Below are 56578 nucleotides of genomic sequence, written 5' to 3' on the forward strand. Positions count from 1 at the left end.
CGCGTCGGCGAGAAAGCAGGCGACCGGGGCGCGGCCCGTAAAGCCATCGGTGCCGAGGTCGCGGACGGGGAAGCTGCCCTGATAAAAATTGGCGCGCGGTTTGCCGTCCTTGCCGACGGGGACGTTGCGGTCGGCGCCGCCGCTCGCCGCGGCGAGTTCCCATTGTTCCTCGCTCGGCAACGCCTTGCCCTTCCATCTGGCGAAGGCGAGCGCATCTTCATACCCTATCTGCACGACCGGATCGCGGTCGCGGCCGTCGATAGTCGTCGCGGGCCCTGCGGGATGGCGCCACTCGGCGCCGACGACCCAGCGCCACCAGTTCGGGTTGCCATCGGTCGGCGCGGTGAACACCGCCGATCCGGGGACGAGCATGTCGGGCGGCGCGCCGGGGAGCGGCGGCGGGTCTTGCTCGGCGAGCGTTTTATAGCCGGTTGCGCGGACGAATTCGGCGAACTCGGCATTTGTGACCTCGTGCGTCGCGATCCAGAAGCCCGCGACGGTGACCTCGCGCGGCGGGCCTTCTTCGGGCAGATGCGCGTCGGCGCCGATCGTGAACGTCGCGCCGGGGATCCAGGCATAATCCTGTGCGGGCATCGCGGGACATTCGGGGGGCTTGGCCTCGGCAAGCGGGGCGTCGGCATCGTTGCTGCACGCGGCGAGCATGGCCAGCAGGAGCAGCGCGGCGGCGCGGATCATGCCCGGGTGGTCGCGACCAGCGCTTCGATCATATGCGCAACGACGCCGCTCGCATCCTCGACCGACAGCCCCTGATCCTGCCGGATCGCGCGCCAGTTCTGGAACGACAGCGCCGCGCACAGCGCTTCGGTCAAATATCGGTTGCTCGCGACGTCCGGCGGCAGGAGGCGCAGCACCAGTTCGCGCTCCATCGTTACCACCTGCGCATATTGGCCGAGCAGATAGGGCGACTGATAGCGTTTGATGTTCGCGGCGAGACGAAAGGGCAGCATCGTTTCAAACACGCGCACCCGCCGCCGCGTCAGTTCGCGCAGATTGGCGCGCCAGTCGCCATCCGGATAGGGGGCGGTGACAATCGGCCAGATGCGTTCGCCGATGATCCGCGAGATTTCGCGGTACAGGGCGTCCATGTCGTCGAAATGGCGGAACACGGTGCGCAGGCCGACGCCCGCTTCGTCGGCGACGCGCGCCGCGCTGGGCATCAGGTCGCCCGCCTCGATCAGCGCCATCATCGCCGCGACGATGCGTTTGTAACTCGACCGGCTGCGCTCGCGTCGCCCGTCGGGACGCGCGTCGGGGCCGCCGTCGGCCACGTCCGCTTGTACTTTCCCCGCCATGCTCTCTCCGCTGGCCCAGCTCGGCGCCCAGGTCAATGCCTCGCACGAAGCCGCTTGCACGCCTTCCAATATAATGACACATATAGTGCCATTATATTGGAAGGCAACGACCAAGGCGGGCGGGGATGGGCGATCAGGCGATTTTGCTGACGGCGATATGGGCGGGCGCGTTGCTGCTCTGGTCCGCATTTCTGCTGTTTTACGATGGCTGGCGGCGTCCGCTGACCGTCCGGGAAATCGACGCGTTTCTTGACGGGCTTGGCCCGCGCATGGCGGAAACAGGCAATGACGTGGCGCGGTTGCGCGCGTTTCTGGAGGCCGACGACGGGCGCGAATTCGTGATGGTCAACCTCGTCCGCGCGCGGCCGGGGCCGGTCACCGACCCCGCAAGCGGCGCGACACTCGACGGCAGCGAATGGTTGCGGCGATATTCGGACCCCTTTGTGCGCGGGCTGATGCGGCGCGGCGGGCATCCATTGTTCGTCGGGCGCAAGGTCGGCGGCTATATCGATGCGTGGAATACGCCCGCCGATCCCGGCTGGACGCTGCTCGGCACGATGCGATACCGCAGCCGCCGCGACCTGCTCCGCATGGCAGGCGACCCGGCGTTCCGCGCGGTGCATCCGAACAAGCTGCTGGGGATCGAGACGACCTTTTCCTTTCCAACGCAGCGCCAGATTGGCTTTTACGCCAGCCCGCGCGCGACCGCCGGACTGGCGCTCGCGCTGCTGGCGGCACTGGCGCACATCATGGCATTGACCTTTGGGTGGGGAGCGACGGGGTGAAGAAACGGTGGATCGCGCTTTGCGTCCTGACGCTGGCCGCAGCGGGCGGTTATTGGGCCTTCCAGGCGAATAAATACCGGCTTCCGGGGATTTTGCAGGACTGGCGCGACCCGGTGCAGCCGAACCGGGCGATCGCGTGGCAACAAGGGCCGGCGGCCGCGCCGGAGGGCGAGCGGCCGCCGAACGTCATCCTGATCGTCGCCGACGACCTGGGGTATAACGACATCAGCCTGAACGGCGGCGGCGTCGCGGGGATCGTCAAGACACCGAATATCGACGCGCTGGCGCGCGAAGGGGTGAATTTCACCACCGCCTACGCCGCGAACGCGACCTGCTCGCCGTCGCGCGCGGCGATGATGACGGGGCGTTATCCGACGCGATTTGGCTTTGAATTTACCGCAGTGCCGATCGAGTTCGCCGAGAATCTGGCGCATGGCGACGGCGTCGGGCCGCACCGCGCGATCTTTCACAAGGAGTTGGTGACCCCGGATATTCCGCCCTATCCCCAGATGGGCGTCCCCGCGAGCGAGGTGACGATCGCCGAGGCGGTGAAGGCCGCGGGTTATCACACGGTCCATATCGGCAAATGGCATTTGGGCGAGGCACCCGAATTGCAGCCGCAGGGTCAAGGCTTCGACGAAAGCCTCGCGGTGCTGGCGGGAGCGGGGATGTTCTTGCCCGAGGATGATCCCGATGCGGTCAACGCCAAGCTGCCGTGGGATCCGATCGACCGTTTCATCTGGGCCAATCTGCGCCACGCGGTAACCTTTAACGGCAGCAAACGCTTCGCGGCGAAAGGGCATATGACCGACTATTTCGCCGACGAGGCGATCAAGGCGATCGAGGCGAACCGCAACCGGCCCTTTTTCATGTATCTGGCCTTCACCGCGCCGCACACGCCGCTGCAGGCGACGCGCGCCGATTATGAAAAGCTCGCGGCGATCAAGGATCACAAGACGCGCGTCTATGGCGCGATGATCGCGCAGATGGACCGGCGAATCGGCGATGTGATGGCCAAGCTGAAGGAGGCCGGGATCGACGACAATACGCTGGTGATCTTTACGAGCGACAATGGCGGCGCCTGGTACAACGGGATGCCGGGGCTGAACGCGCCGTTCCGCGGGTGGAAGGCGACCTTTTTCGAGGGCGGCATCCGCGCGCCCTTGTTCATGCGCTGGCCCGCGCGCATCGCGCCGGGGACCGCGCGCGCCGACGTGACCGGGCATCTCGACATTTTTGCGACGATTGCGGCGGCGGCGGGCGCGGCGCTGCCCGAAGGGCGGACGATCGACAGCGAGGATATATTGGCCGGGCCCGCCACGCGGCCGGCGATCTTCTGGCGCTCGGGCGATTATCGCGCGGTGCGTGCGGGCGACTGGAAATTGCAGGTGACGAAGCGGCCCGAAAAGGCGCGCCTCTATAATCTCGCCGTCGATCCGACCGAGCAGACCGACCTGTCGGCGCGCGAGCCCGCCCGCGTCGCCGAGCTTCGCGCGATGATCGCGGCGCAGAACAAGGACATGGCCAGGCCGATCTGGCCGGGGCTGATCGAAGGGCCGGTACGCATCGACGTGCCGCTGAACGCGCCGTGGCAGGGCGGGCAGGATTATATCTATTGGACCAATTGATTGCTGCTAGCCGCCTGGCGTTGCGTCTGTGGCGGTATAGGATCGGAGCAAAAGACACCGCGAGGTAATTGGCGGCGGCGCGTGGTTGTGGCAGGGGTCTGCCGACCTTGCCCACGGAGAGATCATGCGCACCTTGCTCCTTTCGCTCGCCCTGCTTACCCCCTTCGCATCGGCCGCCGCCGAGGAGCGGGTGATCGACACGCATGTCCATCTTTGGAACGGTGCCAAATCGGTTGCCGAATATCGCGCCAAGCTGAAAGCCACGGGGGTGTCGGTCGAGCGGTTCGGTGCGATGTGGTTCGGCGGGCCGAATCAGGCGCGCGCGGGCAATCCCGCCGACATCAGCGCGCGCAACGACGCGCTGATCGCGCTCGCCAAAGACCATCCCGACATGATCCCGATCGCGACGGTCCACCCCTATGATGGCGAGGCCGCACTGGCGGAGGTAACGCGCGTCGCGGCGCGAGGGGTCAAGATACTGAAAATCCATCCGCACACGCAGGGGTTCGACGCCGCCGACCCGCGCGTGTTGACGCTGGTCAAACATGCAGGGGCGGCGGGGATGGTCGTGCTGCTCGACAACGCCGGCATCGTGCCGGCCGACCATGAAAAGCTGTTCAACTTGGCCCTCGCGGCGCCGAAGACGAAGTTCATCTTTGCCCATATGGGCGGGATGGGGTTCCGCTTCTGGAACATATTGGCCCTCGCGCGCACGGCCGAGGGGCTGTTCGCCGAGAATATATTCTTCGACATTTCGGGCGTGACGCTGTTTGCCGATTCGCCGGTCGAGGACGAATATGTCTGGACGATCCGCAACGTCGGGATCGACCAGGTGCTGATCGCATCGGACTATCCGCAGCTTTCGCTCGCGAAAACGCTCGAGGCGCTCGACAAGCTGGACCTCACCGAAGAGGAGCGCGCAAAGATCCGGTCGGGCAATGCGAAGCGGCTGCTGGGGCTCTAACGGATGATGCCCCGCCCCCGACATCGAGACGTGGGAGAGCGGGAGACGGGGCCCGCGCGCTTAAGCAGGGCGCGGATTGCCCGAAGATGAACGAACCGACCTAAGCTTCGAAAATCTTTGTATAAAGCATCGCCATTTCGTCGGCGTCGGGGATGCGCGGATTGTTCGCGGGCGATCCCGAGGCCGCGGCCTGCGCGCACATCGTCGGGATCAGCGCGTCCCAGCGCGCGGCGTCGATGCCCCACGCAGCGGGGCCCGGCACCTCCAGTTCGCGGTTGAGCGCCGCGAGTTCGTCGACGAGCCGCGCCACCGCCGACTGATCGCCTTCGGCATTGTCGGCGATTGCCATGGCGCGGGCGCAGTCGGCGTAGCGGGGAAGCGCGGCGGGGGCCGACCAGGCGGTGACGGCGGGCAGCAGCATCGCGTTCGACAGGCCGTGCGGCACATGGAAATGCGCCCCGATCGGGCGGCTCATCCCGTGGACGAGCGCGACCGAGCTATTCGAAAAGGCAATCCCCGCCTGCGTCGCGCCGAGCATCATCGCCTCACGCGCCGCGGCGTCCATCGGGTCGGCGCACACGCGGCGGAGGTTGGGAGCGATCGCGCGCATCGCGAGCAGCGCCATGCCGTCGCTGAACGGATTGGCGCGGCGCGAGACATAGGCCTCGATCGCGTGCGTCAGCGAATCGATGCCGGTGTCGGCGGTGAGCCGCCTGGGCTTGGTAAAGGTCAGTTCATAATCGACGAGCGCGGCGACGGGCAGATAGGCGAGGCCGGGGCAGAGCATCTTTTCGTCGGTCATCTCGTCAGTGATGATCGTGAAGCGCGTCGCCTCCGACCCCGTGCCCGCGGTCGTCGGGATGGCGATGACGGGCAGGCCGGGCGCATCCTGCACATGCGGCGCCTTGTAATCGGCCATCGCGCCGCCGTGGACGGCGAGCAGGGCGATCGCCTTGGCGCTGTCGAGCGGGCTGCCGCCGCCGAAGCCGACGACGCAGTCGTGATCGCTTTGCTTGAGGAACGCCACGCCCGCGTCGATCGAGGTGACCGTGGGGTCGGGGACGGTATCGGCGAACACCCGTGCGGCGATCCCGGCCGCCGCGAGAAGATCGGTCAGTTCATCGACGCGGCCGCTGTCCCGCAGCCAGGCGTCGGTGACGATCAGCGGGCTCGACAGGCCCAATGTTTCCAACACCTCGGCCAGCTGTTTCGACGCGCCGCCGCCGATGCGGAGGATGCGGGGAAGGGCGATGCTCGCGATGCTCAACGGACGATCTCCTGACGGGAGCGTCTTACGTCGTCGGGCGTCGGGCGGAAATCCTTATTGTTTGCGCAGGTCAGCGCGCCGGTTTGAAGGCGTGCAGTTCGCCCCGGATCGTCGGTACATAGACGGTGCCGTCCTTGTCGAGCGTCGTTCCCACGGTGAAGATCGGTTTGCCGGGGATCGTTTCGCGGTCGAGAACCTTGCCGTTCTGTGTATCGACGACGAGCAAATCGGCGGTCGCCTGACCCGTGGAAATGGTCGGATAGGCGCGCGATCCGGCCGCCTGCGTCGCGATTCCGAAATTGTTGAGGTCGGCATTTTTCCACAGCAGTTCGCCGTGCTTGCCGCGATCGGCGATCGCCAGCAGCGGCGCGGCGCGCCCGCCCGCGGGCATGATAAGGCCCTCGGGCGAAAGCGAAACGCTGCCCCCCGATTCATAGCCGATCGGGAGCGTCCACAGCGAGCGTCCGGTCGCCGCATCAAGCGCGTGAAGCGTGCCGTGATTGTCGGTGAGATAGACGCGCGTGCCGTCCGCCGACAGGTCAGGACTCGCCGCGCTGCCGCCGGGCAGGCTGTCGTTCACCCATTCCTCGACCAGCTGTGGCGCGGGGCCGGGCGTGATCCGCATCGCGCGAATGCCCGCCGCGGGCGCACCTGGCGTCCAGAAGGTGAAATAGAACCGACCGCTTTTCATGTCGATCGCGGGCGTATTGGCGCTGGGGCAGGCGGGAAGGCCGCGCATACAGGCGACTGCCCCCTGCGACGGATCGAACGACGGGTCCGGAACGAGCGGATGGGGCGCAATGCGTTCGGTGCCCTTTTCACGGTCGAGCACATAGATCACCCCGACATGGGTGATGAACAACAGGTCGCCAGCGGGGGTGAATTGCGCCGAAAGCGGCGCGCCAATGATCGGATAAGTCCATAGCAATGTGCCTTTGCGATCGAACGCGCGCATTGCGGTGCCGTCGCCGATGAAGAGGCGCCCTTGCGCATCGAGCAGCGGCGCCGAGGACACTGCGAGGCGGTCGAGAAGGTCGGAGCACCAGATCGTCTCGCCCGTCGCGCGGTCGAGTGCGTGGAGGCGGCATTCCTTGCTGCCCGCGGTACCGCTGGTCGTCACATAGACCTGTCCGGCGCCGTCGCTGGTCGGTCCGAGGTTGATCATGCCGACGAAACGGCGCGACCAGGCAAGCGTCAGGTCGGACGGGCCGGGCTCGTTGTGATAATCGCTGTTCGACGCGTCGGCATGAACCGCGGACCAGCCGGGGCCATAAACGGCATCGCCAGGCGCGGATGCGGCCGGCGCCGATGCAAGGATTGCGGCCGAGGCAGCGAGGAGTGTGGCGGAGCGGCAACGGCCGAAAACATGGGTCATGCGGGTGATCTGGGCGCGCGGTGTCGCGGCCGGATGAATCGGTTGTTTCCGATGGTGACGAAATGTAATCGGGCCGGCCGCCACCGCTACGTGGCGGCGACGGCCAGCCCTGCGCAACCCTTAGAAGCGAAGCGACAGGGACACCGCGCCCGACACGTCGCTGTGTCCGCTCTCCGCCTCGCGTCCGCGGAACGAGAAGCTGGCGGCGACGCGCTCGCCAATCAGCCCCGAGACACCGACGCCATAGGCCAGCGCGCCGTCCCCGCCCGACAGCGGCTCGCTGATATACCAGACGGGCGCCCCGCTCGGCAGGATCGAGATAAGGTGCGACCCGCTGAGCGCATTGGCCGAATAGCCGATCTCCGCCCACGGCATGAAGCCGTCAATCGCCGACGTCGGTGTGACGCGAAGGCCGGCGCCGAGTTCGAGCGTTTCGAGCGTCTGGTCACCAAAGCGGACCTGCGACGAACGGTCGCCTGCTTCGGCATAACCGTCGACGGTAACGCGGTCGTAGCGTGCGGTCGCAAACGGGCTGACCTGAATCCCGCCCGCCGCAATATGATAGGCGGCGCGCGCTTCGATCGATCCGAAATTGCCCTCCGTCTGTCCGCTTTCGTAGCGCACCGCGGGGCCGAGCACGATCCGGCGCGTGACATCGTCGAAATCGCTTTTGCCGATCGAGGCGACGAGCGAAGCGGTGACATGCGGGCTGTCATATCCCGCGAAGGCGGTGGCGGCATAGCTGTCGAAGCGCACCGACCCGCTGTCCTCGGCGAAATCGCCATCGCCGCCGGTCCACGATCCATAGACGCCCGCGCGCAGCCCCGACGGCAGCGCCGTCGCGAACCCCAGCTGGAGCCCGGCGGCGGTCGACCGACCTTCGTCGGCAATGGCGAAGGCGGGCAGGGTCGCCCCGCTCGCCTTGACGCCGCCGATGAGGCGGACGCCGATGCCCGCGTCGCGGTCCATCTCCTGCCGCGCGAGCTCGCCGTCGGCACGGTTCGCCGAACGGACCATATAGGGAAGCTGCGCAATCTGCCCCGGCGCGCGAAGCATGGCGAGCGTCAGGTCGCCCTCGATTTCGTGCACCACGCCGGTGAAATGAATGCCGTCGGCGTAAAGATAGGTGCGGTTCGCATCGGGGGTGACATAGTTTTCGGGCAAGCAGATAAACGATTCGAGCGCCGAGCCGCGGCACGCCCGGCCGGTCGTGTTGATAATGCCGAACTCCGACGGATTGGCTTCGATTTCGCCGATCAACCCGGCGACGTCGACATAAAGGACGTTGAGACCGCGCGATGCGAGTGCGGCGTCATAGCGGTCGTTATAATGATCGAACTTCGGCACGCTCGTGGTCACGACGGTACCCGCGCCTGCATCGATCAAAAGGCCGACCTGATCGGCCAGCCCTTCGGCGGCGACGCGCAACACTTCGAGGTCGGCGGGCGTGTCTGCGGGGCCGTTGAACTTGGTCGAGAACACATCGTTGCCGCCGCCCTGGATGATGACGAGGCTGTCCTTGGAGAGGCTGGCGCCGCTGCCCAGAAAATCCGCCACCTGTTCGGTGATCGGGCGGCGCGACAGGTCGCCCGGCGCGTCGGGGCGCTGGAGCGCGACGCGCGCGCCGCCCTCGGCATAGTTGGTCCCGCCGACGGCCGAGGGCGTCAGGTCGAGACCCAGGCCCTGCGCAACGATTTCGACCCACACGGCATCGGGATTGGTCGTGAAACTGCCCGCGCCTGCAGGCGCCTTGTCGGCATAGTTTCCGCCGTCGGAGATGCTGTCGCCGAAGACGACGATCTGGTCATAACCCTCTTGAGCGTGGGACAATGGCGCCAGCGGGCCGCAAGTGCCCGCGACAAGAAGGGCGGCGCAAGCCACGCGCGAAAGAGCCCGCGCTTTGGCGCGGTGTGGGGGATGGGGGAACACACTAAACTCCTGAAAAAAATCGAATTGCGGCGATGCGCCGCGGGCCGTTGCTGGGCGCAGGCCGTGACGGTCGCGCGAACGGGGCGATACGAATTGTGTCGTTGCGTAACTGCACGCGGGTATCGGCGGCAAAAGCGCCGCGCGGCCCGGCGAACGTTCGTTTGGTGCCGTCAAACGTCCGTGCCTTCGCCCGCGAGGCGCGGTAAGAGGAGGTGTGAACGAGATGCAAACTTCTACCGGCTCTGCCTGGCTTCCCGACGCCGCCGGCCCCGCTGATGCTGACGCTGCCGCGCCGTCGCGGCGCCGCAATGTCACGTCACGGCAGATGCTGGTGACGGCGACCCTGTTTTTGTGGGCGGCCAATTTCTTTATCTTCACGATGATTTCGGTGCTCGACCGGCCCGATCGCTGGATCGCCAGCCTGCTGCCGCGGCTCGTGCTGACGATCATCGGCATCGGCTTTTGCTATGTCTTGCATCTCGTACTGCGCGAGGCGGGCAAAAAGGGTTTTCGCGTACAGATAATCGCCGCGATCGTCGCGACGCCGATCGTCGCCGACCTGTACGGGTGGTGCAATGCACTGGCCGCCGCGATGATCTATGGCCAGATTCCGGAGCTTCCGCTGGGCGAAATGATCTTCCAGCTGTCGCTGCACCTCTGGTTCTTTGCCAGCTGGATCGGCTTTTACCTGGCGATCTCATACAGCATGCGGTTGCGCCGACAGGAAAAGCGCGAAGCGACGACGCGGTTTCTGGCGCAGGCCGCGCAGCTTCAGGCGCTCCACTATCAGATCAATCCGCATTTCCTGTTCAATACGCTCAACGCAATTTCTTCGCTGGTCGTCGATGGACGCAATGCCGAGGCGGAGGCGATGGTGCAGCGATTGTCGGAATTTTTCCGCCTGACGCTGGAACTCGATCCCCGGCAGGATGTCTCGCTCGAACGCGAACTGGCGCTGCAGACGGCGTATCTCGACATCGAGAAGGTCCGGTTTCCCGACATGACGATCTGGATCGATGTTGCCGAAGACGTTCGCGCCGCCGCGGTCCCTGGCCTGATCCTGCAACCACTGGTCGAAAATGCGGTGAAGCATGGGGTGGCGCGGAATCCGGGGCCGTCGCACATCGCAATTTCGGCGCATCGCGCCGATGACCATATCGAAGTCGAAATCGCCAACCGTGCGTCGGCGCAGACGAGCGAGGGTAGTGGCATCGGCCTGCGCAACGTGCGCGAGCGGCTGGTCGCGCGCTTCGGCAACCTGGCGTCGCTGACCGCGGGTTTCACCAGCCCGAAACGCTATAGTGCGCGGCTCGTGATGCCGCTGGTGTCCGCCGCATGAAGACCCTGCGCCTGCTCGTCGTCGACGACGAGCCGCTGGCTTTGCGGCGGCTGGAGCTGCTGGTTGCGCGCATCGATGGAGCCGAATGCTGCGGAACGGCATCGGGATGTCACGAGGCGGCCGCGGCGACCCTGCAGCTGCGGCCCGATGTCGTGCTTCTCGACGTGCGGATGCGCGACGGCACCGGCTTCGACTATCTCGACGCGCTGGGCGGCAAGGATATGCCGCAGATTATCTTTGTGACCGCGTTCGACAGCCACGCGATCGAGGCTTTCGCTCAGCAGGCGCTCGACTATCTGTTGAAGCCGATCGAGCAAGGCCGGCTCGAAGCGGCGCTCGCGCGGGCGCGGCTGGCAATCGAGCAGCGTGAAAAGGCGTCGCGCGCCGAGGAGCTCGAAGAGGTTGTCGGCAACCTGCGCGACAAGATCGCCGGTGATTCGGCGCCGCGCTTCGACACCGAGCTTTGGGTGCGGAAAAATGTGACCGGCTTCGTCCGGATCGAGGTGAACTCGATCGACTGGATGGCGGCCGAGGATGATTATGTGCGGATTAGCCTGCGCGACAAATCCTATCTCCTTCGAAGCACGTTGAGCGACCTCGAACGGCGGCTCGACCCGTCACAATTCCTGCGTATTCACCGATCGACGATCGTGCGGCGCGCCGCGGTCGCCGAGTTTCGAAAGGACGGGCAGGGGTTCGAGGCGTGCCTTTGCTCGGGTGTCCGGCACCGGGTGGGGCGCGTTTACGCCAAGCGGATCCGGCACGAGCTGGCGCGACTGGAACGCTGATCGCGCGGCGGTCACGTCGCGACTTGCTTGCACTGGCAGCTTCAGTGGCGACATTCGGCTGCACCGATCGGCCATTCGCCAGCCAGATGGCGCAATAAGCCACATCGAAAGCCGCTTCGTCGGCAGAGCATCTGTCGCGTCCGCCGCGTCGTTGTCAGACTGCCGGAAAATTACAGGGGTGACCATGATGACCGACGCGATCCATGTTTCGAACCAAATGCAATCGAGCGGCAGCGCCTGGCGGGCGATCGCCGCCGCCGGCCTTTTGACCGGCGCGCTCGACATTCTCTTCGCGACGACGCTGTGGGCATCGCTCGGCGTCCCGCGGGTGGCCGTGCTTCAGGCGATCGCCAGCGGGGTCATGGGTCCGGCCGCTTTTGCGTCGGGGTGGACGACCGCGGCGCTGGGGCTCGCGTTGCACTTCGTCATGACGACGATCATGGCCGCGGCCTATATCCTAGCCGCCCCCGAAGCCGTGCGCGCGAAGCCGTGGCTTGCGGGGCCGCTTTACGGTGCGGCGCTCTGGGCCGTGATGAATCTGATCGTCGTTCCGCTGTCGGCGGCGCCGGTCACCATGTCGCCCCCGCCGGTGATCGCGGCCGAGATCGCCGCGCATATTTTCCTGGTCGGACTGCCCATCGCCTTGATCGCGCGCCGCCGTGACCGCGCGCTCGCTCAAAAATTCGCGGGCTGACCGGCGGGCGCGATCATCCGGCTTCGGGCCGCGCCCATATTTCCAGCGCGTTCAGGATCGGCATCAGCTGCTCGCCGCGGGGCGTCAGCCGATAGTCGGCGTCGCGGCTCGCGTGGTCGCGATCGACCAGCCCGCGCCGCTGTAGCTCCAGCAACCGCTCGGTCATCATCTTCGGCGTGACCGTCGGCAGGCAGTGCGCCAGCTCGCCGAAGCGCTTCGCCCCCAGCGACAGGTGATAGAGGATCAGCGCCGACCAGCGGTGGCCGAGGAAGTTCAGCCAAGCTTCGACGGTGCATTCGCTGGCGAGCCGAAAAAACTCGGCGTCGTACAGGTCGGCGGCTTTGGCCGGTTGCTGCTGCTCGATCATCTGCTTCCCGTTTGGATAGGAATGCGGCGCTGTCCTATCCGGCTTGCGACTCGCATCATGTTGGGGAGCAAGGGATAATGGTTCGACGCGAATTGTTGAAGATGGGTGTCGCGCTGGCCGCGTCGGGCGTCGCCGGGACGCAGCTGCAGCGGCTGGTCAGTCTGTCGCCGGGGGACTACACCGCGGGGCGCCGTCCGGTCGCGCTCCCGCACGGGCAGATTGCGGTGTTCGAGGCGGGGTCGCATCCGCGCGCGGCGATCTTCCTGCACGGCTGGCCGCTGAACGGCTTTCACTGGCGCCAGTCGGTGCCCGCGCTGTCGGCGCTTCGCCGTTGTATCGTCCCCGACCTTATGGGCCTCGGGTACAGCGAGGTGGCGGCCGAACAGGATCTGAGCCCGGCGGCGCAGGCGGACATGATCGTTGCGCTGATGGACCGGCTGGAGATTGCGTCGGCCGATCTGGTCGCCAACGACAGCGGCACGGCGATCGCGCAGTTGCTGGCCGCGCATCATCCGCACCGCGTCGATACGATGCTGCTGACCAATGGCGACACGCACACGAACAGTCCGCCCGAAGCGCTCAAGCCGGCGATCGAGGCGGCGCGCGCCGGGACGCTCGCCGACCTGATCGCGCGGCACCTGGACGAACCGGGATTCTCGGTATCACCGATCGGGCTGGGGCATATCTGTTACACCGATCCCGCCAATCTGACCGAGGAAGCGATGCGGCATTATTTTACCCCGCTGCTGTCGTCGCCGCGCCGGCGCCGGCAGTTTCAGGAATATGGCGTTGCGTTCGAGCCCAACCCCCTGCCGGCGATCGAGAAAAAGTTGCGGGCCTATCAGGGACCGGTGCGGATGATCTGGGGCACGGGCGATGTGCATTTCTCCGTCGCTTGGGCCGAATGGCTGCACCGTACCTTTCCCGCGTCACGCGGAATCCGGCTGGTCGAGGGCGCCAAGCTGTTTTTCACCGAGGAGCGTCCCGACATCGTCGTCGAGGAAGCGATCAGGCTGTGGACCTGACGCCGCGCGGATGATCGGGCAGGGCGTTGGCGCGGAATTATTGCTCGCCCGGCGCCGCGCGCGCGATGCGCACGATGAACGCCAGATATTGCAGGCAGGCGAGCAGCCAAAGCAGCGATGCCGCAGCGATCAGACGCGCCTCTCCCATATTGAGTTCGAGCCACAGACCAATCGGAAACAGGAGCGCCGCCGCCGCCGAAACGAAAAGGTGAAGCGTCGCCGTCGACGGGCGGATGTGGGTGCGATACCCGCGATAGGTCAGGCCGAAGAGGGCAATGCTGACCCAGCCGACCAGGTTGGTGTGGGTATGGACGGGGCGCAGCGCGTAATCATGCGTCGCGCCCATGGAAAGGCCCATCGCGACGCCGGCGAGGAGCGACAAAGCGGCGGTCAGGAGGAAGAGTTCGGGGAGGCGTTTTGCGACCATTGGGGATTCCTTTTATCGACAGCGAGGGGGGGGACGGACGATTCAGCCGGGGTGTCGATTTGGGTTTCGCGCTGCTGTCGCCGGAGCGGCGTGGCGCGTCTCGAGCCATTCGATGCCGAAGGAGACGATGTCGGCCGCGTCGATCAGCCGCGATTGCGCGCCGCCGACCGGGCCTTGCGCAACCTGCGTGCGGGCGAGATAGTCGCGCGCGATCCGTTCGACCGCGTCGGGGCCCTCGGGCGCGGCATATTCGTCGAGGATGCCGTTCGAATCCCAGTCGGACGCGGTGACCCAGACGCGCTTGCCTTCGCGCAGCAACGGCATCGAATAAGTGACGCGGCGCTTGCCCTCGATCCGCGCCACCGCTTCGGCATAGTGGAGCGCGGTGACCGCATCGGGCCCGGCGCCGATCGACAGGATTTTTCCCGCACGCGCTAAGAAACGCGCGATCGGCGATCCAGGGCCATAGGCGGCGCCCATGTCGTGCGGCGCCACCAGCCACGGCGCATCTGGCCCGATCGCCGCCATCGACGCGTCGGGATGCGCGCTGCGCCGGCATCCCGGATAGGTGCGGATAAATTCGTTGATCGCGCCGAAGCCGGGGTAGGCGGGCGCATGATCGGGGTCGAACGCGGGCCAGCTGTCCGCGATGTCTGCGGGCGGCGCATTATGGCCCAGCGTCTGTTCGTAGGGCGAGTCGCACCACGAAACGAAGGCGAGAATATTGCCGGTGGGGCCGACGGCCTCGACCAGCGCGTCGACGAGCGTCTGCGGTCCGTCCGCCAGCGGCCCGACGGCGCGCAGCGACACATGCGGCATCACCGTATCGCCGGGCCGGACGCCGAGGTCGCGCAACTGCCGGACCAGCTCGCTTTTGGACCAAGGCTGCGCGGTCGCGGTCGCGGGTTGGCGCGAATCGCCGTTTTTGCGGGGATCAGTCATGGACAGACGGCGTGGGCTTCATTGGACTTTGGCTGCATTTGCAGTGATGATCGCGCGCTCGGCGAAGCGACCCTCCTTCGCGCCTAGGCGCTGTGATGGCGATGCCGGTGCGGCCAATGGTCGTTTCGGACCGCCCAACGCGCTTGTTACCCGGAGCGATTTGACTCATATACATAGCTAGCTATATAAAAACATATTGATCAAGGAGTTTTCATGTCGGTCCTATCTTTTTTGCTCCTGGCGTCGGCGGTGCCCGACTGCCCGAAACAAGACGAGCTGCTCGCGCGCTTGGCGGCTGCTGTCGATGCACGCTATGTGGTGGAGGAGGATGCGCGCAATATCGGGACTCAGCTCCGTACTTGGCAGAAGGAAGGGCGTTACCGGACAAGTTGCGGCGACGAAGCGGCCTTCCTCGCGCAGCTCAATCGCGACCTCGACCGTTTCGACGGGCATTTCCACGTCGAACGGGCGGGTGCAAGCGACGGTGACGACTGGCTGATGGCCTGGCGCGCGGGCTCGAAGGCGGCAAACGCGGGAATCCGTGAGGTTAGCGTGCTCGAGGGGAATATCGGCTATATTCGCATTGCCAGCTTTTACCCGTGGGACATCGCGCGCGAGAAATATCGTGCGGCATGGGCTCTGCTTGCCGACGCCGACGGGCTGATCATCGACCTGCGTCTGAACGGCGGGGGCGACGATGCGCCGGCGGCGCAGATCGTGCGCTCGGCGCTTGGCCCCGACGTGCGGTCGGTTCAGGCGATCGAGCGGCGCGACGGCACCGCGGCCGAGCCGCTGCCCGACGCCGAGCTGCCGCCGCTGCGCAGCGATATGCCGATCGTCGTGATTGTCGATCGGCGGTCGGCGTCGGCATCCGAATTTGTCGCCTACGCGCTCCAGATGGAGAAACGGGCGCTGGTCGTCGGGGCGCGCAGCGCCGGGGCGGCGAACATGTTCGGCGATCCGGTGCCGCTTGGGCCGGAGTATCAGGCTGTCATCCCCAGCGCGCGGCCCGTCAACCGTATCAGCAAGGATAATTGGGAAGGCAAGGGCGTCCAGCCCGACCGCAGCGGCGGCGACGATCCGCTGTTCGTCTCGCGGATGCTGATCGCCGCGAAGCAATCGCCGCCCGCGAAGTAACGCGAGCGGCCGCGCTTTAGCGAGCGTCCCCAGTTATCACTCGCGCGGCTTTTTGACGCGCGGCCGGTTGGGGGCAAAACCCTTGGCAAGCGCATCGCCTTCATACCATTCGGGCCGCGGCCCATCGGCGATATTAGCCAGCGTGCCTTCGATATAGCGCGCCCAGCGCGCCGCGACGTCCCAGCGGATTGGCAGCGAGGTTTCGTCCGACGGCTTGTGATAGCTGTGCGTTTCATACGCCGTCCACGCGGGGTGCTCGTCGGCGCCCGTCGCGGGATCGCGCGGGCCGGGGTTGGGAAACAGGACGGGGATGCCCGCGCGCAGGAACGGATATTGGTCGCTGAGCGCCAGATTGCCGCGTTCAGGGATCGGGTCGGGCACGTGGCGCGCGCCGATCGACGCTGCCGCCGCCGCCGATGCGGCGCCGAGGTTCGAATGATCGGCCCCGAGCGCGACGATGTCCTCGAAATCATGCCACGCCATCAGTCCGTCGACGCTGATCGCCGCGACGATCTTGTCGAGCGGTACGGTCGGGAAGGCCGAAAAATAGTCGGCGCCGATCAGGCCCTTTTCCTCGCCGGTGGTCGCGACGAAGAGGATCGACCGCTTGACGCCCTTCGCGCGCAGCGTCCGCGCAGCTTCGATCATCACCGCGACGCCGCCGGCATTATCGATCGCGCCATTATAGACGGCATCGCCGTCGACCGGCTTGCCGACGCCGACATGGTCGAGGTGCGCGAGCACAAGGACATATTCGTCTTTCAACGCCGGATCGGTGCCGGCGAGCAGGCCAACAACGTTGGGCGAGCTGATGTCTTCATGCTGCGAATTGCGCTTAACGCGGATCGTCGCATCGAGCGGCCGGCCTTTCGGCGCCTTGGTCTCGGCATCGGCGTAGAGGCGGGCAAGATCGATGCCATTGGCCTTGAACAGGCGGGTCGCCATGACGGGCGAGAGCGAGATCGTGGCCTGCACCGCAGGGGCGTGGCTCGTGTCCGCCGCGCGCCAATGGACTGCGGGAAGCGGGCGGAACTGCCGCGTCATATCCCAAGGTGAAAAGCGTTCGCGCGCAGGGCTTTTAATCGTGACGATCGCCGCGGCACCCGCGGCGGCAGCCATGCGCTCCTTTTGCTGCACCCAGCTGTAATGCGCCCGCAGCGCTCCCGGCAATGAGGGCGGCGCGCCTTCGATCAGGACGACCGCCTTGCCGCGCACGTCGAGACCGCGGTAATCGTCAAGGCCGAGTTCGGGGGCAGTGATCCCCCAGCCGACAAACACGAGCGGCAGGTTGAGGCTTTCCTGCAGCCGGTATGCGCTGGCGTCGATCGCAACCGTGTCGCCATTGGCCAGCGGTACCGTTTCGGATCCCATCGTTAGCGACAGATCGGCCGCCAGCAACGTGCGGCGGCGCAGCGGGACGGGTTGAAAATAACCCTTGGTCCCGCCCGCTTCGATCCCCGTAGCGAGGAACTGCGCCGCGACATATTCAGCGGCGATGTCGAACCCTTTGGACCCCGTATCGCGGCCCTCCAACAGGTCATGCGCCAGAAAGACGGTGTGCGCCTTGACGGCATCGGCCAGCGCGTCGCGCTCGTCGGCGGATGCCGCGAAGGGCAGGAACGCAATGGCGGCTGCGAGGCTCAAGCGGGAGAGGGCAGGCATGGAGGAACCTTTCATCATCAATAAGCAGGGGAGGGGAGAGCGAATTGGGAGCTGCGGCGCGTTCGCGCCGAGGCGTTCAGGTCCTGGGGTCGGCCGGGTCCACTGCTTGTGCGGCGTCGATTCGTTGCCGATAGCCGGCGCGGTCGAGTTGGATCAGCGCGGCGCGCAGCGTGTCGGAAAGCGACGCGCCGATGTCGGCATCGAGCGAGGCCGCTGCCGCCGCCGTTCGCGCCCAATGGCGCGCGAGATCGTCCTGCAGCGCCAATGCCTTCTTGCTCAGCGCGACGAGCCGCTCGCGCCCGTCGGTTCCGCGGCGTACATCGACCAGTCCATCCTTGCGCATCGCCGCGAGCGTGTTGGTGATGCTGGGCTGCGACAATCCCATCGCGCTCACAATTTCGCTTACGCGTGCTTCGCCGCGCGCGGCCAGTAGCCGATAGATCGAGGTATAACGCGGCTTGAACGCAAGCCCGCTGTCGCGATAGGCCGCCTCGACGTCGCGATCGAGCCGCTCGATCAGCAGCCGCAGAAGCGATCCCAGGGTGAGCGCGCGATAGTCCATTTATATAGCCTATTATGTAACTGTCCTTCGAGCAAGCCTCTGCGAACGGCACGATTCGGCGATCAGAACCGTCATCCCGGCGTCCAGAACGCATCCGTAAGCCCGTGCCGGGCGAAAAGCGCCTCGATTTCGGCGGTATCGCGCTTGCGCCACGGCTTTGCGACATAGTCGCCGTACCAATCGGCGGCGAAGGACCAAAGCGCCTCCGAAGTCATCACCGCGCCCCTGGGCAGCGCGTGCCGCCGGCACCAGTCGTCGATGTCGGCTTCGCTGCGAAACGGCTGAAAGGTCGCGCAAGCGTGGATGACATTGTCCCACCACTGGCGGACCGGGGTCGACAGGTGGAAGAGGAACGAAGAATTTTCGACCCGGCCGCCGCGGATGCGGACGACAAGCGGTTCGCTCTCGCCGCCGAGGCGCGTGTGGATGTCGGCGTCGAGGCCCACCGCGGCAACGATTCCCATCGCGCAATAGAGGCAGTTGGCCCACCAGCCGCGTGTCCCCGCCGCGACCCAGCAGGATCCCGGCGAAAGCGCGAAGGGATGGACCGCCCACGGCGTGTGGCTGTGGGGGTGGAGCAACAGCGAGTGCGACGCCTGCAGCCGGTCGAGCGAATGTTCGACTTCTTCAACCGTACAGCCGCAGCGCGCCGCGAGATCGGCATTCGCCGGCGCATGGCCAAGCTCGGCAATCGATTGTGTGAGCGCGCCCCTGACGCGCAAATCCTGTTGCTGCAGCGTGGCTGCCATAGTCGCTCTCCGGTTGAAGATCGCGAGCCGCGCCTCGGCGATCGCGTTGGGATGCGCACGCTAGCGGGATCGAATCGCGTGAACCAGTTGTCGCGTGCCCGGTGGGCGACGTTCGGCTGTCCCGTTCGACCGTTCGCCGCCACAAGCGCGCATCGAGGGGGACGGCGCGATCGGCAACCGCCATCGACACCGACCCGTGCGCTGCCGACAAGGTTGCGGCACCGCGAATCCGTTTAGATCGGGGCGCGCGTTTTGCGCGACGACATATCAATGGGGAGGTTTGAATGACATTGTTGATGGCGCTTGCCGCGGTTTGCACGCCCGTTGCCGACCTGCCGCCTTCCGCGCAGCAGACCGAGCTGGGCGCGATCGTCGCGCGGGCCGAGGCGCCGTTCGCGCTTTATGCGCAGCGCGCGGGAAATGCCGACGCGCTGACCGCGGCGGCCGGCATGGCAGACCCTGCGATGAACCGTGCGATGAGCATCGACACGCCGGTGCGGATCGCCAGCAACACGAAGACCTTTGTCGCCGCGACGGTGCTCCGCCTCTATGAACAGGGCCGTATTGCGCTCGACGCGCCGATCGCCGGGCTGATCGATCCCGACCTTGCGGCAATCCTGTCCGCCGACGGTTATGATTCGCGCCGGATCACGGTGCGCCACCTGCTCAGCCACAGCGCCGGGCTTTACGATCATGGCGGCGATGCGCGCTATGTCGCGGCGATGCTCGCGACGCCGCGCCGCGAATGGACGCGCAAGGAACTGGTCGCGCTGATGGCGGAATATGCCGATCCGCAAAGCGCGCCCGGAACGCGCTTTCAATATTCGGACACCGGCTACATTCTGCTCGGCGACATCATCGAACGGCTGACGGGCCAATCGCTCGCCGCCGCGGTGCGCGAGCAATTGCGCTTCGCCGAGCTGGGCCTTGCCTCGACCTGGTGGGAAACGCTCGAGCCGCAGCCGGCGTCGGCGCTGCCGCGCGCGCGGCAGCATATCGACGGCCGCGACGTATCGAACGTCCACGCCTCGTTCGATCTTTACGGCGGCGGCGGGCTGGTGATGTCGGTCCGCGATCTGGCGACACTGTTCGCCGCGCTGTTCGAGGGGCGGGTCTTTGACGATCCCGCCACGCTCGGACTGATGACGGCGAAGGGGCCGCACGAAGGTGGCGATCGCTATCGTCTCGGTCTTTTTGCGCAGCCGGGAAAGCAGGGCGATATTTTCTCGCACAGCGGCTTCTGGGGCACCGGCGTCTATTATGACGTGGCGCAGCGACGCGTTGTCGCGGTCGCAACGACGCGGCAGGAATTTTTCCGCCGCGACATGGTGCCGCTTGCGATGTCGCTGCTCGGCGAGCCGGGGCGGTGTGTAGTCGGCGCCGATTAGCGATTGACGCCGCCGATCGTCTGGCATAATTTATCCAAATGGATAAGTGTTTGCACGCGCGTTTTCAGGCGCTCGGCCATCCGACGCGGCTCGACGTGATCGAACGGCTGCTGCGCGCGCCCGCGACGGTGAGCGACCTCGCAGCCGCCTATTCGATGGCGCTGCCGCCCTTTACCAAGCATCTGGCGGTGCTCGAACGCGCCGGACTGATCCGTTCGGTGAAGCAGGGGCGGGTCCGGACGTGCCGGATCGAAGCGTCGGCGCTGGCGGACATGGACCGCTGGTTCGCCGATCGCCGGTCGATGTGGAATGCCCGCCTGGACGCGCTTGAGAGCTATTTGAGTGAGAGGAAGGGCCGATGATGAATGTCGCGCATGACACGCTGGCGTTCGAACGATTGTTCGATGCCACACCCGCCGACCTGTTTCAGGCTTATGCCGATCCCCGGGTGCGCGAGCGTTGGTCCGCACCATCGCCGTCCACCGAGGTCCGGATCGACGAGGGCGATTTTTGCACAGGTGGCGAGGAGCGCGGACGCTGCGGCGCCACGGGCGATCTCAGATGGTCGACGCGCACCTATTATCACCTCGTCGTCCCCGATGCGCTTATCAGCTTCACCGAGGAGCTGCGCGAGGGCGACCAGCTGCTCACCATCGCGCTCGTCACGCTGGAGATCGCGCCTGCGGACAAGGGCGTCCGGCTGAAACTGACCGATCAGGTCACCTCGCTCGTTGGAGCCGAGGCGATTTCGGGGCATCGCGAGGGATATGCAAAGGCGCTCGATAATCTGGCGCTCGCGTTATTGCCGAAGCCTGCGGTAGCAGGATGAGTCACCCCGGCGGCGCCGATTTATTCAGCGAGAAATCCATGGGGGGCGCCGCTTCGGAAACTTCGAGAGCGGTCCGTACCATGCCCTGGGCGCGGAGCGCGGTCTGGAAACGCGCCATATGCGGCGTTTCGAAATGCGCGCGAAGCGCGGCTTCGTCGCGCCACCGTTCGGCGAGCACGATCGCCGACGGATGATCCAGATCGCGGCCGACGCGGTAATGGATGCATCCGGGTTCCGATCGCGTCGCCGCGGCAAGGCGGCGGATTTCATCGATAAAGGCCGGCGAAAAATCTTTGTCGGCAGTCAGCGTTGCGTGGACGATCACCTCGGGCAGCATCGCGGTATCGAGCGCAAGGACAGCCTCGATCTCGATCAGCCATTCGGGCCAGGCGAGCGCCGACACGAATAAGAAGGTGCTCGCGGGTGGGCGCGCGGGATCGATATACTCGCCGCGCACGCGGTTGACGTGCCGCAGGAGCGCCCGGTCGACATCCTGCCGGCAATAATAGTTGAGCTTCACGATATCGGCGAAACGCCCGCCCGCCTCGCGCGCGGCGATGTCAAGGTTGCGGAACACCTGTTCGAGCTGGCTGACGAAGTCGCCGGGCGCGACGTGCGTTCCATCGGGCGTGCGCGGCACCTGTCCCGACAGCCAGATCAGGCGTCCACGCCCTTCGGCGAGATGCGAGAATCCGTTGGCAGGCGGCAGCGACGCCGGGTTGCTGCGAAGCGGCGCCCGCTCGGCGGCCGAAACCAGCGCAGGGGCGAACAGAAGGGGGGAAGAGGCGAGCAATGTCCGGCGTGCAATCATCGGAAACTCCTTGGTGGGAGCGCTTCTTTGATGATCCCCTCGTCATCGATCAAACTGATTGTTATAATAGATAATATGCACCAGATGAATTTAGCGAGGATCGATCTCAATCTGCTCGTTGTTCTCGACGCGCTGCTGACGGAGGCGCATGTCGGGCGCGCGGGTCAGCGCGTCGGCCTCTCGCAGCCCGCGGCCAGCCATGCGCTCGGCCGCCTCCGGATTTTGCTCGGCGATCCGCTGCTCGTGCGCTCGGGAACCCGGATGATGCTGACGCCACGCGCCGAAGCGCTTCGCGACCCGCTTCGCGATGCGCTCGATGGCGTCCGGACGGTCCTCAATCAGGAAAGCTTCGCGCCCGCGACGAGTCGGCGTCACTTCCGGCTGATGCTTCCCGACCCGACCGCGCATCTGCTATTGCCACCGTTGCTCGGACGGCTGCAGCGCGAGGCACCGGGGATGATATTGGAAGGACTGGCCTGGCGCGGGCCCGATCTCCTCGACGAAATAGCCCTGTCGAGGATCGACATGATTATTACCTCGGTCGAGCGGGAGTGGCCGGGCTTTGACCGGGAAAGCCTTTATATTGACCGCGATGTCGCGGCGGTTCGCGTCGGCCATCCTTTGCGTGCCGAACTGGCGATGATCGACGGGCTATGCACCGCGCGCCATGTCGCCGTGGTGGGGGCGGGCGAACGCGCCGATATTCTCGACCAGTGGCTCGCGACCACGCCGATCGTCAGGCAGGTGGCGGCCATCGCGCCGAGCTATGTCGCGGCGCTGCGGATTGCCGCGGCTACCGATCTGGTGGCGGTCGTTCCCGAACGACTGGCCCGCGGCCTGACGACATCGTTCGGGATCGAACTGGTGCCGCTTCCGGTCGATCCCGGCATCGATGCGATGGACCTTCTGTGCCAGAAAAGGTTGCGCGCCGACCCGGCGGCCATTTGGCTGAGGCAGCTGCTGGTGGATATTGCGTCCTCGCTGGCGCCTAGTTGAAATCCGCGGCGAAATCGGCCGCGTCGACCGCGAAATGTTCGACCTCGCGCGCCTGCCACAACAGAAAATCCGAATCGAAATCATAATATTTGGCAATAGTTGGCTCGGCGCCCGCGAAGGCGGCGATGGCATCCATGTCGCGCCAGAAGGTCAGCATCGTCACTTCGACGACCTGGCCGCGCGCAGAGTGAAGGCACATCGCGGCCAGATTACCGTCGATCGCGCGATAATCGGGAATGGCAACCTCGCGCATCAGACGGAGATATTCCGCCGACTGCTCCCGCAACACCATGCCGCTCCAGCGCCTTGCGATCATCATCATAGCTCCTTGTTTGCGGCCACCCGGATAGGGCTTCATCGGCGCACGCGAAAGCCAGCAAAGGCGCGAGCAGCCGAAACATCCTGCCAAAGGCAAATATCAGGGTATGGAATCGGGTGGGAAAGATCGGATCCTGCCGGAGTAGCGGAAATTCCGATTCCGCCCATCCTGTCTTTCTAGGAGAAGCAAAAAGAGGGGGAAGCGACATGACGCGATTTGACTGTCGCGCGGCGTTGATCGCGATGGGGTTCGTGCTGGTTGCACTCGTCTGGAACGGGACGGCGGCCGCGCAAATCCGCTTTGCGGTGACGCTTCCCGCTGGCTCTGCCGAGAAGCCGGTGACCGGCCGGTTGATCGTCGTCGCCCATCGCCGCGCCGACGGCGCCGCATCGACGCGCGAACCGCGACAGATGATCGGCATGAACGGTCCCCCGGCGTTCGGCGTCGATGTCGAAAATCTTCGCCCCGGTGCGACTGTCACCGTCGATTCGCGCGCCGACGGTTTTCCCTTTGGCCTCGAGCAGCTTCCCGCGGGCGATTACAGCGTCCAGGCGGTGCTGATCCGCTATACCGAAGTGAAACGCGCCGATGGGCACCGGATATGGGTGCCGCTGAGTCAGGAGCGCGCGGTGGGACCGATGTTCCCCGGCAATTTGTTTAGCAAACCCGCCGATACGCGGCTCGATCCGGCGGCATCGGCCCCCGTTGCGCTGACGCTGACCGAGACGATCGGGCCAATTGCTCGCGCCCCCGATACGCCATGGATCAAGCGCGTGCGGATCAAAAGCAAGATCCTGTCCGATTTCTGGGGCGTGCCGATGACGATCGGCGCCGAGGTGCTGCTGCCCAAGGATTTCGCGAAGCATCCCGGTGCGCGTTATCCCGCGATCTATACCTTTGGTCATTTCGGCGAGCCGTTTAATTTCAATCCCGATCCCGCAAGCGACACCGAAGACGAACGGCGTTCGGCGACCGATGCCAATGTGAAGACGGGTTACCAGTTCGCGCGCGAATGGATGGGCGAAAATTTCCCGCGCATGGTGGCGATCACGCTGGAGACGCCGAGTCCCTATTTCATCGAATCCTATTCGCTCAACTCGGCGAACAACGGGCCGTGGGGCGACGCGATCACCAAGGAGTTGATGCCCTATCTGGAAAAACGTTTCCGCCTGATTGACCAGCCCTATGGCCGGATCGTCGAGGGTGCGTCGACCGGCGGCTGGGAGGCGCTGGCGCTGCAACTTCACTATCCCGACTATTTCGGCGGCGCCTGGGTGTTCAATCCCGATCCGATCGACTTTTCGCGCTACCAGCTGACCGACATCTATCAGGACGACAATATGTTCACCCTGAAGGTGAACGAGTGGCAGACGCAGGAAAAGCCGTTCCGCCGAACCCGCGAAGGCCAGCCATTGATCGACCTTCGCACGCTGGCGGCGCTGGAGGCGGTGCTGGGGTCGAAGGGGCGTTCCTATTACCAGCTCGACATCTGGCAGGCGACGCACGGGCCGGTCGGACCCGACGGCTATCCGGTGCCGCTGTTCGACAAGAAGACGGGGGTGATCGACAAGGCGGTCGCGCAATATATGCGCGAGAACGGCTATGACCTGTCGGCCCACCTGCGCGACAATTGGGCGACACTGGCGCCCAAACTGCGCGGCAAGATCAATATTTTTACCGGCGACATGGACGATTTCTACCTGAACCTTGCGGTCTATCGCTTCGAGGAAATGATCCGCGAAAAGGGCGGCGCCGAATATCCTGCGCGGTTCGAATATGGCCGCCCGCGCAAGGGGCATAATTGGCATCACACCGACTGGGCCGGAGTTGTGCGCGAGGTCGCCGACCATGTCCGCAAGACCGCTCCGGCGGGCGCGCCGGTCGAACAATGGAATTATTGATGGAGAAAAGCGCGATGTCCGGCAAGCGTTTGAGTCAGCTGATGTTGATCGCGGCTGGGTTTGCGGCGGGAGCATGGGCGCCCGCGGCGATGGTGATGGCCGATGGAGGCCCGCCGACGAGCCAGTTCGACGAAATCAGCGTCAAGCGACTGAATATCGTCGAGCCTGATGGCAAATACCGCTTGGTTCTGTCGAATGCCGAGCGCTTTCCCGGCCTGTTCATGGAGGGTAAGGAATATAAGCACCACAGCCGCGACGGCGGCGGCATGCTGTTCTTCAACGACGAAGGCGACGAGGTCGGTGGGCTGACGTTCGGCAGCAAGACCGTCGGCGACAATCGCCGGGCCTCGGGTTCGCTGATGTTCGACCAGTATAAGCAGGACCAGACGGTCGGTATCCAGTATAGCGAAGCCGATGGCCGCCGCATGGCCGGCCTCCGCGTCTGGGACCGGCCCGATTGGTCGATCAAGCCACTGATGGAAATGAGCGCGCGCGCCGCCGCGGCGTCCAACGAGGCGGAAAAGAACCGCATCCGTGAGCAAATGCGCGCCTATGCCATGGCCAATGGCGGGGGCGGCGCCGAACGCTTCTTCGCCGGAAAGGCGTTGGAGGAGACGGTCGTACGGCTGGCCGACAAGGACGGAAAGGCGCGCCTTTTGCTGAAAGTTGGCACCGACGGCACGCCGAGCATCGAATTTCTCGACCCCGCCGGAAAGGTGGTGAAGCGGATCAGCCAATAATCCTGCCGATCCGGAGCTGCCGTCCGGGATGCTTTCCCGGGCGTTCGGCGTGCCATTTTCTATCACATTCAAAAATAACAAAAAAATTCACGAAACTGTCATTAATCCTTGACGGTGGCGTGATTTGCTGATGCCATGCCGTTCCATGGATCATCAGACCCGACTTCGCTGGTTTGCGCGTGAGGTATTGCCTCACGAACCCGACCTGCGCGGCTGGCTGGCCGGGCGCGTTCGGGGCCTCAGTTCGTGCGACGTCGATGAAGTGGTGCAGGAGGCCTATGCCCGTCTCTGGACCGCCGATGCCGACACGATCCGCAACGCCCGCGCCTATCTCTATGTAACCGCACGGCATATTGTCGGCGAGCATATCCGCCGGTCGCGCATCGTCGCGATCGACCTGGTGGCGGATTTGGACACGCTGAACATCGTGGATGAAGAGATGAGCGTCGATCGGCGGCTCAGCGGACAGGAAGAACTGGCGCGGCTGCACGAAATATTGCAGACGCTGCCCCCGAAATGCCGTCAGGCGTTCGAGCTGAAGAAGTTTCAGGATTTTTCCCAGCGCCGGATCGCCGAACATATGGGAATTGCCGAAAGCACGGTCGAGAAACATCTCTCGAAAGCGCTGCGGCTGGTTTCCGAGGCAATGAAACAGGCGCCCGCGGGCGCACAGGATGGAAGAACGCGTGAGCGCAGGTTCTGGAAATGGGGCTGACATCGACAGCCGGGCTTCGGCCTGGGCGGTGCGGACGGCCGAACGCGCACTGGACACGGGCGAACAGCGGGAACTCGACGACTGGCTGACGGCGGATAGCCGGCACCTCGGCGCCTATGTTCGCGCGCAGGCTTTGTGGCTCGACCTCGACCGTGTGGCAGCGCTGGGCAGCGGCGCGGCGCGCGAACCATCGCAGCCGGTACGCGCGCGCCGCTGGGCACCCTATGCGATGGCGGCATCGGTCCTTCTGGCGGTGACCGGCGGCGTTGCTGCCTATGATCAGTTTGCAGGCCGCGTCGCGACCGAACGCGGCGAGGTGCGGCGCATCGCGCTCGACGATGGGTCGGTGATGATGCTGAACGGCGATGCCGCGGTGCAGGTTCGCTACGAGGATGATGTCCGCCGCATCGTGCTGCGCCGGGGCGAGGCGTCATTCGACGTCGCGCACAATCCCGCGCGCCCCTTCATTGTCGAGGCCGACGGGCTGAACGTCCGCGCCGTCGGCACCGAATTTGTCGTCGGGATCGAAGAGGGCGGGGTCGAGGTCACGGTCGAGGAAGGCGTTGTGGCTGTTGGCGGCCAGGCGAGCGGATCGGCCGCGCCGCGCTATCTGCGCCGCAACGAACAGTTCGTCGCCGCTGCGACCGGCCCCCGCAAGGCAGTGCTCGATGCGGCCGATGTCGAACGGCGCGGCGCGTGGCGCAAAGGCTTGCTGGTTTTCGACGGACAGCGGCTGGGTATCGCCGCGGCCGAGGTAAACCGCTATTCGGACCTCCGCGTCGTGATCGAGGATCCGACGCTTGCGCGCGCCGAATTCATGGGCGTTTTCAAGCTCGGCGATGCCAATGCCTTTGCCCAGGCAGCCGCCGGCGCGTTCAATGGCGAGGTGGTTCGTCGGGGTGACGAACTGCATCTGGTACGCCAGCAGAATTCTCCCTCGCACTGAATAGCGGATTCCGGCGCGCCATCGCTCATCCGTCTGTGGAAGCCATATTGGCTTCGGGGCTTTAGGGAGGATTGTGATGAGGTGGGAGCGAGCCAGCCGTATGAATTCGCGCGCGGCGCTGATGACCGGCGTTGCCGCAGCAATGCTGTGGGCGGCGCCCGCCATGGCGCAGGAGCGCCAAAGTTTCACGATCCCCGCCGGCGACGCGGCGACAGCGGTCCAGCGGCTCGCGATCCAGTCGGGCGTGCAGGTGATGGTTCCCGACGCCGACCTGTCAGGCGTCACCACCAACGCCGTTAACGGCAGCTTCACCCCCGTCGAGGCGCTTCGCCGGATGCTTGCGGGCAAGGGGCTCGAGGTGGTCCAGAACGGCGATGCGGTCGTGATCCGCCGAAGCGGGAGCGGCGCCAGCGCCGAAGTGGCATCCGAAACCGTCGGCCAGGAAATTGTCGTCACCGGATCGCGAATCGAGCGCGCCGGCTTCGATACGTTGCAGGCGGCCTCGACGACCGATGCCGAAGAGATCGGACGCCGCAGCTATACCAATGCGCTGGAAGTGTTGCAGGATACGCCGGGCTTCGCGCCGGCGGCCAGCAGCCAGATCGGAACGGCGCAGGGCAATCTTGGCATTGCGCAAAGTTTTGCCGACTTCTTCGGCCTCGGTTCGCAGCGGACCCTGACCCTTGTGAACGGGCGACGCTTTGTGTCGTCGAATACTGTGTCGGGCAACGGCGAGTCCGCTTCCCCCGGATCGCAGGTCGATCTCAACCTCATTCCCGTCGGGCTGATCGAACGTATCGAAACCGTCGCGATCGGTGGCGCACCCGTTTATGGGTCGGACGCTATCGCGGGTACCGTCAACGTGATTTTGAAGGAAAATTACGAAGGTCTTGAACTGACGGGGCAAGCAAGCATCTCCGACCGCGGCGATGCGGCAAACCAGATGGTTCGCGGCCTGTTCGGGCGCAATTTTGACGAGGGTCGCGGCAATATCGTGCTGTCGGCCGAATATGTTCGCCAGGAAGGCATGGTGCTCGCCGACCGGTTCCCGTTCCGCTTCCTGACCCCCTCGGGCAACACGGATCGCACCGACGGCATTCCGGCCCAGCAAGTCGTCGAGGCTCTGCGCTACGCCGCGCTGACTGACGGCGGCCTGCCTTACAGCACGCTGGTTCCGTTCGGACCGACGTATCTCCGCAATTCTGCGGGCCAGCCGGTCATGTTCGGCCCCAACGGCGACCTGGTCCCCTTTGTCCTGGGTGAAGCTTTTCCGGGATCCTCGACGCAGGGTATTCCCATTTTTGCCGACGGCGGTGACGGGATGGACCCCGCGCGCTACACGAGCCTTCTCTCTCCCAATCAGCGTTACCTGTTCAACGCGATGGGCAATTACGACATCTCCGATCGCGTGAATTTCTTTGTGGAAGGCTCTTATGCCAATACGCAGGGAACCAAGATCAGCGATCTTTTCCAATTCGCTGCTCCCAATATTCTGGGCGGTCCCGCCATCACGATTCAGGCGGACAACGCCTTTCTCACGCAGCAGGCGCGGGGGATTATCGCCGCGAACGGGCTGACCAGCTTTCAGATCAATCGCAACTTCAACGACGTGATCGATCGCCGACCGGCCAAAACTGAACTCGACGTCTATCGCATCGTTGCCGGGTTCAAAGGGGACCTCGATGTCGGCGGGCAGGCTTGGAACTGGGATGCATCATATAATTATGGTTCCAGCCGCAACCGGTCAGAATTTAATCAGATAAACCTGACCCGTTTGTTGAATGCCGTTGATGCCGTGACCGACGGGTCGGGGAACATCGTTTGCCGGGTCGGTGGCGACTGCGTCCCACTCAATATTTTCGGCGAAAATGCCGCCAGCGATGAAGCGGTCGATTATGTGGTCGATCAAGGCATTGGTATCAGCAAAAATTCGATGGAAGTTTTCAGCGCCAACCTGGGCGGCAAGCTTCCCTTTGGAATCGCCGAGCCCATCGCCTTCAGCATCGGCTACGAGCATCGTACCGAGAAGGGCTCGTTCAGCGGGAACGACATCATCAATGGCGGTCTTTCGTTGTTGAACGGGTCGCTGCAATATCCGGATGCACCGGAAGGCAAATTCAACACCGACGAAATATATGGTGAGGGCGTCGTGCCGCTGATTTCGGACGCCATGGACGTGCCGGTTATCCGGTCGCTTCAGGCCGAGGGCGCCATCCGCTACGTCGATCACTCGGTCGCCGGCGGCGATGTAACCTGGTCTGCCGGTGCGCGGCTCCAGCCCCGGTTCGGCGGGATACTGGAAGGCATTACCTTCCGCGGCGTTTATACGCGCGCCATTCGTAATCCGTCGATCGTCGAACTGTTTCTCAATCCGACCCCTTCGGCAATTTCGGCAAACGACGTTTGTTCGGCGAGCCGAGTGGGTGGCGGACCGAATCCCGACGTTCGACGGGCAAATTGCACGGCGGCGCTTGCCGCGGTCGGCGCTGCGCCTCCGGGTACCTTTGTGGCGACGACCAATGGGGCATCGCCTTTCGGGGTGCTGACCGGCAATGCCAATCTCGATAACGAGACGGCACGGTCTTATTCCTTTGGCATGACCTATCAGCCGCCGGCGATCCCGGGCTTGCGGATGGCGATCGATTACAGCCACATCAAGCTGCGTAACGCGATTGCAAGCTTCGATCTGCGTACCTCGCAGGCAGCTTGCTACGACAGCCCCAATTTCCCGGACGAGCCCGCGTGTCAGGCTTTCAGCCGCCTCACCGCGGCGCAGGCTGCACAACAGTCGGCCGCCACCGGTCGGCAGCGCATTGCGGGGGATATTGCGGATGGTTTTACCGAAACCTATTACAATAGTGCTTCGCGCGACTTTGGGGGCATCATCGGTGAAATCGACTATCGTTTTGCGGTTCCCAACATCGCAGGATCGGAGCCGGGGATGCTCCGTCTGGGCGTCAAGGCCTTCCATATCGCCCATTTCCGGACCCAAACCTCGGGCGGTTCGCCTGTGATCGAGAATGCCGGCACGCTGGGCTCGCCCAAATGGGATGTGAATGGCCGGATCGGCTACAACTTCCATCCCTTCGACCTCGACGTGCAGGTCTTGTGGACCAGCAAATCGGTAAGGGACAATAACGCCACGATCGAGGACACGCCGGTCAATGATTTTCCGGCATATACGCTGGTAAACACGACCTTCGGTGTCGAGGTTGCGGACAGGTTCACGCTACAACTCGCCATCCGGAATTTGTTCGACCGCAAGGTGCCTTATGCCGCGACCGTTTCGCGCTCGTTCAGCGTGTTCGATCCGATCGGGCGCACCTATACGCTGCGCGCCAGCGCTAACTTCTGACCGGAAGCGGGCGGGGCCTCGGCTCCGCCCGCCGCCGTCCGAGATCGAGGAACGCATGACAAAATATCTGCTCGGCCTGGCGCTGGCCTGTCTCGTAGCGGTGCCGGTTGCGGCGGAGACGGCGCCCAAGCGCTACACGATCGAGCAGCTCATGGAGTCGGACACTATCGCGGGGCTGTCCTGGTCGCCCGACGACAGCAAGATCATCTTCACCAGCAACCGCACCGGCATCGCGAACATCTATGTCATGCCGTCGGCGGGGGGCGAGGCCACGCCGCTGACGCAATCGACGACCGAAACGGTGCGCGCGATCGGATATTTTCCGCACGACGAGCGCATCCTGTTCACCAGCGATCAGGGCGGCAATGAACTGGCGCATATCTACGTCCGCGAAATCGACGGCACGACGCGCGACGTCACGCCGGGCGATCGGCATGTCGCGCGCTTCGTCGATTGGGCACACGACGGGAAATCCTTTTTCGTCCAGACGAACGAACGCGATCCGCGTTTTTTCGACCTCTATGAAATCCGCACCGACGGCTACCAAAAGACGCTGCTGTTCCAGAACGACAAAGCGTATCAGGTGCGCGCGGTCAGCCCCGACCGCCGTTATGTCGGGCTCAGCCGCATCCACGACAATGCGACCAAGCATTGTTATGTTTACGACCGTACCGAAGCGCGGCTGATCCAGCTTACCGAAGAAGGGCGGCCGGTCGCCTGCGAACCGCAGGTTTTCGCCGACCAGGGCGCACGGCTTTTTTACACAACGGACGACGGCGGCGAATTCGCCTTCCTCGTCCGCCGTGACCTTGCGACGGGCGAGCGGCGCACAGTCTTCAAACCCGAATGGGACGTCGAGGGGGCGGCGCTGTCGCGCGACGGCGACACGCTGCTGGTTTCGGTCAACGAGGATGCGCGTTCGCGTCCCTATCTGCTGAACGCCGACAGCTTCGCCAAAATCGCCTTCGACGATCCGATGCCGCAGGCCAGCGCCGGCCTGCTGCTCGCCAACCATGGCCGAAAGGCGCTGTACAGCGCCTCCAACGGCGCGACGCCGGGAGAGATTCTGCTCCTTGATCTGAAAACCGGTGCGCGCGCTCCTCTCCTCAACGCGCGTGCACCCGGCGTCGCGCCCGAGGATCTGGTGCCGGGGGACGTCGTCCGATTCAAATCCTATGACGGATTGGCGGTCCCCGGCATCCTTTATGTGCCAAAGGGCGCCAAAAAGGGCGACGGCCTTCCCGCGGTCATCCATGTTCACGGCGGCCCCGGCGATGAAAGCCGGATCGGCTATCGTCCGTTGCAGCAGTTCCTCGTCAACAATGGCTATGTCGTGTTCGAAATCAACAATCGCGGTAGCAGCGGATCGGGGCGGACCTTTTATCACCTCGACGACCGGCGCCATGGCGATGCCGATCTGGACGATGTCGTTGCGGCCAAGGCGATGCTCGCCGAAACGGGCTTCGTCGATCCCGCCAAGGTCGCGATCCAGGGGCAAAGCTACGGCGGCTACATGACGCTGGCCGGATTGGCGTTCCGGCCCGATGTCTTTGCGGCGGGAGTCGATATTTACGGCGTGTCCAACTGGCCCCGCCTGCTCGCCAACACGCCGAGCTGGTGGGAGGATTTGCGCCGCCTGCTGTTCACCGAAGTCGGCGATCCCGACAAGGACGCCGAATATCTGCGCAGCATCTCGCCCGTCTTTCACGCCGACAAGATCCGCAAGCCGCTGCTCGTGTTGCAGGGGGCGAACGACCCTCGCGTCCTGCCAGTCGAGTCGGAGGATATTGTCGAACGCGTCAAGGCGAACGGCGTACCGGTCGAATATATCGTCTTTGCCGATGAGGGGCACGGTTTCCGCAAAAAGGCAAATCAGATTTCGGGTTATCGCGCGATCCTGCAATTTCTCGACAAACATGTGAAAGGCGCCGCGAGCGCATCGATGGCCACGAAAGAAACGGTCTCGCCGCTCGGCGATTTTCCGAACGGCCGGTGACGATGGGAGCGATGGACCGGCGCCAGTTCATCACGGCGGGCGCGCTGGTCGCCGCCGCGCCGGCATGGGCCGCGAGCGGCGGAGAGAATGAGCGGCTCCACGCCTTTTTCGAGCGCGTGTTCCAGCGCGACCTTGCGCGCAATCCCGCGGCGCAATCGGTGCTGGGCGGCAAGGGCGCAAACCGCGGCTGGCCCGACGTCAGCGAGGCGCGCGCCGACGAAAATGTCGCGCTTGCCCGGGGCGACCTTGCCGAATTGCGGCGCTTCGATCGCGCCGCGCTGACGCTCGAGGCGCAGCTGAGCTATGACCTTTTCGCCTATGACGCCGAAGAGGCGATCGAACGGCATCGCTGGCGCGGCAATCATTACCCCGTGTGCCAGATGCGCGGGCCGCAACGCGACATTCCGCAGACGCTGATCAACAATCATGCGATCAACAGCGTCGCCGATGCCGAGGCCTATATCGAACGGCTCCATGCGGTGCGCCCCTATCTTGCGGTGGTGGTCGCGGGGCTGGAGCGGCAGGCAGCGACCGGCGTCGTCCCGCCCGATTTTTCTAGGCCCTTGGTCATCGGCAATTGCGAAAAGCTGATTACCGGTGCGCCCTTCCAGCCGGACGCGCCGGACAGCCCGATCCTTGCCGATTTCCGCGGCAAAGTGGCCGCGCTGGCGCTGGACGAAGCGGCGACCGCGCGGCTCGTCGATGCGGCGCGCGCGGGCCTTTTGGAAGGCTTCGGTCCCGGTTTCCGACACCTGATCGAACATCTTCGCGCCGCGCGCTGTCCCGACGGGTGCAACGATGGCGTCTGGCGCCTGCCCGATGGCGACGCCTATTACGCCGCGCAGCTTCGCTGGAACACGACGCTCCCGATCCCGGCAGAGGAGGTCCACCGCATCGGCCTCGCGGAAGCGGCGCGACTGCATGAGGAAATGCGCGCCGTCGCTAAGCGCGCCGGCTTCAACGGCACGCTTGGCGAGCTGTTCGAGCATGTGCGAACCGCGGACCATTTCTATTATCCGAACGACGCCGCAGGCAAGGCGGGGTATCTGGACGCGATGCGCGCCAAGATTGCGGCGGTTACCGCGCGGCTGAGCGAGCTGACGGGCCATGCGCCTCACGCCGATGTCGTCGTGAAGCCGGTCGAGCCGTGGCTCGAAGCGTCGGCGGGAACCGCGGGCTATTTCGCGCCTTCGGCCGATGGAACGCGCCCCGGCATCCTCTATGTCAACACGCGCGACATGCGGAACCTGCCCATCTATGAACTGTCGGCGCTAGCCTATCACGAGGGCGTTCCAGGGCATCATCTGGAAAAGGCGGTGACACGCGGGCTGACCGACCTTCCGAAATTTCGGGCGTTCGGCAGCTATACCGCGTTCAGCGAGGGCTGGGCGCTGTTTGCCGAGCAGCTGCCCGTCGAGATGGGCCTTTACGATGACCCCTGGCAGGATTTCGGGCGACTTTCGATGGAGCTGATGCGCGCCGGGCGGCTGGTTACCGACACCGGCGTCCATGCGCTGCGCTGGAGCCGCGAGCGGGCGATCGCATGGCTGGATGCAAACACCCCCGCCAACCACGCCGACAATGTCACCGCGATCCAGCGCTATATCGTCACGCCGGGTCAGGCCTGCGCCTACGAAATGGGCAAGCTGAAGCTCGTCGAGCTGCGCGACCGCGCGCGCGCCGCGCTGGGGCCGCGTTTCGTGATCAGCGCGTTCAACGACCGGGTGCTGGGCAGCGGGCCCCTGCCGCTGCCGATGCTTCAGGCGAGCATCGAGGCATGGATTGCGAAGGGAGGAGCCGCATGATCGACCGCCGCCAGTTTATCGGATCGGCGGCGCTGGCAGGCGCCGCACTGGCGGCACCGCCGCTGTTCGCCGTCGAAACCGGCGAGGATGCGCGGCTCGACGCCTTTTTCGAGACGGTGTTCCAGCGCAGTCTCGATCGCAGCCCCATTCGCCAGTCGGCGCTCGGCATCCGGCGCGACCAGGACAAATGGGACGACATCAGCGAGGCGCGCGAGCTGGAAGACCATCGGCTGCGCGAGCAGGATCTCGTCATCTTGCGCGGCTTCGATGTCGCAGCGCTGTCGGCGCAGGCGCGGCTCAGCCACCGGATGTATATGCGGTCGACCGAACAGGCGATCCGCGATTTCCGCTGGCGCGACCATGATTATGTGATGACGCAGATGGGGGGGATGCACACGCGCGTTCCCAGCACGCTTACCAACAGCCATCCCATCGGCAGCGTGGCCGACGCAGAGGCCTATATCCAGCGGCTGGAGCGCGTCGATCCGCTGATGGCGCAGGCTGTCGAGCGGTTGACGGCGCAGGAGGCCAAAGGCATTCAGCCGCCGCGCTTTGTCTATGCGCTGCTGATCGAACCAAGCCTCAACCTGTTCAAGGGCGCTCCGTTCGGCGGCGAGGGCGACAGTCCCATCCTGTCCGACTTCAAGGCGAAGCTGGCGAAGGCGCCGGTTTCCGAGGTCGAACGGACCGACCTGCTGGAGCGGGGAACGGCGGCGCTGTCGGGCGGCTTTGCGCGCGGTTATCGCCGACTGGTCGCACATCTGCGCGCGGCGGAGGCCAAGGCCGAAACGCGCGACGGGGTGTGGAAGCTGCCCGACGGGCAGGCCTATTACGAAGCGCGGCTGGAAAATTACACGACGCTGCCGCTGACCGCAGCAGCGGTGCACGCACTGGGGCTGCGCGAGGTGGCGGCGATCCACGACGCGATGCGCGCGATCATGAAGCGGACGGGCTTCGAGGGCGACCTTCAGGCCTTTTTCGCCTTCATGCGCGACGACCCGCGTTTCTATCATTCGGACGATGCCGCCGGTCGCGCCGCCTATCTGGCCGAAGCCAATGCGCTGCTCGACGAAATCCGCGGACGGGAGCGGGAATTGTTCGCCCGCTTTCCCAAGGCGCCGGTCGAGGTGCGCGCGATCGAGGCGTGGCGCGAGAAATCGGCGCCCAAGGCGCATTATCGCAACCCGCCGCAGGACGGGTCGGCGCCGGGCATCTTCTATATCAACCTCACCGACATGAAGGCGCAGCCGCGGTACCAGCTGGCGGCGACGCTTTATCATGAGGCGATCCCGGGGCATCACACCGAAACCTGTATCGCGCACGAGATGGAGGGGCTGCCCAAATTCCGCCGCTTTGCGAGTATCGCGGCCTTTTCCGAAGGCTGGGGGCTGTATTCGGAGCTGCTGCCCAAGGAAATGGGGCTTTATGCCGATCCCTATTCGGACTTCGGACGACTGTCGCTGTCGCTGATGCGCGCGTGCCGACTGGTAGTCGATAGTGGAATCCACGCGATGAAATGGACGCGCGAGCAGGCGACCGCCTATCTCGACGCCAATATGCCGTCGAGCCATTACGACAATCAGCGCGAGATCGACCGCTATATCGTGCTGCCCGGTCAGGCGACCGCCTATTATATCGGGATGCAGAAGATCCTCGAGCTGCGCGAACGCGCGCGGGCCAAGCTTGGCGATCGGTTCGACCTGCGGCACTTCCACGACGTGACGCTGGGCGCAGGGCCGCTGCCATTGCCGCTGCTCAAAGAGCGGATCGACGCGTGGATCGCGCGCGGCGGGCCGTCGGTGCAGGATTTCGATAAAGCGGCCTGAGCGCCGCTGCGCGTTCGATCAGTCGGACGTGCCAAGCGACGCCGCGCGCATCCGTTCGCCGCGCCGCCGCAGCAGTTCGGCAGCCCCCAGCAGCAGCGTCGAGGCAATGACGAGCAAGGTCGCCGCCGCCGCGATCGCCGGGCTGATCTGTTCGCGTACTCCTTCGAACATCTGAATCGGCAACGTGCGTTGCTCCGGCCCCGCGATGAACAGCGCGACGGTCGTCTCATCAAACGACGTCATGAAGGCGAAGACCGCGCCCGCGGCGATGCCGGGCGCCGTTAGCGGCATCAATATGCGGATCAACACCGTCACCGGCCGCGCGCCGAGGCTGGACGCAGCGCGCAACAACTCGCTGTCGAGACCGTGAAGCGACGCATGAACCACGATCACCACGAAAGGGAGCGCGAGCGCGCTGTGCGCGACGATCAGCCCGACCGGGCCGTTGACCAGCCCCAGCGGCGCGAACAGGAAATAGAAGGCAACCGCGACGACGACGATCGGGACGACGAGGGGCGCCGAAATGATCGCGACGATGACCGGCTTGGCGCGCGACTGCATATGAGCGAGCCCGATCGCCGCGAGCGTGCCGAGCGGGGTTGCGATCAAGGTCGTGGCGACGGCGATCTTGAGGCTGTTCGCGAAGCTGTGCGTCCATTGCGGGGATTCCGCGAGGGTGCGGTACCAGCGCAGCGACAGGCCGCTTTCTGGGAAGACGAGGAAGCTGCCGGGGTTGAGCGACAATGGCACCACGGCGAGGATCGGCAGGACCAGAAAGGCGAAGACCAGCGCGGAATAGACGATGAGAGCGGCGCGGCCGGCGCGTTCGCCCCGCGAGCGAAGCGCGGTCATACCGGCACCGTGCGAACCATCGTCCGCCCGGCAAAGAGCATCAGCGCGAGCGGCAGGAGAAGCAGCAGGCTGAGCGCCGCCGCCATGCCCCAGTTGAGCGACTGGTTGGTATAAAAGGCGATCGACGCGCTGATCATCTGGTCCGCGCCGCCGCCGACCAGCGCGGGCGTGACATAATAGCCGAGCGCGAGGGTGAAGACGATGATCGCGCCGGCCGCGACGCCCGGCAGCGACTGGGGCAGATAGACTTGCCAGAAAGCGCGCAGCGGCCGTGCGCCAAGCGAGCTCGCGGCGCGCATGGCGGTCGGCGAAATCCCTTTCATCACGCCATAGAGCGGCAGGATGAAGAAGGGCAGGAGCACATGCGTCATCGCGATATAGACGCCGACGCGATTATATATGAGCTGGAGCGGCGCATCGATCAGCCCGACATATTGCAGCGCGTTGTTCACGACGCCGTTGGTCTGGAGCAGCACGGCCCAAGCCGCGGTGCGAACGAGCGCCGATGTCCAGAAGGGCAGGAGGACAAGGATGAGCAGCGGGTTCGCCACGCGCTGCGGCAAGGAAGCCAGCAGAAACGCCACCGGATAACCGAGCGCGACACAGAGCAGGGCGACGACGGCGCTGATCTTGAATGTCCGCAGGAAGATGGTTTCGAACACCGCCTGCTCCGGCGCAACGCGGGCAACCCCGTCGTCCATGGTAAGCCTCCGGTCGAGTGCTGCGAGCAGATAATGGCTGGTGAGCGGGCCGTCGGCATGGCGCATCGCGGCCCAGATTTCGGGCTGCCCCCAGCGCGGATCGATCTGAGCGAGCGCGCCCACGCTATCGCCCGGCGCCCCCGCCTCCAGCCGGTCGGCCGTGGCGTAAAGCAGGCTGCGCGAGCCCACGACATCATAGTTGAGCCGGTTGGCGGCGCGGTTGAGCGTACCGGCGCGGCGCGATGCCAGAATGTCGCGCGATATCGTCTGCGCCAATGTGTCGGGCGGCAGCCCGCCGCTGTCCCATTGGCGCAGCGCCGCCGCGCTGTCGGGCCAGACGGTCATGAGTTCGCGGTCCGTCACGGCGCGCGACAGCATCAGCATCACCGGCGCGACAAAGCTGGCAAGCAGGAAGAGCAGCAAGGGCGCCACCAGCGCGAAAGTCCACCAACGCCGCTGCATCCCCGGTCTAGCGCGCGACCCAGGCATTGAAACGCTGGGTGAGCTGGTCGCCATATTCGACCCAGAAATCGGCATCGAGTTCGAGTGCGTCGGTCATGTTCGCGGGATCGCTGGGCGTATCGCGCTTAAGCCGCGGATCGACGCGGGCGCCTGCTTCGATGCTGGTCAGCCCCGTCGGGATATAGCGCGGCAGGCGCATCTGGTTTTCAGGCCGGGTCATGTAGCGAAGAAGCTGGGCCGCTTCGGCGCGGCGCGGGCTGTTGGCGAGGATGACCCAATAGTCGACGGCGTAAATGTTGCCGGTCCAGTTCAGCTTGAAATTGCGGCCTTCGGTGCGATTGGCCACCACCAGCCGCCCCGGGCTTGTCACCGACATGACGATTTCGCGCGAACCGAGAAGGTCGGGAACCTGCGAGATCGACGACCACCACACGACGTGGGGCTTGATCGCGTCCAGCTTGCGAAAGGCGCGGTCGATGCCCGCGGGGGTGCGCAGCGTCGGATAGACCTGGTCGGGAGCGACGCCGTCGGCCATCAGCGCGAATTCGAGCGAATATTTGGGAGTCTTGCGCATCCCGCGCTTGCCGGGAAAGCGCTTGACGTCCCAGAAATCGGCCCAGTTTTGCGGGCCCTCACCGGTAATCCGGTCGCCATCATAGCCCAGGACGTAGGACCAGAGCATCGCCCCCACGCCGCAATCATGAACCGCGGCGGGCAGAAAGGCGTCGCGACCCCCGAGCGATGCCCAGTCGAGCCGCTGAAAAAGCCCCTCTTCGCAGCCAAGAATCAGATCCTCGGTTTCGACCTGGACGATGTCCCAGCTGGCGTCGCCGCCGACCACCTTGGTGCGGATCACGCCGACGCCGCCGCGCCAGCTGTCCTCGCGGAGTGGAATTCCGGTCGCCTTGGTGAAGCTCGTCCAATAGGCCTGCCGATGCGCGTCCTGCGACGACCCGCCCCAGCCGACGACGGTCAGCGGGCGCAGCTCGGCGCCGCTATCGCAGGCGGCGGTGGCTAGAAACAGCAGCGTCGCGGCAAAGCTGCGCGCGATCATCATGCCGCATCCTCGCGCTGCGACCGGCGACCTGTCGCGAAAGCGAAGCAATGATCGGCGCACCAGCTGACCGGCAGCGCATCGCCGACCGCGAGATCGCGGCTCGCCGAGGTACGTATGACGAGTGTGTCGCCGCCGCCCAGCGCAGCATGGATGCGGCGATGGTCGCCGTGATAGACAAGCTCGTCCACGCGGGCGTCGAGTGTGTTGCAGCAATCGGAGGACTTGCCCCGGCTTTCGATATGTTCGGGCCGGATTGCGGCGACCACCTCGTCGCCCGGCAAAACCGCCCCCGATGCGTTCGCGCGCACGATCTGGCCGCCGCGCAGCAGGATCGCGCACTGTTCGTCGCTGCGCGCGATGACCGTCCCGGGCAGCATATTGTTTTCGCCGACGAAGCTGGCGACAAACATATTCGCGGGCGTTTCATAGATTTGCGCCGGGGTGCCGAGCTGCTGGATGCGCCCTTCCGAAAAAACCGCGATGCGATCGGACAGCGTCAGTGCTTCCCCCTGGTCGTGCGTGACATAAACAATGGTGAGTCCCAGCGCGCGCTGGATGCGTTTGATTTCGGTTTGCAGATGTTCGCGAAGCTGGCGGTCGAGTGCGCCGAGCGGTTCGTCCATCAGCACGACATCGGGTTCGAAGATCAGCGCGCGGGCAAGCGCGACGCGCTGGCGTTGCCCGCCCGACAGGGCCTCCGGACGGCGCGATCCCATGCCTTCGAGCCGGACCAGCGCGAGCGCCCGATCGACCCGGGCCGCCGCATCGGCGCCCTTGATGCCGCGGACACCGAGCGGGAAGGCAAGGTTTTCGGCGACGGTCATATGCGGGAACAGCGCGTAGTTCTGAAACACGACGCCCATGTTGCGTTTGTACGGCGGGCGATTGGTGAGCGACTGTCCGTTCAGAAGAATCTCGCCGTGGGTGGGGGTTTCGAAGCCGGCCAGCATCATCAACGTCGTCGTTTTGCCGGAGCCCGAGGGGCCGAGCAGGCTGATGAATTCGCCGCGGTTTACCGTCAGGTTCAGGTCCGATACGGCGGGGCGGGCGCCGCCTGCGTAGATTTTTTCGACGCCGCGAAATTCGACGAGAGGCGCGGTTTCGCTCATTGTGCGGTCATTTTGCGATAGACGGCGCCGAGGCGCTGGATTCCGTCGTCGATCTGGGTGGGTGTCGTATAGCTGAACGACAGGCGGATGTGGTTGCGCGGCGTCGCGTCGTTCTGCACCGCGAAGAAGCGGCTGCCCGCGATCAGATGCACCCCCGCCGCCGCCGCCTGTTCTGCGAGGAGGTCGCCGTCGACCGCCTCGGGTAGGGTCAGCCAGACATAATAGCCGCCCTCGGGCACCGCGACGTGGGCGCCCGGCAGGTCGCGCGCGATCGCGGCGACGATGGCGTCGCGGCGTTCGCGATACGCCGCCTGAACGCGCGCAATATGGTCGGGGAAGGCGGAGGAACTCGCGAACCCGTGAATGATCCGCTGAATGAGCGGCGACGAGCCGCCCTCGGCCTTTAGCTGGATCATGCGGGCAATATGCACGGGGTCGGCGGCGACCCAGCCGATGCGCAGCCCCGGCGCTACCAGTTTGGAAAAGGTGCCAACGTGAAAAACCGTGCCGTCGGTATCGAGCGATTTCAGGAGCGGGCCGCCGTCGCCGTCGAACCGTACGCGGCGATAGGGGCTGTCCTCGACGAGCGCGATGCCGCGCGCGCGGGCGAGCGCGACGAGTGCGGCGCGGCGGTCGGCAGGCATCGTCGCGCCGGTGGGATTGTGAAATTCGGGAATGTTATAGATGAATTTCGGCGGCGGATGGCCCTCCGCGGCGCGGCGTTCGAGCTGGCGTTCGAGCGCCGCGACATCGATGCCCGCGTCATCCTGCGCCGCCTCGATGAAATGGATGCCATAGTTTCGGAAGAGGGGAATGGCGGTGAAATAGGTCGGCGCGGTAACGACGATCGCATCGCCTTCGTCGAGGAGCAGGCGGCACACGAGGTCGATGCCCTGCTTGGCGCCGTTGGTCACGAGGATATGATCGGCGGTCAGCGCGCAGCCTTCGTCGTTCATCCAGTCGGCGAGCCATTCACGCAGATAGGGCTGTCCGCGCCCCGAGGCGTATTGCAGGGTTTCTTCGCGATGTTCCGACAGCGCGGCAGTGGCATAAGGTGCAAGGTCGGGCAGCAGCTGCGGAGCGGCAAAGCCCGAATCGAAGAGGATGGTCTCCTGACCGAATTCCGACGGAAAATGGGGGGCAGGCAGCCGGGTCGACAAGTTCATCGCGCGACGCGCCAGGCGTTCGGTATTCGGCAAGCTATCGCCCCTCCATGTCAGCGCTTTTCGGCCAAGCGGCTGTCCCTGCCTGAAACGATGATCGCCACCGGCGAATCCGCCACCGCTTCCAGCCAAAAAAACGGGTGGCGGATTTGACCCCGCCGTCGCTCGTCCTGTTCGGGAGGCGGCTTCATGATATTTCGTGCGCGACGGTGGCAAAGAGGTGCGGCGGTAGCGGCGGCGGCGACGATGCTTGCGTCGCTGCCGGCAAACGGCGCGGCGGCGGCCGATGGCGGCCCTGAAGATCCGTTCCCAAGCAGCTATCGCGCACCCGCAGCGCGGCCGGTGGCGATCGTCGGTGCCACCATATTGACCGGCACCGGCGCCGAAATCGGCGATGCGACGATCCTTGTGCGGGACGGTCTGGTCGAAGCCGTTGGGCCGGACGTCGCGGTGCCCCAAGATTATGACCGCATCGACGGTCGCGGCAAATGGGTGACGCCGGGCATCATCGACGCGCACTCGCATCTGGGCGTCTATCCCTCGCCCGGCACGCCATCGCATCAGGACGGCAATGAAGCGGTCGCGCCTAACACGGCCGAAGTGTGGGCCGAACATTCGGTGTGGCCGCAAGACCCCAAATTCCGGCTGGCGCGGGCGGGCGGGGTCACCTCGCTGATGATCCTGCCAGGATCGGCCAATCTGTTCGGCGGTCGGTCGGTCACGCTGAAAAATGTGGCGTCGGTGACGATGCAGGGGATGAAGTTTCCCGGCGCGCCCTATGGTCTGAAAATCGCGTGCGGCGAAAATCCGAAGCGCGTTTACGGCGAGCGCGGCCGGTCGCCGGCGACGCGGATGGGCAATGTCGCAGGGTATCGCAAGGCGTGGATCGACGCCGCCGATTACGCCGCCAAATTGGCGAAGTGGGAAAAGGGCGGACGCACGGGCGATGCGCCGAAGCGCGACTTGCAGCTGGAGACGCTGGCCGGGGTGCTGAAGGGCGAGATTCTCGTCCAGAATCACTGTTACCGCGCCGACGAGATGGCGGTGATGATCGACGTCGCGCGCGAGTTCGGCTTTCGCATCCGCACTTTTCACCACGCGAACGAGGCGTTCAAGATCGCGCCCTTGCTGGCGCGCGAAAATATTTGCGTCGCCACCTGGGCGAACAGCTGGGGGGCGAAAATGGAATCGCTCGACGGGATCGAGGAAAATGCGCCGATGATCCACGCCGCAGGCGGCTGTGCGATCATCCATTCGGATGACGGCCTGCTGATCCAGCGGCTCAATCAGGAGGCCGGGATCGCGATGACCGCCGCCAATCACGCCGGCATGACGATCACGCGCGGCGAAGCGATCCGCTGGATCACCGCCAACCCCGCGAAAGCTATGGGCATCGACGACCGCGTCGGCACGCTGGAACCCGGCAAGATGGCCGATCTGGTGCTGTGGAGCGCCGATCCGTTCAGCGTCTACGCGCGCGCCGATCGCGTGTGGATCGACGGCGCGCCGGTGTGGGATCGCCGCGACGCGCGCTATCAGGCGCCGTCCGATTTCCTGCTGGGCCAGCCCGGACAGGATTTTGCGCGATGAGCCGCTGGTTACTCCTGCTTTCGCTGTGCGCACTTGGCCTGCCCGCCGCCGCGCAGACGGTGGCGATCACCGGGGGGCGCGTCGTGACGATGGGCCCAGCGGGCGATCTGGCGCGCGGCACCGTGGTCATCCGCGACGGGCGCATCGTTGCGGTCGGCGCCGATGTGCCGGTGCCGCCGGACGCGCGCGTCATCGACGCGGCAGGACGGATCGTCACCCCAGGCCTGATCGCGCCCGCGACCAGCCTGGGACTGGTCGAGGTCCGCATGGTCGAGGCGACCGACGATCGCGGCACCGCGAACAGCCGAATCAGCGCGGCGTTCGATGCGGCCTATGGCCTCAATCCCGATTCGATCCTGATCCCGGTCGCACGGCTGGGCGGCATCACGCGCGCGCTCGTCGTGCCGTCGTACAAAGACAAGGCCGGGCGCGAATTGATGTTCGCCGGGACGGCCGCGGCGATCACGCTCGACGGCCGCACGGCGCCGGTGAAGCGCGGCGCGGCGATGATGCTGGAGATGGGCGACGCGGGCGCCGAGCGGGCAGGCGGCGCGCGCGCGGCGGCGTTGCTGTCGCTGCGCGCCGTGCTGGCTGAAGTGCGCGATTACAAGCTGCGCCGCGCCGATTATGACCGTGGCGCCACGCGCGATTATATCCTGTCGCGTGCCGATATGGAGGCGCTGATCCCCGTCGTCGACGGAGTGATGCCGCTGCTCGTCACGGTAAACCGCGCCTCCGACATTCGCGACATGCTGGCGCTTGCGCGCGAAGAGCGGATCAGGCTGATCCTCGAAGGCGCGGCCGAAGGCTGGCGCGTGGCGGGCGAGATTGCAGCGGCGCGCGCCCCCGTGCTGCTCACCCCGGTCGAAAACACGCCGGCGTCGTTTGAAAAGCTGGGTTCGACTTTGGAAAATGCGCAGCGGCTGGCGGCGGCGGGCGTCGTCATCGCGATCGAGGGCAACGGCAGCCACCGCGAACGCGAGATGCGCTATAACGCCGGCAATGCCGTCGCGAGCGGGCTCGACTGGAGCGCGGCGTTGGCGGCGATCACCATCAATCCGGCGCGCATATTCGGCATGGCGGACCGCGCCGGATCGATCGAAACCGGCAAGGACGGCGATGTCGTCGTCTGGGACGGCGACCCGCTCGACACGCTGTCGCGCCCCATCGCGGTGGTGATCGGCGGCGTAAGCCAGCCGATGACGTCGCGCGCGACCGAACTTCGCGACCGTTATCTTCCCGCCATCACCGCCCCCGCCAATGGAGAATTGCCATGACCGTCAACAAGCTGCTTGTCCTCTATTCGGGCGTCCTGACCGCCGCCGCGTCGATCGCGCTGGCAACGCAGGCCGGGGCCGACACGCCGCCCGGCAAGGCGGCGTTCGACGAGATCGACGTCAAACGGATCAATATTCGTGAGGATGACGGCACGATCCGCATGATCCTGTCGAACAACAGCCGCGCCCCCGGCATCATCATGAAAGGCAAGGAACAGCCGCATCCCGGCGGCAATCGCGGCGCGGGGATCATCTTTTACAATGACGAAGGGTCCGAAAACGGCGGCCTGACCTTCAGCGGCAGCACCGGCCCCGACGGCAAGGTGTCGAGCGGCGGGCATCTGAGTTTCGACCAATATGAGCAGGATCAGGTCATCCAGCTGACGCAGAATGAATATGACGGGCGCCGCTGGGCGGGGATGGTGGTCAACGACCGGCCCGATGCCCCGCTCGATTTCGGCCTTGCCAAGCGCATTACCGCGATGCCCGAGGGCCCCGAGCGGACGGCGGCGCTGGAGAAGGTGAAGGCCGACGGCACCTTTGGACGGCAGCGGCTGTATGTCGGCAAGACGCGCGACCGCGAATCGGCTGTGATGCTGAACGATGCGATGGGGCGCCCGCGTATCCTGATGAAAGTGGCACCCGACGGCGCGGCGTCGATCGACTTCCTCGACGAAAAGGGCACGGTCATCCGGTCGGTTACGCCCGACGCGAAATGATCCGCGCGACGCTGATTCTTTGCGCCGCGCTGGCGCTGGGTGGCTGCGCCGCGAGCGAGCGTCCGGTGCCGGTCACTGCCGCGCCGTCGCCTGCTGCGCCCGTGGAGGCCTATCCCAGCACCTATCGCGCGCCAATGGCCGGGCGCACCGCACTGGTCGGCGCGACGATATGGACCGCGGCGGGCGCCGAAATCGCGAACGGCACGCTGCTGATCGACGAGGGCCGGATCGTCGCGGTGCGGGCGGGGCTGGCGGTGCCCGACGGATACCGGACGGTCGATGCGCGCGGCAAATGGGTGACGCCGGGCATCATCGACGCGCATTCGCACCTGGGTGTGTGGGCGCAGCCCGATTCGCTCGACGCGCTGAACGACGTCAACGAAATGACCGATCCCAATACCGCGCAGGTGTGGGCCGAACATTCGCTTTGGCCGCAGGACCCCGGCTTCGACACCGCGCGCGAGGCCGGGGTGACCAGCCTGATGATCCTGCCGGGGTCGGGCAATTTGTTCGGCGGCCGCACCGTGACGCTGAAAAATGTGGCGTCGGTGACGATGCAGGGGATGAAGTTTCCCGGCGCGCCCTATGGGCTGAAAGTCGCGTGCGGCGAAAATCCCAAGCGCGTTTACGGCGGTCGGAGCCGGTCGCCGGCGACGCGGATGGGCAATGTCGCGGGGTATCGCAAGGCGTGGATCGACGCGGCGGACTATGCGGCCAAATGGGAGAAGTGGGAGAAGGGCGGGCGCGCGGGCGACGCACCGAAGCGCGACTTGCAGCTGGAGACGCTGGCGGGGGTGCTGAAGGGCGAGATTCTCGTCCAGAACCATTGCTACCGCGCCGACGAGATGGCGGTGATGATCGACGTTGCGCGCGAGTTCGGCTTTCGCATCCGTACCTTTCACCACGCGAACGAGGCGTTCAAGATCGCGCCGCTGCTCGCGCGCGAAAATATTTGCGTCGCCACCTGGACCAACTGGTGGGGATACAAGATGGAAGCGTTCGACGCGATCGAGGAAAATGCGCCGATGATCCACGCCGCGGGCGGCTGCGCGATCATCCACTCAGACGATGCGGACCTTGTCCAGCGGTTGAACCAGGAGGCGGCGGGGGCGCTGTCGTCGGCGCGGCGCGCGGGGATCGAGATCGACAAGGCCGAGGCGATCCGATGGATCACCGCGAACCCGGCGAAGGCGCTGGGCATCGACGATCGCGTCGGCACGCTGGAACCCGGAAAGAACGCCGATGTCGTGATGTGGGATGCCGACCCGTTCAGCATCTATGCGCGCCCCGACACGGTCTGGATCGACGGCGCGATCGTCTTTGACCGGCGCGATCCCGCCTATCGCCGCCATTCCGATTTCATGATCGGGCAGGGGCAAGGCCCGCGGGAGCCGCGGCCATGATCCGGTTCCTGACCGCTTGCGCCGCCTTGGCGCTGTCGCCGCCGGTCGCCGCCGAAACGATTGCGATCGTCGATGCCCGGGTGATGACGATGGCGGGCGAGGGCACGCTGGAGCGCGCGACGATCCTGATCGACGACGGACGCGTCGCGGCGATCGGTGCCGACCTGGCCGTGCCCGCCGCGGCGCGCGTCATCGACGGGCGCGGCGGCGTCGTGACGCCGGGTTTCATCCAGGCGGACAGCACGCTGGGCGCGGTCGAAGTGAGTCAGGTTCCCGCAAGCGCCGACCGCGCGACGCACAGCGTGCGGATCAGCGCCGGTTTCGACATTTCGCTGGGGCTCAATCCCGATTCGATCCTGCTGCCCGTCGCGCGGCTGGGCGGGATCACCCATGCCGTCACGACACCGCTTTATGACGATCGCGCCGGGCGCGAGCTGCAGTTTGCGGGGCAGGCGGCGGTGATCGACCTCGCCCAGCGCCCGGACATGGTGACGCGGCCGCGCGCGGCGATGGTGCTCGAAATGGGCGAGAGCGGCGCCGCGCGTGCGGGCGGTGCGCGGGGAGCGGCGATCGCGGCGCTGCGCGCGACGCTGGCCGATGTGCGTCACTTCGCCGCGCATCGCGCCGCCTATGACCGCGGGGATGGGCGGCCGCAGGCGTTGTCGCGGATCGACCTTGAGGCGCTGGTGCCGGTGGCCGAGGGGCGGGTGCCGCTGATCGTCAAGGTCGATCGTGCGTCGGACATCCGCGAGATGATCGCGCTGGCAAAGGACGAGAAGCTGCGGATCATCCTCGACGGTGCCGAAGAAGGCTGGCGCGTCGCGGACGAAATCTCGGCGGCGAATCTGCCCGTGATCCTCGATCCGTTGGCAAACCTGCCGCACAGCTTTGCGCAGCTTGGCGCGACGATGGAAAATGCGGCGCGGCTGCACAAGGCCGGGGTGACGATCGTCATCCGGACGTCGGCGGGCGCCGCGCACCGCGCGCGCGAACTGCGCTTTGGTGCGGGCAATGCGGTGGCGTGGGGCTTGCCCCATTCAGCGGCGGTGGCGGCGATCACCGTCAACCCGGCGCGGGTGTTCGGCGTCGCCGATCGCGCGGGAACGATCGAGCGCGGCCGGGCTGCCGATCTGGTGCTGTGGAGTGGCGATCCGCTGGAGCCGCTGTCGCAGCCGCAGCTGATCCTCGTCGAGGGCATCGAAGCGCCGCTGACGGCGCGCCCGCTGGAATTGCGCGACCGCTATCGGCGCTGACCGACCGGGTCAGGGCAGGGGCTTGCCGTCGGCGTCGATGCGCTCCACCGCCGGGAAGCGCGCGCGCAGCGCGTCGATCCATTGCGCCGCATCGCCCGCAACGATCAGCGTCGCGCGCTCGGCGCGGATATGCCGCGCCACTGCCGCGGCGACCTGTTCGGGTGCAGGCAGCGCCTCCACCGACTGTTCGGCCGCGAGCAGATCCAGCGGCGTGTCGTTGGCGACCAGCGCGGCCAGATAGGTGGCGAGGCCCGCCGCCCGCTCGGTCTGGTTCGACACGCCGTTCGCCAAAAAGGCGGCGCGTTCGGTGATCCGCGCGGCGTCCATCGGTTCGCGTCCCAGCCGCGCGAACTGGTCGAGCATCAGCCCCGCGACCTCGACCGCCGATTCATTCTTGGTCTGCGTCGCGCCCATCAGCAGCGCGGCGTCGCGGCGCAGATCGAAGAGGCTGCCCGCGCTGTAGCTCAATCCCCGCTTGGCGCGAATCTCCTGCGTCAGCCATCCCTGAAAGCCGCCCCCCAGCCGCGCATTGGCGAGGCGCAGCGCCAGCCAGTCCTTGTCGCTCCGCCCGGGGGTGGCGAGCGCCGCGATCACGGCGGTCTGAGCAGCGCCGGGCATGTCGATCGCGATGATCCGCGGCGCGGCGGCGGCGGTGGCGCGCGGACGGGGTGCCGGTTCGGAGCCGCCCGCTTTCCACGCACCAAAGGCCTGTTCGGCGATCCTGTATCCTTCGTCGGCGCCCAGTCCGCCGGAGACGATCAGCGTGGCCCGTTCGGGATGCCAGCCCTGCTGCGCGGCGACGATGCTGTCGCGGGTCACGGCGGCCAGGCTGTCTGCGGTCGGGACCGCGCCATAGGGGGTATCGCCGAACATGATCTGCGGCAGGGTGCGGACGACGTGCTGGATCGGTTGCTTGCGCGCAACGGCGATGCCCGAAACCTGCTGGCTTCGAATCCCGGTGAGCGCGTCTTCGGGAAATGCGGGGGCGATCGCAAGGTCGGCCAGAAGCCGCGCGGCGGCGGCGGCGTTGGCGGCGGGGACGTTGGCGGTAAAGACCGTCGCGTCGGCATCCGAACTGGCGGCGATCGTGCCGCCGAGCGCCGCCATGGCCGTGGCGATCTGATCGCCCGTTCGGCGGCCTGCTCCCTTGAGGGCAAGCGCCGCCGCCAGGTCGCCGCGGCCCGACTGTCCCGCGGGGTCGGCGGCATCGCCGCCGTCGATCACGAGCTTCAGCGACGCGAGCGGGACGTCGGAGGATTTGGCGACGACGACGCGCAGACCGTTCGCAAGTCGCCGATCGGCGATTTGCGGCGGCTGCGTTGCGATCGCGGCGGCTGGGCCGGGGATCGCCGCGCGTTCGGCAGCGTCGGCAATCGTCACCGGCGGTGCGCTGACCGGGGGAATGGTCGGGCCAAGCGCTGACAGATCGGGGGCGCGGTCGCCGGTGTAGCCCGCGGGCCGTTCGGCCTCGTCGCGGTAACGCAGCGTGATGCGGTGCGCTTCGCTCAGCCATTTTCGCGCGACGCGCTGGACATTGGCGGGCGTCATCGCGCGGATCGCGGCGAGCCGCCGGTCGGCGAGATGCGGATCGCTTGCCAATATCGCGCCGCCGCCCAGTTCATAGGCCCGGCCGCGCGCGGTTTCGCGGCGCGCAAGCGCGTCGCCGAACAGGCCGTTCTTGGCGGCATCCAATTCGGCTGCCGATACCGGCGCATCGCGCAGGCGGGCGATTTCGGCCGCCAGCGCGGCTTCGGCGTCGGCGAGCGTACGATCCTTCGCCAGCGTGACGACCAGCGAAAAGGCGTGGCCGTCGCGCGCCGGCAGGTTGTAACTGGTGATCGCCGAGGCGAGCCCGCGCTCGTCGACCAGTCCGCGCCGCAGCCGCGCCGCCGCGCCGCGCGTGAGCAGCGCGTCGATCAGCTCGATTCCCGCCGCATCGGTATCGTCCGCAAAGGGCGCGCGCCACGAAAATGCGAGTGCGGGCAAGGGAACGCCAGGCGCATAGGCGTCGATCGTGCGCGCGGCGACCGGGCGGCCTTGCGCCGGATCGCGCGGGATGGTGCCGGTGGGACGCGCGATCGATCCGATATAGCGATCGGCCCATTCGTCGAGCTGACGCGGATCGAAATTGCCCGATACGACGAAGATCGCATTGTCGGGCCGGTAAAAGGCCTGATGAAAGGCGCGCACATCGGCGAGCGCCGCGCGGTCGAGGTCTTCGATCGAGCCGCCGATGGGCCGTCCATAAGGATGGCCGTCGAAGGTGAAGGCGGGAAGCAGCATATAGAGGATGCGGCCATAGGGTTGCGACAGGATGCGCTGGCGCAATTCCTCCTTCACGACCTCGCGTTCGGACTGGAGCCGCTGTTCGTCGACGACGAGGTTGCGCAGCCGCTCCCCCTCGATCCACAGCATCGCCTGAAGCTGATTGGCGGGGACGGTCATATAATAGTCGGTATAGTCGAACAGCGTCGATGCATTGGTGCTGCCGCCGATTTCGGTCACCGCCTCGGTCACGGTGCCGGGCAGGTTGCGCGTCGTCTTGAACATCAGATGTTCGAACAAATGGGCAAAGCCGCCGCGCCCCGGCGGATCGTCGCGCTGGCCGACGTCGTACCAGATGTTCATCGACACGGTCGCAGTGCCCGTGTCGCGGATGGCATAGAGGGTCGCACCGTTCGCGAGCGCGCGCTTGGTAAAATCGAGGCGCGGAACCTGAAGCAGCGACGGCGCGGCGGTCTCCGTTTCCGCAGCGGTCGCGGCGTGGGGCAACGGGCTGGCAGCAACCAGCAGGAGAGTCAGAACGCGACGCATCGATACTTCCTTCGGACACAGGTGGGGCGGCATCAGCGCGCGCGGATCACGCGGCCTTTCTGCATGACGAACAGCGGGCGTTCGGTGGCGGCGATGTCGGCGATGGGATCGCCCGCGACCGCGACGATGTCGGCCTGTTTGCCCACCGCGATCGTGCCGACGTCGGCGTCGATGCCCATCAACCGCGCGGCGTTGCTGGTCCCCGCCAGCAACGCGGCACCAGGGCGCATTCCGGCCGCGACCATCAGGCGGAACTCCATCGCGTTGCGCCCATGCCCGTCGGGACGCACCGTTGCATCGGTGCCGAGTGCCACGGGCACGCCGATGCGCAGCGCGAGGCGAAACATGTCGCCGTGCGACGCCGCGGCGGTGCGCGCCTTGGCGGCGATATTGGCGGGATAGGTGTCGGCGTTCGACGCAACCCAGTCGAGCGCCATGAAAGTGGGGACGAGGAAGACGCCCTTTTCCTTCATCAGCGCCAGCGTCTCGGCGCTTAAAAAACTGCCATGCTCAATCGAATCGACGCCCGCCTCGATTGCGGTGCGCGCCGCCGTGTCGCCATGCGCGTGCGCGGCGACCTTGCGCCCCCACAGATGCGCTTCGCCGATCGCGGCGTCGAGTTCGGCGCGCGAGAGTTGCGGCACATCGACGGGGTCATAGGAAAGGACGCCGCCCGACGCGCAGACCTTGATCGTGTCGGCCCCCCATTTGATCTGGCTGCGCACCGCTTCGCGGCACTGGTCGGCGCCGGTGCACACGCCCTCGCTCGGGGTCAGCGGCGCGACACGGTGCGCGGGGTAGGGCGCGCGGTCGCAGCTTCCCCCCGTGGCGGTGATCGCATTGCCCGCGGCCTGAATGCGCGGCCCGTCGGTCAGGCCCGCCGCGATGGCGTTGCGCAGTCCGACGTCGATGAACTCGCGCCCGCCGACGTGACGAACCGAGGTGAAGCCCGCCTCGAGCGTCCGCCGGGCATTGGCGGCGGCATAAAAGGCCATTTCGGTTGGATTGCGCATCAGCTCGTTGAGCGACTTGCGATAATAATTCGCATCGGGCTCCAGCGTCAGGTGCGAATGGACGTCGATAAATCCGGGGAGCAGGGTCGCATCGCCCAGGTCGATGGTCCGCGCGGCCGGCGGGATCTCTGCCTTGCTGCCCACGCCGACGATACGGCCGCCGCGCACGACCACGACTGCGTCGCCGCGCAGCCGCTCGCTGGTGCCGTCGAACAGCCGTGCCGCGCGTAGCACGATCGTCTCTTCGCCATCCGCCGCCAGTCCCGATGGCGCCGCGCCCGCACACAGCAGCGCCGCGGCAAGACAGGCGATGCGCGCGAGCTTGTGAATGGACTGCAACATTCCGCCCCCTTTGCACCCGAAAAATCAGTGGTGCTTTTGACATTACGAGGGGCCGGCATCCCAAATCCGCCACTCCGAATGGCGGATCGGCCCGTCCCCGCCCATCGTTCCCGATGCCGCTCAGAACAAAGGAAGCCTATCATGTCCAAAAGCCGCGTCGAAGGATCGTTTGTCGCCAGCGTCACCCCGTTCGACGATCGGGGCGCGATCGACTTTGGCGCGTGGCGGACATTGATCGACCATCAGCATCGCCACGGCACGAGCGCCATCCTGTTCATGGGATCGACCGGCGAGCCGACCTTGTTGTCGCCCGAGGAAAAGAAGCAGGTGATCGTCGAAACGGCGAAGATGCGCCCCGACGGCATGGCGTTTTTCTATGGCTGTTCGGGCGCCCATGCCGAAAAGGTGATCGACAATGTCCGCTTTGCCGCCGCCAACGGCGCCGATGGCGCGATCATCGCGGCACCGCCCTATATCTGCGCGTCTGAGGCGGATATCGAGGCCTTCTATCTGGAGGTCGCCGACGCGGTCGAGCTGCCGATCGGTATCTACAACAACCCGCCGCGGGTAAAGACCGACCTGCACTGGGACGCGTTGCTCCGCCTGTTCCGCCATCCCAATATCGTCATCCACAAGGAATCGACCGGCCGCGTCGCGCAGGTAGCGCAGATATTGGCGGCGGCGCCCGACGTTTCGGTCATGTGCTGCGATTCGCCCAATCTGGGGCTGGTCGTGCCGACGATGGCGCTGGGCGGGCACGGCACCGCCAATATGGGCGGCAACATGGCGCCGGCCGAGATGGCGGCGATATCGCAGCCCTGGACCGAGGCGGCGGACGCGGATCGGTTTCGCCGCGAATATCTAAGCCTGCTGCCTTTGCTCCATTTTCACTATTCGGCGATCAACCCCGTTGCGATCAAGTCGCTGATGCGCGCGTGCGGATTGCCCGTCGGATCGCTGCGCAAGCCGCTTCGCGAACTGGACGGCGACGCGCTGGCAGCCGGTCTGCGCATCGTTCGCGATCTGGGTCTCGACATAAAATATGGGTACAGACTTCGCTCATGAACGGCGGGCCGCTCCCCCTCCGTCCGACGCGTCCAATTATCCCCGCGCGACTTAACCTAGGTTTGAAGACAATTGTTTCGGCTCGACTAAACCGGGCAGGCTGCGGCGAGGGCGATGTGCTGCGACCCACGCATGGCCTCGTCGCAGCAACTCATTCGCTCCGTCAGAGGGCGGCCGCCCGTCCGCGACCTCCACGCGTCACGATTGCGGCACTACGCCGCCCGGATTGGTCATGATGCCGCCATTCTCGCGCACATGATTGGCATCAACGGCAAGCACGATGACCGCGCAGCTGAGGCTGCCATCTTCCTTGGTGACGGTGATGCGAAGTTCGTCGTCGCATCCGACAATGTCGGGATTATCGCACAGGAGGCCGCCGCCGTAACGGACCGCTTCCCGCCGGGCTGCATCGTCGTCGGGCAACTCGTGCCCGATCCGGTCGATGTCCTGCGTTCCGTCGCAGGTGTGGAAATAATAGCGCGGCATTGGGGAACAGCTCCTTGACGGTTGGGTCTTCCCTGCCATCAACCCTCCGCACCATTGTTTCGATGCAGGTAAATGTCCGAAAATTCGGCGATTTGCCGCAACGTTCGAATATCGCCGACCGTCAGGCGGCGATTGACGCGCTTTACCGCCCCCCTGTCCTCGAGAACTTTGATCGTTCGGTTGATGTGGACGGGTGTCAGTCCCAGCAGGTCGGCCAATTGTTCCTGCGTCAACGGCACCTCGAAACTTTCAAGATTTTCGCCGGAAATTTGCCCCACCCGGTAGTGAAGCTCGCAGAGCAGATGGGCGAGACGCGCCAACGCGTTGCGGCGTCCGATATTGAGCAGCCACTCGCGCCCGATCGAGGCTTCGATCAGAACGTCGACGAACACGGCCCGCGCGAGCGAGGGGCGCGGTGCAACCAGGCGTTCCAGATCCTGGAGCGAGAATATCGCCAGTTCGACTTTGGTGAGGGCCTGAAGATTATGGTCCGCACGGTCGAGGTAGAGCGACTGGAAATCGAGCGGGTCGCCCGGGATCTTGAGCGCGACAATCTGTCGCCCGCCATCGGCGGATGTTTTTTGCCGGTAGGCAAAGCCCGACAGGATGACGGGGCAGATCCGGGCGCGTTCACCCTCGTTCAGGATATAGGCATTGGGTTCGAGCGTACGGAGGCTGAAGGGCAACGCAGCGATCGCCGCCTGATCATCGGTCGAAATGCGGCTGTGGCTCAGCAGCTTGCGGACGAAAATTCCGAGGCGGCCCTCCATCACCGCACGCGATCGGGCGCTTGTCCAGCGCATACCATGACCGTCATCATCCATGCGTATCGATGCTCCCCCTGCGTCAGTCGTCGTCATCAGAACAGCGGCCCCGGCCGCGGGTTCCGCAAGTATCGGCTTTTTGGCCTGAGCTCTCCTCCGATCGCTGCAACATGGATCAAGTCCCCGGCGCGCCCGCCCTGCTACCCGTTTCGCAAGCCGATGCTTCGGAAGATATCAGGAGTATAGCCGGATGACGATATGCAACGAAGACCCGATATGGGCGGCCGTCCTCGCGGCGGAAGATGCGTTCGGCGAAGCGGCCGAGGATCATGCCAGAGCCGAAGCCGCGCGCGCGAGCGCAGCGGGTGATTCTCACCAAGCGGCGATATGGGATGCGGCGGCGCAGATGCTGCACAATCTCCACACGATCAACCAGACCTGGGCGCGTCCGCGCGCCAGTCTGCTGCCGCGCATCGAACCCCACCTGCCGGGGGAGGCGGATGCCGTCGGCTAGCGCCTGCGGGGGGCGATTTTGGCAATGACACCTGGTCATTTGGCGGCGCCGGGGCTGCCATCGGGCCAGAGCGACCGGGCAAGCGCCGCGTCGAGCTTGCGCCGAAAGCCCTCATCCGCGTCGGGAAACACGATCTGAAGGCCGACAAAGAAGCAGTGCTGGATATTGGCACGCTCCCGACTTTCTTCCTCGCTCAGCCCCAGCGTCAGAAATTGCTGGACGAGAAAGGCAATCCGTCGCTCGTCGGACGCGCGGACGACGGCATCGACGCGGTCGTCGCTTTGAGCGAGCCGGCGTATCTGCCGTTCCAGACCGTGGTCCAATCGGCTCGCGAACCGGGCAAGCGCCTTTCGGACGGCTTCGACACTGCCCTCTTTTTCGATTTCGGCGATGGGGTCGACCGTTGCGGTGCGGAGCCATTCGTCGGCAAGCGCGCCGATATAGTCGGGAAGGTCGGAGAAATGATGGTAGAACGACCCTTTCGTCCGTCCGGCGGCGCTGGCGAGCGCGTCGATCCGCAGCGCGGCAGGGCCCGATTCGCGCAGCCGCGCCAGCCCGAGCGCGATCCAGTCGTTGCGGCTGAATTGCTTGGCCATCCCGTTTTTCCCCCACCGCTTTATCTATTATCGCCATCGCATCGCTGTTTGACATACCATACCGTATGGTATTATCGATTTCCCGTTTAACGCGAAGCGAGATCAGTCCTTATGAAAACTATCCGATTTATCAAAGCAGCGTTCGCATCGGCGATGGCTGTGGCATTGCTTCCGCACGCAGCTGCCGCGAACCCGGCGGCGGACGGTAAAGCCGCGCAACGGGCCGGTCGGACCTATTTCGCCATCATTTATGATCCCGGCCCCGAGTGGAAGCGCGGTGAGCCGCTGTCGGCGCAAGGGCTGGGCGATCACGGACGATATATGCGGCAGCTGGCGCAGGACGGCGTAATCATCCTCGCCGGACCTCTGAGCACGTCCGAAGGCGGCCTGGTGATCCTTGTCGCGGGCAATCTGGACGAGGCAGCCGCGATCATGGCGCAAGATCCCGCCGTTATTCAAGGCAAATTCGTAGGAAGGGTGAGCGAATGGCGCCCCGGGATCGATCCTAAAAAGCTGCTCCGGCCGGGCGAGGCGGCGGCGCGTTAGGCCGGATCGCGTCAGGCAGCGGCGTCATATTCACCGCCGCCTGACGCAGCATGGAGGCCAAAGCTGGGACAGACTCCGATGCTGCGCAGATCGGCGCGGCAAGCCACTTATTGGGGGTAACAGGCCCCGACCGCTCGCAGTGCCGTGCAAAAAATACCCGGATGCCCGATGGAATCGGACGATAACCGATTGCGGCAGAGGGGTGATGGTGCGGTCGAGAAGACTCGAACTTCCACGGCCTTTCGGCCACAACGACCTCAACGTTGCGCGTC

51 protein-coding genes and 1 tRNA gene (2 of these 52 only partly in view) are annotated in these 56578 nt (G+C 65.6%); 28 read left to right on the top strand and 24 right to left on the bottom strand.

What is annotated here, in order from left to right:
• Positions 1-696 carry the 5' portion of a formylglycine-generating enzyme family protein gene (locus tag VSX77_RS10230; protein ID WP_338424501.1) on the bottom strand. It extends 216 nt beyond the left edge of the window, so 696 of the gene's 912 nt are visible here — the first part of the coding sequence; its start codon is at positions 694-696; its stop codon lies beyond the left edge, outside the window.
• Complete coding sequence (locus VSX77_RS10235; protein ID WP_338424502.1) at positions 693-1313, bottom strand: TetR/AcrR family transcriptional regulator; 621 nt, start codon at positions 1311-1313, stop codon at positions 693-695. The genes VSX77_RS10230 and VSX77_RS10235 overlap by 4 nt, the downstream gene beginning before the upstream one ends.
• Before the next feature lie 125 nt (positions 1314-1438).
• On the opposite strand from VSX77_RS10235, the gene VSX77_RS10240 reads away from it, so the two are divergent.
• The 3 genes from VSX77_RS10240 (at position 1439) to VSX77_RS10250 (ending at position 4690) form a co-directional block, all read left to right on the top strand.
• Entirely contained in the window at positions 1439-2098 is a 660-nt protein-coding gene (locus VSX77_RS10240) for a hypothetical protein (protein WP_338424503.1), read from the top strand.
• Positions 2095-3726, top strand: coding sequence for a sulfatase-like hydrolase/transferase (locus VSX77_RS10245; RefSeq protein WP_338424504.1), 1632 nt, complete (start codon positions 2095-2097; stop codon positions 3724-3726). The genes VSX77_RS10240 and VSX77_RS10245 overlap by 4 nt, the downstream gene beginning before the upstream one ends.
• A gap of 124 nt (positions 3727-3850) precedes the next feature.
• Positions 3851-4690, top strand: coding sequence for an amidohydrolase family protein (locus VSX77_RS10250; protein WP_338424505.1), 840 nt, complete (start codon positions 3851-3853; stop codon positions 4688-4690).
• Positions 4691-4790: 100 nt separating this feature from the next.
• On the opposite strand, the gene VSX77_RS10255 is transcribed toward VSX77_RS10250, so the two are convergent.
• The 3 genes from VSX77_RS10255 to VSX77_RS10265 all read right to left on the bottom strand — a co-directional run bounded on the left by VSX77_RS10255 (position 4791) and on the right by VSX77_RS10265 (position 9162).
• Positions 4791-5957 carry an iron-containing alcohol dehydrogenase gene (locus tag VSX77_RS10255; RefSeq protein WP_338424506.1) on the bottom strand — a complete coding sequence of 389 codons (1167 nt, stop codon included), beginning with the start codon at positions 5955-5957 and terminating at the stop codon, positions 4791-4793.
• Positions 5958-6027: 70 nt separating this feature from the next.
• Entirely contained in the window at positions 6028-7332 is a 1305-nt protein-coding gene (locus tag VSX77_RS10260) for a PQQ-binding-like beta-propeller repeat protein (RefSeq protein WP_338424507.1), read from the bottom strand.
• A gap of 120 nt (positions 7333-7452) precedes the next feature.
• Positions 7453-9162, bottom strand: coding sequence for an autotransporter domain-containing protein (locus VSX77_RS10265; RefSeq protein ID WP_338424508.1), 1710 nt, complete (start codon positions 9160-9162; stop codon positions 7453-7455).
• Positions 9163-9484: 322 nt separating this feature from the next.
• Between VSX77_RS10265 and VSX77_RS10270 the strand changes: the two genes are divergently transcribed.
• From VSX77_RS10270 to VSX77_RS10280, 3 genes are all read left to right on the top strand, one after another.
• Entirely contained in the window at positions 9485-10600 is a 1116-nt protein-coding gene (locus VSX77_RS10270) for a sensor histidine kinase (RefSeq protein ID WP_338424509.1), read from the top strand.
• Entirely contained in the window at positions 10597-11388 is a 792-nt protein-coding gene (locus tag VSX77_RS10275) for a LytR/AlgR family response regulator transcription factor (protein ID WP_338424510.1), read from the top strand. Before VSX77_RS10270 ends, VSX77_RS10275 begins: the two co-directional genes overlap by 4 nt.
• 187 nt (positions 11389-11575) lie before the next feature.
• On the top strand, positions 11576-12082 hold the full coding sequence (locus VSX77_RS10280) for a hypothetical protein (protein WP_338424511.1): 507 nt from the start codon (positions 11576-11578) through the stop codon (positions 12080-12082).
• A gap of 13 nt (positions 12083-12095) precedes the next feature.
• Here VSX77_RS10280 and VSX77_RS10285 read toward each other — a convergent pair whose 3' ends face one another.
• Positions 12096-12449 carry a winged helix-turn-helix transcriptional regulator gene (locus VSX77_RS10285; protein WP_338424512.1) on the bottom strand — a complete coding sequence of 118 codons (354 nt, stop codon included), beginning with the start codon at positions 12447-12449 and terminating at the stop codon, positions 12096-12098.
• A gap of 77 nt (positions 12450-12526) precedes the next feature.
• Between VSX77_RS10285 and VSX77_RS10290 the strand changes: the two genes are divergently transcribed.
• Positions 12527-13474 (top strand): alpha/beta fold hydrolase, encoded by a 948-nt coding sequence (locus VSX77_RS10290; protein ID WP_338424513.1) that lies wholly within the window; start codon positions 12527-12529, stop codon positions 13472-13474.
• Positions 13475-13511: 37 nt separating this feature from the next.
• Here the strand turns inward: VSX77_RS10290 and VSX77_RS10295 are convergent, their stop codons facing one another.
• Entirely contained in the window at positions 13512-13901 is a 390-nt protein-coding gene (locus tag VSX77_RS10295) for a hypothetical protein (protein WP_338424514.1), read from the bottom strand.
• Between the two features lie 42 nt (positions 13902-13943).
• Positions 13944-14843, bottom strand: a complete 900-nt coding sequence (gene aac(3), locus VSX77_RS10300) for an aminoglycoside 3-N-acetyltransferase (protein WP_338424515.1) — start codon at positions 14841-14843, stop codon at positions 13944-13946.
• A gap of 213 nt (positions 14844-15056) precedes the next feature.
• Between aac(3) and VSX77_RS10305 the strand changes: the two genes are divergently transcribed.
• On the top strand, positions 15057-15980 hold the full coding sequence (locus VSX77_RS10305) for a S41 family peptidase (protein ID WP_338424516.1): 924 nt from the start codon (positions 15057-15059) through the stop codon (positions 15978-15980).
• Positions 15981-16016: 36 nt separating this feature from the next.
• Here VSX77_RS10305 and VSX77_RS10310 read toward each other — a convergent pair whose 3' ends face one another.
• The 3 genes from VSX77_RS10310 to merB all read right to left on the bottom strand — a co-directional run bounded on the left by VSX77_RS10310 (position 16017) and on the right by merB (position 18953).
• Positions 16017-17642 carry a M20/M25/M40 family metallo-hydrolase gene (locus VSX77_RS10310; RefSeq protein WP_338424517.1) on the bottom strand — a complete coding sequence of 542 codons (1626 nt, stop codon included), beginning with the start codon at positions 17640-17642 and terminating at the stop codon, positions 16017-16019.
• A 76-nt stretch (positions 17643-17718) separates the two neighbouring features.
• Entirely contained in the window at positions 17719-18204 is a 486-nt protein-coding gene (locus VSX77_RS10315; RefSeq protein WP_338424518.1) for a helix-turn-helix domain-containing protein, read from the bottom strand.
• A 71-nt stretch (positions 18205-18275) separates the two neighbouring features.
• Positions 18276-18953 carry an organomercurial lyase gene (gene merB, locus VSX77_RS10320; RefSeq protein ID WP_338424519.1) on the bottom strand — a complete coding sequence of 226 codons (678 nt, stop codon included), beginning with the start codon at positions 18951-18953 and terminating at the stop codon, positions 18276-18278.
• Positions 18954-19237: 284 nt separating this feature from the next.
• Here merB and VSX77_RS10325 point away from each other — a divergent pair, with 284 nt between their 5' ends.
• From VSX77_RS10325 to VSX77_RS10335, 3 genes are read left to right on the top strand one after another with little or no spacing between them, the layout of a single operon-like run.
• Positions 19238-20341: a serine hydrolase domain-containing protein gene (locus VSX77_RS10325; protein ID WP_338424520.1), complete on the top strand. Its 1104-nt coding sequence runs from the start codon at positions 19238-19240 to the stop codon at positions 20339-20341.
• Positions 20342-20391: 50 nt separating this feature from the next.
• Positions 20392-20703, top strand: a complete 312-nt coding sequence (locus VSX77_RS10330; RefSeq protein ID WP_338424521.1) for an ArsR/SmtB family transcription factor — start codon at positions 20392-20394, stop codon at positions 20701-20703.
• The gene (locus VSX77_RS10335) at positions 20700-21170 is read left to right on the top strand and encodes an SRPBCC domain-containing protein (protein ID WP_338424522.1); all 471 of its coding nucleotides are present in this window, start codon (positions 20700-20702) and stop codon (positions 21168-21170) included. The genes VSX77_RS10330 and VSX77_RS10335 overlap by 4 nt, the downstream gene beginning before the upstream one ends.
• A gap of 1 nt (position 21171) precedes the next feature.
• Here VSX77_RS10335 and VSX77_RS10340 read toward each other — a convergent pair whose 3' ends face one another.
• On the bottom strand, positions 21172-21981 hold the full coding sequence (locus tag VSX77_RS10340) for an antibiotic biosynthesis monooxygenase (protein WP_338424523.1): 810 nt from the start codon (positions 21979-21981) through the stop codon (positions 21172-21174).
• Between the two features lie 84 nt (positions 21982-22065).
• Here VSX77_RS10340 and VSX77_RS10345 point away from each other — a divergent pair, with 84 nt between their 5' ends.
• Positions 22066-22977 (top strand): LysR family transcriptional regulator, encoded by a 912-nt coding sequence (locus VSX77_RS10345; RefSeq protein ID WP_338424524.1) that lies wholly within the window; start codon positions 22066-22068, stop codon positions 22975-22977.
• Here the strand turns inward: VSX77_RS10345 and VSX77_RS10350 are convergent.
• Entirely contained in the window at positions 22970-23296 is a 327-nt protein-coding gene (locus VSX77_RS10350) for a hypothetical protein (RefSeq protein ID WP_338424525.1), read from the bottom strand. The two genes, VSX77_RS10345 and VSX77_RS10350, sit on opposite strands and share 8 nt — an antisense overlap.
• Before the next feature lie 206 nt (positions 23297-23502).
• Here VSX77_RS10350 and VSX77_RS10355 point away from each other — a divergent pair, with 206 nt between their 5' ends.
• From VSX77_RS10355 to VSX77_RS10390, 8 genes are all read left to right on the top strand, one after another.
• Positions 23503-25197, top strand: coding sequence for an alpha/beta hydrolase-fold protein (locus VSX77_RS10355; protein ID WP_338424526.1), 1695 nt, complete (start codon positions 23503-23505; stop codon positions 25195-25197).
• Positions 25197-25937 (top strand): hypothetical protein, encoded by a 741-nt coding sequence (locus VSX77_RS10360; RefSeq protein ID WP_338424527.1) that lies wholly within the window; start codon positions 25197-25199, stop codon positions 25935-25937. Before VSX77_RS10355 ends, VSX77_RS10360 begins: the two co-directional genes overlap by 1 nt.
• Before the next feature lie 145 nt (positions 25938-26082).
• Complete coding sequence (locus VSX77_RS10365; protein WP_338424528.1) at positions 26083-26652, top strand: RNA polymerase sigma factor; 570 nt, start codon at positions 26083-26085, stop codon at positions 26650-26652.
• Positions 26624-27598: a FecR family protein gene (locus VSX77_RS10370; protein WP_338424529.1), complete on the top strand. Its 975-nt coding sequence runs from the start codon at positions 26624-26626 to the stop codon at positions 27596-27598. The genes VSX77_RS10365 and VSX77_RS10370 overlap by 29 nt, the downstream gene beginning before the upstream one ends.
• 100 nt (positions 27599-27698) lie before the next feature.
• On the top strand, positions 27699-30953 hold the full coding sequence (locus VSX77_RS10375) for a TonB-dependent receptor (protein WP_338424530.1): 3255 nt from the start codon (positions 27699-27701) through the stop codon (positions 30951-30953).
• A gap of 55 nt (positions 30954-31008) precedes the next feature.
• Positions 31009-32949, top strand: a complete 1941-nt coding sequence (locus VSX77_RS10380) for a S9 family peptidase (RefSeq protein ID WP_338424531.1) — start codon at positions 31009-31011, stop codon at positions 32947-32949.
• 11 nt (positions 32950-32960) lie between these two features.
• A complete protein-coding gene (locus VSX77_RS10385; RefSeq protein WP_338424532.1) occupies positions 32961-34754 on the top strand; it encodes a DUF885 domain-containing protein in 1794 nt (597 codons plus the stop codon).
• Positions 34751-36580 (top strand): DUF885 domain-containing protein, encoded by a 1830-nt coding sequence (locus tag VSX77_RS10390; RefSeq protein WP_338424533.1) that lies wholly within the window; start codon positions 34751-34753, stop codon positions 36578-36580. The genes VSX77_RS10385 and VSX77_RS10390 overlap by 4 nt, the downstream gene beginning before the upstream one ends.
• A gap of 18 nt (positions 36581-36598) precedes the next feature.
• Here the strand turns inward: VSX77_RS10390 and VSX77_RS10395 are convergent, their stop codons facing one another.
• From VSX77_RS10395 to VSX77_RS10415, 5 genes are read right to left on the bottom strand one after another with little or no spacing between them, the layout of a single operon-like run.
• Positions 36599-37432 (bottom strand): ABC transporter permease, encoded by an 834-nt coding sequence (locus tag VSX77_RS10395; RefSeq protein ID WP_338424534.1) that lies wholly within the window; start codon positions 37430-37432, stop codon positions 36599-36601.
• Entirely contained in the window at positions 37429-38595 is a 1167-nt protein-coding gene (locus VSX77_RS10400; RefSeq protein ID WP_338424535.1) for an ABC transporter permease, read from the bottom strand. The genes VSX77_RS10395 and VSX77_RS10400 overlap by 4 nt, the downstream gene beginning before the upstream one ends.
• Positions 38596-38602: 7 nt before the next feature.
• Complete coding sequence (locus tag VSX77_RS10405; RefSeq protein ID WP_338424536.1) at positions 38603-39652, bottom strand: ABC transporter substrate-binding protein; 1050 nt, start codon at positions 39650-39652, stop codon at positions 38603-38605.
• The gene (locus VSX77_RS10410) at positions 39649-40761 is read right to left on the bottom strand and encodes an ABC transporter ATP-binding protein (protein WP_338424537.1); all 1113 of its coding nucleotides are present in this window, start codon (positions 40759-40761) and stop codon (positions 39649-39651) included. The genes VSX77_RS10405 and VSX77_RS10410 overlap by 4 nt, the downstream gene beginning before the upstream one ends.
• Positions 40758-41960, bottom strand: coding sequence for a PLP-dependent aminotransferase family protein (locus VSX77_RS10415; RefSeq protein WP_338424538.1), 1203 nt, complete (start codon positions 41958-41960; stop codon positions 40758-40760). The genes VSX77_RS10410 and VSX77_RS10415 overlap by 4 nt, the downstream gene beginning before the upstream one ends.
• Before the next feature lie 153 nt (positions 41961-42113).
• Between VSX77_RS10415 and VSX77_RS10420 the strand changes: the two genes are divergently transcribed.
• The 5 genes from VSX77_RS10420 to VSX77_RS10440 are packed head-to-tail and all read left to right on the top strand — an operon-like array spanning position 42114 to position 48166.
• Entirely contained in the window at positions 42114-43514 is a 1401-nt protein-coding gene (locus tag VSX77_RS10420; RefSeq protein ID WP_338424539.1) for an amidohydrolase, read from the top strand.
• A complete protein-coding gene (locus tag VSX77_RS10425; RefSeq protein WP_338424540.1) occupies positions 43511-44791 on the top strand; it encodes an amidohydrolase family protein in 1281 nt (426 codons plus the stop codon). Before VSX77_RS10420 ends, VSX77_RS10425 begins: the two co-directional genes overlap by 4 nt.
• On the top strand, positions 44788-45510 hold the full coding sequence (locus VSX77_RS10430) for a hypothetical protein (RefSeq protein ID WP_338424541.1): 723 nt from the start codon (positions 44788-44790) through the stop codon (positions 45508-45510). The genes VSX77_RS10425 and VSX77_RS10430 overlap by 4 nt, the downstream gene beginning before the upstream one ends.
• Positions 45507-46913 (top strand): amidohydrolase, encoded by a 1407-nt coding sequence (locus tag VSX77_RS10435; RefSeq protein WP_338424542.1) that lies wholly within the window; start codon positions 45507-45509, stop codon positions 46911-46913. The genes VSX77_RS10430 and VSX77_RS10435 overlap by 4 nt, the downstream gene beginning before the upstream one ends.
• Positions 46910-48166 carry an amidohydrolase family protein gene (locus tag VSX77_RS10440; protein ID WP_338424543.1) on the top strand — a complete coding sequence of 419 codons (1257 nt, stop codon included), beginning with the start codon at positions 46910-46912 and terminating at the stop codon, positions 48164-48166. Before VSX77_RS10435 ends, VSX77_RS10440 begins: the two co-directional genes overlap by 4 nt.
• 9 nt (positions 48167-48175) lie before the next feature.
• Here the strand turns inward: VSX77_RS10440 and VSX77_RS10445 are convergent, their stop codons facing one another.
• Together VSX77_RS10445 and VSX77_RS10450 are read right to left on the bottom strand one after the other, a co-directional pair.
• Positions 48176-50980 (bottom strand): M16 family metallopeptidase, encoded by a 2805-nt coding sequence (locus tag VSX77_RS10445; RefSeq protein ID WP_338424544.1) that lies wholly within the window; start codon positions 50978-50980, stop codon positions 48176-48178.
• Between the two features lie 32 nt (positions 50981-51012).
• On the bottom strand, positions 51013-52335 hold the full coding sequence (locus VSX77_RS10450) for a metal-dependent hydrolase family protein (protein WP_338424545.1): 1323 nt from the start codon (positions 52333-52335) through the stop codon (positions 51013-51015).
• A gap of 141 nt (positions 52336-52476) precedes the next feature.
• Here VSX77_RS10450 and VSX77_RS10455 point away from each other — a divergent pair, with 141 nt between their 5' ends.
• Positions 52477-53400: a dihydrodipicolinate synthase family protein gene (locus VSX77_RS10455; RefSeq protein ID WP_338424546.1), complete on the top strand. Its 924-nt coding sequence runs from the start codon at positions 52477-52479 to the stop codon at positions 53398-53400.
• A gap of 198 nt (positions 53401-53598) precedes the next feature.
• Here the strand turns inward: VSX77_RS10455 and VSX77_RS10460 are convergent, their stop codons facing one another.
• Entirely contained in the window at positions 53599-53886 is a 288-nt protein-coding gene (locus VSX77_RS10460; RefSeq protein ID WP_338424547.1) for a DUF6894 family protein, read from the bottom strand.
• A gap of 38 nt (positions 53887-53924) precedes the next feature.
• Positions 53925-54710, bottom strand: a complete 786-nt coding sequence (locus VSX77_RS10465) for a Crp/Fnr family transcriptional regulator (RefSeq protein WP_338424548.1) — start codon at positions 54708-54710, stop codon at positions 53925-53927.
• A 190-nt stretch (positions 54711-54900) separates the two neighbouring features.
• On the opposite strand from VSX77_RS10465, the gene VSX77_RS10470 reads away from it, so the two are divergent.
• A complete protein-coding gene (locus VSX77_RS10470) occupies positions 54901-55164 on the top strand; it encodes a hypothetical protein (protein WP_338424549.1) in 264 nt (87 codons plus the stop codon).
• Positions 55165-55199: 35 nt separating this feature from the next.
• On the opposite strand, the gene VSX77_RS10475 is transcribed toward VSX77_RS10470, so the two are convergent.
• On the bottom strand, positions 55200-55760 hold the full coding sequence (locus tag VSX77_RS10475) for a TetR/AcrR family transcriptional regulator (RefSeq protein WP_338424550.1): 561 nt from the start codon (positions 55758-55760) through the stop codon (positions 55200-55202).
• A 165-nt stretch (positions 55761-55925) separates the two neighbouring features.
• Between VSX77_RS10475 and VSX77_RS10480 the strand changes: the two genes are divergently transcribed.
• Positions 55926-56306, top strand: coding sequence for a YciI family protein (locus tag VSX77_RS10480; RefSeq protein ID WP_338424551.1), 381 nt, complete (start codon positions 55926-55928; stop codon positions 56304-56306).
• 206 nt (positions 56307-56512) lie between these two features.
• Here VSX77_RS10480 and VSX77_RS10485 read toward each other — a convergent pair.
• Positions 56513-56578, bottom strand: a tRNA-Leu gene (locus tag VSX77_RS10485); it runs 21 nt beyond the window's last position.

Origin of the sequence: Sphingopyxis sp. TUF1 (assembly GCF_036687315.1) — a bacterium.
GTDB lineage: Bacteria > Pseudomonadota > Alphaproteobacteria > Sphingomonadales > Sphingomonadaceae > Sphingopyxis > Sphingopyxis kveilinensis.

Excerpts from the sequence above, each read along its gene's own strand:
- VSX77_RS10235 (WP_338424502.1), bottom strand. The coding sequence starts at position 1,313 with ATGGCGGGGAAAGTACAAGCGGACGTGGCCGACGGCGGCCCCGACGCG.
- VSX77_RS10240 (WP_338424503.1), top strand. The coding sequence starts at position 1,439 with ATGGGCGATCAGGCGATTTTGCTGACGGCGATATGGGCGGGCGCGTTG.
- VSX77_RS10250 (WP_338424505.1), top strand. The coding sequence starts at position 3,851 with ATGCGCACCTTGCTCCTTTCGCTCGCCCTGCTTACCCCCTTCGCATCG.
- VSX77_RS10260 (WP_338424507.1), bottom strand. The coding sequence starts at position 7,332 with ATGACCCATGTTTTCGGCCGTTGCCGCTCCGCCACACTCCTCGCTGCC.
- VSX77_RS10270 (WP_338424509.1), top strand. The coding sequence starts at position 9,485 with ATGCAAACTTCTACCGGCTCTGCCTGGCTTCCCGACGCCGCCGGCCCC.
- VSX77_RS10275 (WP_338424510.1), top strand. The coding sequence starts at position 10,597 with ATGAAGACCCTGCGCCTGCTCGTCGTCGACGACGAGCCGCTGGCTTTG.
- VSX77_RS10280 (WP_338424511.1), top strand. The coding sequence starts at position 11,576 with ATGACCGACGCGATCCATGTTTCGAACCAAATGCAATCGAGCGGCAGC.
- VSX77_RS10285 (WP_338424512.1), bottom strand. The coding sequence starts at position 12,449 with ATGATCGAGCAGCAGCAACCGGCCAAAGCCGCCGACCTGTACGACGCC.
- VSX77_RS10290 (WP_338424513.1), top strand. The coding sequence starts at position 12,527 with ATGGTTCGACGCGAATTGTTGAAGATGGGTGTCGCGCTGGCCGCGTCG.
- VSX77_RS10295 (WP_338424514.1), bottom strand. The coding sequence starts at position 13,901 with ATGGTCGCAAAACGCCTCCCCGAACTCTTCCTCCTGACCGCCGCTTTG.
- VSX77_RS10305 (WP_338424516.1), top strand. The coding sequence starts at position 15,057 with ATGTCGGTCCTATCTTTTTTGCTCCTGGCGTCGGCGGTGCCCGACTGC.
- VSX77_RS10310 (WP_338424517.1), bottom strand. The coding sequence starts at position 17,642 with ATGCCTGCCCTCTCCCGCTTGAGCCTCGCAGCCGCCATTGCGTTCCTG.
- VSX77_RS10315 (WP_338424518.1), bottom strand. The coding sequence starts at position 18,204 with ATGGACTATCGCGCGCTCACCCTGGGATCGCTTCTGCGGCTGCTGATC.
- merB (WP_338424519.1), bottom strand. The coding sequence starts at position 18,953 with ATGGCAGCCACGCTGCAGCAACAGGATTTGCGCGTCAGGGGCGCGCTC.
- VSX77_RS10325 (WP_338424520.1), top strand. The coding sequence starts at position 19,238 with ATGACATTGTTGATGGCGCTTGCCGCGGTTTGCACGCCCGTTGCCGAC.
- VSX77_RS10335 (WP_338424522.1), top strand. The coding sequence starts at position 20,700 with ATGATGAATGTCGCGCATGACACGCTGGCGTTCGAACGATTGTTCGAT.
- VSX77_RS10340 (WP_338424523.1), bottom strand. The coding sequence starts at position 21,981 with ATGATTGCACGCCGGACATTGCTCGCCTCTTCCCCCCTTCTGTTCGCC.
- VSX77_RS10345 (WP_338424524.1), top strand. The coding sequence starts at position 22,066 with ATGAATTTAGCGAGGATCGATCTCAATCTGCTCGTTGTTCTCGACGCG.
- VSX77_RS10350 (WP_338424525.1), bottom strand. The coding sequence starts at position 23,296 with ATGATGATCGCAAGGCGCTGGAGCGGCATGGTGTTGCGGGAGCAGTCG.
- VSX77_RS10355 (WP_338424526.1), top strand. The coding sequence starts at position 23,503 with ATGACGCGATTTGACTGTCGCGCGGCGTTGATCGCGATGGGGTTCGTG.
- VSX77_RS10360 (WP_338424527.1), top strand. The coding sequence starts at position 25,197 with ATGGAGAAAAGCGCGATGTCCGGCAAGCGTTTGAGTCAGCTGATGTTG.
- VSX77_RS10365 (WP_338424528.1), top strand. The coding sequence starts at position 26,083 with ATGGATCATCAGACCCGACTTCGCTGGTTTGCGCGTGAGGTATTGCCT.
- VSX77_RS10375 (WP_338424530.1), top strand. The coding sequence starts at position 27,699 with ATGAATTCGCGCGCGGCGCTGATGACCGGCGTTGCCGCAGCAATGCTG.
- VSX77_RS10380 (WP_338424531.1), top strand. The coding sequence starts at position 31,009 with ATGACAAAATATCTGCTCGGCCTGGCGCTGGCCTGTCTCGTAGCGGTG.
- VSX77_RS10385 (WP_338424532.1), top strand. The coding sequence starts at position 32,961 with ATGGACCGGCGCCAGTTCATCACGGCGGGCGCGCTGGTCGCCGCCGCG.
- VSX77_RS10390 (WP_338424533.1), top strand. The coding sequence starts at position 34,751 with ATGATCGACCGCCGCCAGTTTATCGGATCGGCGGCGCTGGCAGGCGCC.
- VSX77_RS10395 (WP_338424534.1), bottom strand. The coding sequence starts at position 37,432 with ATGACCGCGCTTCGCTCGCGGGGCGAACGCGCCGGCCGCGCCGCTCTC.
- VSX77_RS10400 (WP_338424535.1), bottom strand. The coding sequence starts at position 38,595 with ATGCAGCGGCGTTGGTGGACTTTCGCGCTGGTGGCGCCCTTGCTGCTC.
- VSX77_RS10405 (WP_338424536.1), bottom strand. The coding sequence starts at position 39,652 with ATGATGATCGCGCGCAGCTTTGCCGCGACGCTGCTGTTTCTAGCCACC.
- VSX77_RS10410 (WP_338424537.1), bottom strand. The coding sequence starts at position 40,761 with ATGAGCGAAACCGCGCCTCTCGTCGAATTTCGCGGCGTCGAAAAAATC.
- VSX77_RS10420 (WP_338424539.1), top strand. The coding sequence starts at position 42,114 with ATGATATTTCGTGCGCGACGGTGGCAAAGAGGTGCGGCGGTAGCGGCG.
- VSX77_RS10425 (WP_338424540.1), top strand. The coding sequence starts at position 43,511 with ATGAGCCGCTGGTTACTCCTGCTTTCGCTGTGCGCACTTGGCCTGCCC.
- VSX77_RS10430 (WP_338424541.1), top strand. The coding sequence starts at position 44,788 with ATGACCGTCAACAAGCTGCTTGTCCTCTATTCGGGCGTCCTGACCGCC.
- VSX77_RS10435 (WP_338424542.1), top strand. The coding sequence starts at position 45,507 with ATGATCCGCGCGACGCTGATTCTTTGCGCCGCGCTGGCGCTGGGTGGC.
- VSX77_RS10440 (WP_338424543.1), top strand. The coding sequence starts at position 46,910 with ATGATCCGGTTCCTGACCGCTTGCGCCGCCTTGGCGCTGTCGCCGCCG.
- VSX77_RS10445 (WP_338424544.1), bottom strand. The coding sequence starts at position 50,980 with ATGCGTCGCGTTCTGACTCTCCTGCTGGTTGCTGCCAGCCCGTTGCCC.
- VSX77_RS10450 (WP_338424545.1), bottom strand. The coding sequence starts at position 52,335 with ATGTTGCAGTCCATTCACAAGCTCGCGCGCATCGCCTGTCTTGCCGCG.
- VSX77_RS10455 (WP_338424546.1), top strand. The coding sequence starts at position 52,477 with ATGTCCAAAAGCCGCGTCGAAGGATCGTTTGTCGCCAGCGTCACCCCG.
- VSX77_RS10460 (WP_338424547.1), bottom strand. The coding sequence starts at position 53,886 with ATGCCGCGCTATTATTTCCACACCTGCGACGGAACGCAGGACATCGAC.
- VSX77_RS10465 (WP_338424548.1), bottom strand. The coding sequence starts at position 54,710 with ATGGATGATGACGGTCATGGTATGCGCTGGACAAGCGCCCGATCGCGT.
- VSX77_RS10470 (WP_338424549.1), top strand. The coding sequence starts at position 54,901 with ATGACGATATGCAACGAAGACCCGATATGGGCGGCCGTCCTCGCGGCG.
- VSX77_RS10475 (WP_338424550.1), bottom strand. The coding sequence starts at position 55,760 with ATGGCCAAGCAATTCAGCCGCAACGACTGGATCGCGCTCGGGCTGGCG.